This window comes from Pseudomonas sp. GW821-FHT03C07 (assembly GCF_059420925.1).
On sequence record NZ_JBWKUQ010000005.1, the window covers coordinates 170,706 to 227,106 of the forward strand.

General features: G+C 56.7%; 55 protein-coding genes and 1 pseudogene (2 of these 56 only partly in view). 23 read left to right on the forward strand and 33 right to left on the reverse strand.

The genetic code is table 11. From position 1 onward, the window contains the following. The 4 genes from ybiA to AC07VG_RS12515 all read left to right on the forward strand — a co-directional run. Positions 1-32, forward strand: the 3' end of a protein-coding gene (gene ybiA / locus AC07VG_RS12500; RefSeq protein WP_495021262.1) for a riboflavin biosynthesis intermediates N-glycosidase. Its footprint begins 514 nt before the window's first position; the window shows 32 of its 546 coding nt (coding positions 515-546); its start codon lies off the left edge, out of view; it ends in the stop codon at positions 30-32. A 358-nt stretch (positions 33-390) separates the two neighbouring features. Continuing rightward, the gene (locus AC07VG_RS12505; RefSeq protein ID WP_495021263.1) at positions 391-777 is read left to right on the forward strand and encodes a hypothetical protein; all 387 of its coding nucleotides are present in this window, start codon (positions 391-393) and stop codon (positions 775-777) included. A 29-nt stretch (positions 778-806) separates the two neighbouring features. After that, the gene (locus AC07VG_RS12510; RefSeq protein ID WP_495021264.1) at positions 807-1,154 is read left to right on the forward strand and encodes a hypothetical protein; all 348 of its coding nucleotides are present in this window, start codon (positions 807-809) and stop codon (positions 1,152-1,154) included. A 566-nt stretch (positions 1,155-1,720) separates the two neighbouring features. Next, a complete protein-coding gene (locus AC07VG_RS12515) occupies positions 1,721-2,827 on the forward strand; it encodes a hypothetical protein (protein WP_495021265.1) in 1,107 nt (368 codons plus the stop codon). A gap of 169 nt (positions 2,828-2,996) precedes the next feature. Here AC07VG_RS12515 and AC07VG_RS12520 read toward each other — a convergent pair whose 3' ends face one another. The 9 genes from AC07VG_RS12520 to AC07VG_RS12560 are packed head-to-tail and all read right to left on the reverse strand — an operon-like array spanning position 2,997 to position 10,641. Further along, positions 2,997-5,825 carry a conjugative transfer ATPase gene (locus AC07VG_RS12520; protein ID WP_495021266.1) on the reverse strand — a complete coding sequence of 943 codons (2,829 nt, stop codon included), beginning with the start codon at positions 5,823-5,825 and terminating at the stop codon, positions 2,997-2,999. After that, entirely contained in the window at positions 5,825-6,244 is a 420-nt protein-coding gene (locus AC07VG_RS12525) for a TIGR03751 family conjugal transfer lipoprotein (protein ID WP_495003974.1), read from the reverse strand. Before AC07VG_RS12525 ends, AC07VG_RS12520 begins: the two co-directional genes overlap by 1 nt. Further along, positions 6,225-7,697 carry a TIGR03752 family integrating conjugative element protein gene (locus tag AC07VG_RS12530; RefSeq protein WP_495003973.1) on the reverse strand — a complete coding sequence of 491 codons (1,473 nt, stop codon included), beginning with the start codon at positions 7,695-7,697 and terminating at the stop codon, positions 6,225-6,227. Before AC07VG_RS12530 ends, AC07VG_RS12525 begins: the two co-directional genes overlap by 20 nt. Beyond that, positions 7,687-8,583 (reverse strand): TIGR03749 family integrating conjugative element protein, encoded by an 897-nt coding sequence (locus AC07VG_RS12535; RefSeq protein ID WP_495003972.1) that lies wholly within the window; start codon positions 8,581-8,583, stop codon positions 7,687-7,689. Before AC07VG_RS12535 ends, AC07VG_RS12530 begins: the two co-directional genes overlap by 11 nt. Positions 8,584-8,585: 2 nt before the next feature. Then, positions 8,586-9,263: a PFL_4703 family integrating conjugative element protein gene (locus AC07VG_RS12540; RefSeq protein ID WP_495003971.1), complete on the reverse strand. Its 678-nt coding sequence runs from the start codon at positions 9,261-9,263 to the stop codon at positions 8,586-8,588. Continuing rightward, positions 9,260-9,664 carry a TIGR03750 family conjugal transfer protein gene (locus AC07VG_RS12545; RefSeq protein WP_495021267.1) on the reverse strand — a complete coding sequence of 135 codons (405 nt, stop codon included), beginning with the start codon at positions 9,662-9,664 and terminating at the stop codon, positions 9,260-9,262. Before AC07VG_RS12545 ends, AC07VG_RS12540 begins: the two co-directional genes overlap by 4 nt. A 12-nt stretch (positions 9,665-9,676) precedes the next feature. Continuing rightward, positions 9,677-10,039 (reverse strand): TIGR03745 family integrating conjugative element membrane protein, encoded by a 363-nt coding sequence (locus AC07VG_RS12550; RefSeq protein ID WP_495021268.1) that lies wholly within the window; start codon positions 10,037-10,039, stop codon positions 9,677-9,679. Positions 10,040-10,078: 39 nt separating this feature from the next. Continuing rightward, a complete protein-coding gene (locus tag AC07VG_RS12555) occupies positions 10,079-10,318 on the reverse strand; it encodes a TIGR03758 family integrating conjugative element protein (protein WP_495003968.1) in 240 nt (79 codons plus the stop codon). Further along, entirely contained in the window at positions 10,315-10,641 is a 327-nt protein-coding gene (locus AC07VG_RS12560; protein WP_495021269.1) for an integrative conjugative element protein, RAQPRD family, read from the reverse strand. Before AC07VG_RS12560 ends, AC07VG_RS12555 begins: the two co-directional genes overlap by 4 nt. 175 nt (positions 10,642-10,816) lie before the next feature. Here AC07VG_RS12560 and AC07VG_RS12565 point away from each other — a divergent pair, with 175 nt between their 5' ends. Beyond that, positions 10,817-11,374 carry a hypothetical protein gene (locus AC07VG_RS12565; protein WP_495021270.1) on the forward strand — a complete coding sequence of 186 codons (558 nt, stop codon included), beginning with the start codon at positions 10,817-10,819 and terminating at the stop codon, positions 11,372-11,374. A gap of 89 nt (positions 11,375-11,463) precedes the next feature. Here AC07VG_RS12565 and AC07VG_RS12570 read toward each other — a convergent pair whose 3' ends face one another. The 9 genes from AC07VG_RS12570 to AC07VG_RS12610 form a co-directional block, all read right to left on the reverse strand. Continuing rightward, positions 11,464-13,206 carry an ATP-dependent nuclease gene (locus tag AC07VG_RS12570; RefSeq protein WP_495021271.1) on the reverse strand — a complete coding sequence of 581 codons (1,743 nt, stop codon included), beginning with the start codon at positions 13,204-13,206 and terminating at the stop codon, positions 11,464-11,466. Between the two features lie 46 nt (positions 13,207-13,252). Next, the gene (locus AC07VG_RS12575; RefSeq protein ID WP_495021272.1) at positions 13,253-14,002 is read right to left on the reverse strand and encodes a TIGR03747 family integrating conjugative element membrane protein; all 750 of its coding nucleotides are present in this window, start codon (positions 14,000-14,002) and stop codon (positions 13,253-13,255) included. A gap of 288 nt (positions 14,003-14,290) precedes the next feature. Further along, positions 14,291-16,471: a type IV conjugative transfer system coupling protein TraD gene (gene traD / locus AC07VG_RS12580; protein WP_495003964.1), complete on the reverse strand. Its 2,181-nt coding sequence runs from the start codon at positions 16,469-16,471 to the stop codon at positions 14,291-14,293. A 2-nt stretch (positions 16,472-16,473) separates the two neighbouring features. Beyond that, positions 16,474-17,034 (reverse strand): integrating conjugative element protein, encoded by a 561-nt coding sequence (locus tag AC07VG_RS12585; RefSeq protein ID WP_495021273.1) that lies wholly within the window; start codon positions 17,032-17,034, stop codon positions 16,474-16,476. Then, positions 17,031-17,594: a lysozyme family protein gene (locus tag AC07VG_RS12590; RefSeq protein WP_495021274.1), complete on the reverse strand. Its 564-nt coding sequence runs from the start codon at positions 17,592-17,594 to the stop codon at positions 17,031-17,033. Before AC07VG_RS12590 ends, AC07VG_RS12585 begins: the two co-directional genes overlap by 4 nt. After that, positions 17,591-18,328, reverse strand: coding sequence for a TIGR03759 family integrating conjugative element protein (locus AC07VG_RS12595; protein ID WP_495021275.1), 738 nt, complete (start codon positions 18,326-18,328; stop codon positions 17,591-17,593). The genes AC07VG_RS12590 and AC07VG_RS12595 overlap by 4 nt, the downstream gene beginning before the upstream one ends. A gap of 10 nt (positions 18,329-18,338) precedes the next feature. Then, positions 18,339-19,025, reverse strand: a complete 687-nt coding sequence (locus AC07VG_RS12600; protein WP_495021276.1) for a hypothetical protein — start codon at positions 19,023-19,025, stop codon at positions 18,339-18,341. Next, the gene (gene pilL2, locus AC07VG_RS12605) at positions 19,022-19,651 is read right to left on the reverse strand and encodes a PFGI-1 class ICE element type IV pilus protein PilL2 (RefSeq protein ID WP_495003959.1); all 630 of its coding nucleotides are present in this window, start codon (positions 19,649-19,651) and stop codon (positions 19,022-19,024) included. The genes AC07VG_RS12600 and pilL2 overlap by 4 nt, the downstream gene beginning before the upstream one ends. Before the next feature lie 1,237 nt (positions 19,652-20,888). Then, a complete protein-coding gene (locus AC07VG_RS12610; RefSeq protein WP_495003958.1) occupies positions 20,889-22,055 on the reverse strand; it encodes a hypothetical protein in 1,167 nt (388 codons plus the stop codon). 515 nt (positions 22,056-22,570) lie between these two features. Here AC07VG_RS12610 and AC07VG_RS12615 point away from each other — a divergent pair. Then, a complete protein-coding gene (locus AC07VG_RS12615) occupies positions 22,571-22,765 on the forward strand; it encodes a DUF7740 domain-containing protein (RefSeq protein WP_495003957.1) in 195 nt (64 codons plus the stop codon). A 699-nt stretch (positions 22,766-23,464) separates the two neighbouring features. On the opposite strand, the gene radC is transcribed toward AC07VG_RS12615, so the two are convergent. Together radC and AC07VG_RS12625 are read right to left on the reverse strand one after the other, a co-directional pair. Then, entirely contained in the window at positions 23,465-23,959 is a 495-nt protein-coding gene (gene radC / locus AC07VG_RS12620; protein WP_495003956.1) for a RadC family protein, read from the reverse strand. A 115-nt stretch (positions 23,960-24,074) separates the two neighbouring features. Then, on the reverse strand, positions 24,075-24,635 hold the full coding sequence (locus AC07VG_RS12625; RefSeq protein WP_495021277.1) for a DUF3577 domain-containing protein: 561 nt from the start codon (positions 24,633-24,635) through the stop codon (positions 24,075-24,077). 572 nt (positions 24,636-25,207) lie between these two features. On the opposite strand from AC07VG_RS12625, the gene mobH reads away from it, so the two are divergent. Beyond that, entirely contained in the window at positions 25,208-27,085 is a 1,878-nt protein-coding gene (gene mobH, locus AC07VG_RS12630) for a MobH family relaxase (protein WP_495003954.1), read from the forward strand. A 68-nt stretch (positions 27,086-27,153) separates the two neighbouring features. Here the strand turns inward: mobH and AC07VG_RS12635 are convergent, their stop codons facing one another. From AC07VG_RS12635 to AC07VG_RS12650, 4 genes and pseudogenes are all read right to left on the reverse strand, one after another. After that, a complete protein-coding gene (locus tag AC07VG_RS12635) occupies positions 27,154-27,930 on the reverse strand; it encodes an alpha/beta fold hydrolase (RefSeq protein WP_495003953.1) in 777 nt (258 codons plus the stop codon). Positions 27,931-28,077: 147 nt separating this feature from the next. Next, positions 28,078-28,191: pseudogene (locus tag AC07VG_RS12640) on the reverse strand (alpha/beta hydrolase); the annotation flags it as partial. Between the two features lie 228 nt (positions 28,192-28,419). Continuing rightward, on the reverse strand, positions 28,420-29,337 hold the full coding sequence (locus AC07VG_RS12645) for a DMT family transporter (RefSeq protein WP_495021278.1): 918 nt from the start codon (positions 29,335-29,337) through the stop codon (positions 28,420-28,422). Between the two features lie 11 nt (positions 29,338-29,348). Next, positions 29,349-30,191, reverse strand: a complete 843-nt coding sequence (locus tag AC07VG_RS12650) for an oxidoreductase (protein ID WP_495003979.1) — start codon at positions 30,189-30,191, stop codon at positions 29,349-29,351. A gap of 164 nt (positions 30,192-30,355) precedes the next feature. Between AC07VG_RS12650 and AC07VG_RS12655 the strand changes: the two genes are divergently transcribed. From AC07VG_RS12655 to AC07VG_RS12680, 6 genes are all read left to right on the forward strand, one after another. Further along, a complete protein-coding gene (locus AC07VG_RS12655) occupies positions 30,356-31,306 on the forward strand; it encodes a LysR family transcriptional regulator (RefSeq protein ID WP_495003951.1) in 951 nt (316 codons plus the stop codon). A 247-nt stretch (positions 31,307-31,553) separates the two neighbouring features. After that, entirely contained in the window at positions 31,554-31,841 is a 288-nt protein-coding gene (locus AC07VG_RS12660) for a YciI family protein (RefSeq protein ID WP_495003950.1), read from the forward strand. Between the two features lie 37 nt (positions 31,842-31,878). Then, a complete protein-coding gene (locus AC07VG_RS12665) occupies positions 31,879-32,868 on the forward strand; it encodes an aldo/keto reductase (protein WP_495003949.1) in 990 nt (329 codons plus the stop codon). 175 nt (positions 32,869-33,043) lie between these two features. After that, positions 33,044-34,510 (forward strand): aldehyde dehydrogenase family protein, encoded by a 1,467-nt coding sequence (locus AC07VG_RS12670; protein WP_495021348.1) that lies wholly within the window; start codon positions 33,044-33,046, stop codon positions 34,508-34,510. Positions 34,511-34,850: 340 nt separating this feature from the next. Further along, a complete protein-coding gene (locus AC07VG_RS12675) occupies positions 34,851-35,114 on the forward strand; it encodes a DUF2790 domain-containing protein (RefSeq protein ID WP_495003948.1) in 264 nt (87 codons plus the stop codon). A 77-nt stretch (positions 35,115-35,191) separates the two neighbouring features. Beyond that, entirely contained in the window at positions 35,192-35,965 is a 774-nt protein-coding gene (locus tag AC07VG_RS12680) for an alpha/beta fold hydrolase (protein WP_495003947.1), read from the forward strand. A gap of 63 nt (positions 35,966-36,028) precedes the next feature. Here AC07VG_RS12680 and AC07VG_RS12685 read toward each other — a convergent pair whose 3' ends face one another. Continuing rightward, positions 36,029-36,586, reverse strand: coding sequence for an EF-hand domain-containing protein (locus AC07VG_RS12685; protein WP_495021279.1), 558 nt, complete (start codon positions 36,584-36,586; stop codon positions 36,029-36,031). 361 nt (positions 36,587-36,947) lie between these two features. Here AC07VG_RS12685 and AC07VG_RS12690 point away from each other — a divergent pair, with 361 nt between their 5' ends. From AC07VG_RS12690 to AC07VG_RS12720, 7 genes are all read left to right on the forward strand, one after another. Beyond that, the gene (locus tag AC07VG_RS12690) at positions 36,948-38,273 is read left to right on the forward strand and encodes a two-component system sensor histidine kinase NtrB (RefSeq protein WP_495003945.1); all 1,326 of its coding nucleotides are present in this window, start codon (positions 36,948-36,950) and stop codon (positions 38,271-38,273) included. Next, on the forward strand, positions 38,270-38,911 hold the full coding sequence (locus AC07VG_RS12695) for a response regulator transcription factor (RefSeq protein ID WP_495003944.1): 642 nt from the start codon (positions 38,270-38,272) through the stop codon (positions 38,909-38,911). The genes AC07VG_RS12690 and AC07VG_RS12695 overlap by 4 nt, the downstream gene beginning before the upstream one ends. A 132-nt stretch (positions 38,912-39,043) precedes the next feature. Beyond that, positions 39,044-39,403: a response regulator transcription factor gene (locus AC07VG_RS12700; protein ID WP_495021349.1), complete on the forward strand. Its 360-nt coding sequence runs from the start codon at positions 39,044-39,046 to the stop codon at positions 39,401-39,403. A 248-nt stretch (positions 39,404-39,651) separates the two neighbouring features. Then, positions 39,652-40,368 (forward strand): LysR substrate-binding domain-containing protein, encoded by a 717-nt coding sequence (locus AC07VG_RS12705; RefSeq protein WP_495003942.1) that lies wholly within the window; start codon positions 39,652-39,654, stop codon positions 40,366-40,368. A 210-nt stretch (positions 40,369-40,578) separates the two neighbouring features. Next, on the forward strand, positions 40,579-41,598 hold the full coding sequence (locus tag AC07VG_RS12710) for an alpha/beta hydrolase (protein ID WP_495003941.1): 1,020 nt from the start codon (positions 40,579-40,581) through the stop codon (positions 41,596-41,598). Between the two features lie 280 nt (positions 41,599-41,878). Next, positions 41,879-42,358, forward strand: a complete 480-nt coding sequence (locus AC07VG_RS12715) for a (2Fe-2S)-binding protein (protein WP_495021280.1) — start codon at positions 41,879-41,881, stop codon at positions 42,356-42,358. Beyond that, entirely contained in the window at positions 42,355-44,520 is a 2,166-nt protein-coding gene (locus AC07VG_RS12720; protein WP_495021281.1) for a xanthine dehydrogenase family protein molybdopterin-binding subunit, read from the forward strand. The genes AC07VG_RS12715 and AC07VG_RS12720 overlap by 4 nt, the downstream gene beginning before the upstream one ends. A 197-nt stretch (positions 44,521-44,717) precedes the next feature. Here AC07VG_RS12720 and AC07VG_RS12725 read toward each other — a convergent pair whose 3' ends face one another. The 7 genes from AC07VG_RS12725 to AC07VG_RS12755 form a co-directional block, all read right to left on the reverse strand. Then, on the reverse strand, positions 44,718-45,605 hold the full coding sequence (locus AC07VG_RS12725) for an alpha/beta fold hydrolase (RefSeq protein WP_495003938.1): 888 nt from the start codon (positions 45,603-45,605) through the stop codon (positions 44,718-44,720). Positions 45,606-45,631: 26 nt separating this feature from the next. Beyond that, entirely contained in the window at positions 45,632-46,396 is a 765-nt protein-coding gene (locus AC07VG_RS12730) for a substrate-binding domain-containing protein (RefSeq protein ID WP_495003937.1), read from the reverse strand. 65 nt (positions 46,397-46,461) lie between these two features. Then, positions 46,462-47,286 carry an amidohydrolase family protein gene (locus AC07VG_RS12735; RefSeq protein ID WP_495003936.1) on the reverse strand — a complete coding sequence of 275 codons (825 nt, stop codon included), beginning with the start codon at positions 47,284-47,286 and terminating at the stop codon, positions 46,462-46,464. A 53-nt stretch (positions 47,287-47,339) separates the two neighbouring features. Then, positions 47,340-48,158: an SDR family NAD(P)-dependent oxidoreductase gene (locus AC07VG_RS12740; RefSeq protein ID WP_495003935.1), complete on the reverse strand. Its 819-nt coding sequence runs from the start codon at positions 48,156-48,158 to the stop codon at positions 47,340-47,342. A gap of 10 nt (positions 48,159-48,168) precedes the next feature. Next, the gene (locus AC07VG_RS12745) at positions 48,169-48,729 is read right to left on the reverse strand and encodes a carboxymuconolactone decarboxylase family protein (protein ID WP_495003934.1); all 561 of its coding nucleotides are present in this window, start codon (positions 48,727-48,729) and stop codon (positions 48,169-48,171) included. 14 nt (positions 48,730-48,743) lie between these two features. Next, positions 48,744-50,069, reverse strand: coding sequence for a cation:dicarboxylate symporter family transporter (locus tag AC07VG_RS12750; RefSeq protein ID WP_495003933.1), 1,326 nt, complete (start codon positions 50,067-50,069; stop codon positions 48,744-48,746). 74 nt (positions 50,070-50,143) lie between these two features. Then, a complete protein-coding gene (locus AC07VG_RS12755) occupies positions 50,144-50,788 on the reverse strand; it encodes a hypothetical protein (RefSeq protein WP_495021282.1) in 645 nt (214 codons plus the stop codon). Between the two features lie 115 nt (positions 50,789-50,903). On the opposite strand from AC07VG_RS12755, the gene AC07VG_RS12760 reads away from it, so the two are divergent. The 3 genes from AC07VG_RS12760 (at position 50,904) to ctpM (ending at position 55,939) form a co-directional block, all read left to right on the forward strand. Continuing rightward, entirely contained in the window at positions 50,904-51,836 is a 933-nt protein-coding gene (locus tag AC07VG_RS12760) for a LysR family transcriptional regulator (RefSeq protein WP_495003931.1), read from the forward strand. Between the two features lie 562 nt (positions 51,837-52,398). Continuing rightward, on the forward strand, positions 52,399-53,802 hold the full coding sequence (locus AC07VG_RS12765) for an OprD family porin (RefSeq protein WP_495003930.1): 1,404 nt from the start codon (positions 52,399-52,401) through the stop codon (positions 53,800-53,802). Between the two features lie 457 nt (positions 53,803-54,259). Further along, the gene (gene ctpM, locus AC07VG_RS12770) at positions 54,260-55,939 is read left to right on the forward strand and encodes a methyl-accepting chemotaxis protein CtpM (RefSeq protein ID WP_495003929.1); all 1,680 of its coding nucleotides are present in this window, start codon (positions 54,260-54,262) and stop codon (positions 55,937-55,939) included. Positions 55,940-56,254: 315 nt separating this feature from the next. On the opposite strand, the gene AC07VG_RS12775 is transcribed toward ctpM, so the two are convergent. Next, positions 56,255-56,401, reverse strand: the end of a protein-coding gene (locus AC07VG_RS12775) for an OprD family porin (RefSeq protein WP_495003928.1). 1,182 nt of this gene lie beyond the right edge of the window; the window shows 147 of its 1,329 coding nt (coding positions 1,183-1,329); the start codon falls outside the window, past its right edge; it ends in the stop codon at positions 56,255-56,257.

Genomic DNA, 56,401 nt, shown 5'->3' on the forward strand with positions numbered 1-56,401 from the left:
TCGCGCTTATGCAGGTCCGCGACGAGATCTGACCCACTCCTGGTAGGGCTACGGTAATGCCTTGCATTATGGGGCCTCCTGCCTCAATTTTTATTGATGTCGGTAATTATGGTTCAGATGAAACAGCGGATTTTAGATGGTCTCGCGCCGGTAGAGGTGCTTAAGGAACTGGTTATTGAAAGAGCCAATATTTGTAATCATGATCTTTCCTGTGTTTTTGCTGATAAATTTATGGGATTGAGTAGCGAGTCTGTACAAGCCATTTGGTATTGAAAGACCCGGGAAGAGGCCGGGTATCAATGATGGAAAGCTCAATTTTATATTGCTTGAGTTTCTGAAAAAAAGGCAGGCTGTTGACAGGTTGGATGTTTGGATTTTAGGTGGTATGAAATGAAATTGAGTTTTTCTTGGTGCGGATCGAATGGAGATTTTTCACCCAGCTGTGTTTCAAATCTCGTCAACAAAGACGGGGTTAGCCCGCTTGCTTGTCTTTTAACTGATGATGGAGGGCTGGGTCTTTCAGATACCTTGGAATGGCTGGATGAAGGTGTGGGCCAGGCCAGATCGGTTAAGGAACTCAAGACGGATTTTGCGCAGTGGGATCGGGAGTCTTGGGGGGCTGAGCTGACGAATTCTCAGGTGAAAATTTACTCGCTTTACGATGAAGAATATTTTGAGATAATTGCTATTGACTCATTTGAGAAGGCTTTGTTGGCATGGAAAGCATTTGTCCAACTGAAGCCGGATGTGGGAGTGGTTTTGGAAGTTGACATGTAAATGAATATTTAGTGGGTTGAGTGATGGTAATGGAATTTCCAAGCGTAGATGATTTTCTGGAGGAGTTTGGTATTGAACCGGTCGAGGTTGATCCGAATTTAGCGTTCTGTCGCTATATAATAATATCAAAAAATAGAGAGCTGGAGGTCGATATTTCCTTCAGTGCTGTAATGGCATCGTTTCAGGTCGTGTTGCGTCTTGCCAGAGAAGTGCTGATGAGCGTCTCATCGGAAAGCGTGAGTTTTATCGAACTTGTGCGAGATGGCTCAGGAGCAGGAGTCCATGTCGTTTTCGATATTTGTGGCTCAAAGTCAGAGGCGTGGGTGATGATTGAACCTGAGGTGAGTTGCCGCTGGTGGACACTGTGTAACTCTTAGGCTGTGAATTACCCTGCGGCAGCGCGACAAACATAGCCTTATGATATTAGTGAGGCTGATCGCAGAGACTTTCGATCCATAAGTTCGAGACCTATGACGGAGACATAATGAGCAACTCAACACGAGTGACGAGTGCCTGCCCTTCGGAGCGGCTGTCGTGAAACAAGCCACCCCGCCTGGCGGGCGTCCTGGCCCTTCGGGCTTCCATCCTCACGCCTTCGGCCGTGCCGGCCTGCGTGCTCCGCTTGGATTTGCATTCAAAGCTCTGGCAACGGCCCCGCACTTCTGACTGCGCCATGAATGAGTTTGAAAAGCAGAAGCAAAACCGACGGTATCCTGGGAGATAGACGGTGACTGAGTCACCGCTGCTTTTCCTTTGCTCTCAAAACGATTTGCAGGCGGATTTTGCTGAATTCGAGGTGTGAAAATTCTATCCCGCTCCGGTGGGTCAGTTTTCAATCAGCGCCCACAGCGCTAGCGGCATATTGTTGCAGATCAACGAAATAATCAGCCACTCTGTCCACTGCAAGCTACTCTTAGCACATTCAGGGATGGGGGGCTCTCTTATGCATAAGCTAGACACTTTTATCTGGTCCATCAATACATTGTATATACAAAATCAGCCTATTGATCAGCGTATGGCTCACCTTGAAACTGCTTTGAGTAAAGCGTGGTCGCATCTTGATAGAACTAACGACAGACCCACGCCGTGGGGGATGTTTGTAGCGCCTGAATATCTATTTGCAAAGGAAGTATTGGGTGGAGGCAAAAAGCATGTGTACGGAAAAACGCAGCGCTACTTGGATGAAAGTGAAAAAAATCGGATTGTGTCATGGGGGGAGCAACTAAGTGAAAAATACCCACAATTGATTATCATTCCAGGTACCGTGGCGTGGCAAAAGGCGTTTGAGCGTACTGGGAGAAAGGTTTTTAATAAAAGTGAAGTAATGAAAACAAGCAGTCGATATGATAAGGCAGTCGAGGGTGTCAAGCACTATGCTTATCAGGTGCTGCAAAAACAATCTCACATTGGTGTGGGGGATATCTTAGATGAGAAAATTAGCTCGAAGCTTTTCACTGTTTCGGCTTTGTCCACATCGGAAAAAATCCAACAGATAAATTCACTGAAATCTAGTGGGGTTGGGGATTCTAACGGTTCTGAACCAGTAGCTCAGGCTGAAGCCTATATGGGGCGAAATACAGCCTATGTCCTGTATGGGGGTAAGGTCTGTTTGAAATATAATAAGATGTCGGATTTTCATGAGAGCTTGGTGGATCAAAAAACAACCGTTTTTATTCCGGGCACTAAAAGAGGGTTGTTTTCTATTCCGATAGAAAAGTCTGGAGGGCGGCCAATTGATTTTGGCATGGAGATCTGCCTCGATCATAATCAGAAGGTTTTTTCAATATCGAATTCCGGCAAGGCGGTTGATATTCATTTGATACTGTCTGCTTTTACTTCTACTGTTGAGGGAAATTGCAATGTGAATTCGGGAGGCTACATTGTGCATGCCAGTGCAATGGATGACTGTTCTAATATCTTTCAAGCTTTGGGTGGTAGTAGCTTTCATAAAGACTCACTGGAGGCTATTGATAATTTGGTGTTGGTTGACGTTATGAAGAAGTTAGGTGGGGAGCTTTATCGTAAGGTGTTGGAGGTTGAGTTGAAATGACTGCGCTTTGCGCATGTGGTGGTCGTGCAGTACCATAGGTCGATCACATTTACCCCAGCTATCAGCAGGGGGCGAACATGTATCTCAATGCGTTGCTGGTCAGTTTTCCTGGAGCCTAAGAGGCGTCCTAAAGTTAATGACAAAAAGGACGCCGTGCAGCCGAGGCTGTTTACCCCTGCACCTGATCACTCCCCATGACTGAGCTTGAAATCCCGCGCTTCTCATCAATCCGTTGCGCCACAGCCATCGCCGCATCCAGCTCGGTGATACCCCACGCCTTCATCAGTGCGAACCGCTCGGCTTTTTCCTCCGGCTCCGTCATGGCTGTGGCCAGGTAGAGACTCGGCGGTACGGCCCGAAACAATACCTCCATCGATTTGGACAAGATCACCCCTTCGGTGAATTTTCCGGACTCCTTCCTGGCGGACAGCATCAGCGCTTTCTGCGCCTCAGTGAGCGCCCGAAACCGCGCGATCTTGTTCACTTCATCCGGCGGCATATTCAAGCAGATCCACCACTCGATCATATTGAGCATCGGCTCGGCGGCCTTGGGCAGGTCATCGATGTTCTGAGTGGCGAGCCAGAACCAGGCCCCGAGCTTGCGCCACATCTTGGTGATCTTGACCACGTAGGGCGACAGCAGCGGGTTCTTGGTAATGATGTGGCCTTCGTCGGTGACGGTGATGATAGGGCGTCCCAACATCTGGTCTCGCTCGGCGATGTTGTTCACGGTGTTGATGAGCGAGATATAGGAGATGGACAGCTGGGCGGTGTACCCCTCACGGGCGTAGGTGGCCAGGTCCACCAGGGTGATATCGGCCTCGGGCCAGGGCGTGCCATCACGGTTGAATAACTCGCTCTCGGCGCCTTGGCAGAACATGTCCATGGCATCGGCCATTTCCAGCAGGCGCAGACGCCGCGGCTCTGGCAGATGGGGGTCATTGCCCATGTCACGCAGTGCATCACGTACGTCCTGGGTCAGCACTGTTCTGTGCTCGCTTACGCAGGTGTGAGCAGCGTTGAGGATGCACTGCCGAATCTGGCTCCTGTCCGCACGGGTCAAGCGCTGCTCTTCCTTGTCTTCGCCGCCGGTGATCATCAGGCGGGCGGTGATCTCCAGCTCGCCCAGGACATCGCGTTCATCCTCTTCCGTGGATTCGGCCTCATCCAGATCCTCGGTATCCAGGGTCATGACACGGTCGGGTGTTGCGACCAATCGGTAGGCATCGGCGAAGGGCGCCAGACTCACCCCGGAGCCAGGCGCCAGCTTGACCCGATTGACCGTCAGCCCCAGGCGCCTCGCAAACTCTGCAAACAACCCGAAGCTGTTGCCGGCCTCGGCAATGAACAAGCGTGGTCGGTACATGGCCGTGACTTGGTTGAGTAGGTTGTTGAGGGTGGCTGACTTGCCGGCGCCCGTCGGCCCGAACAGAAACAGGTGCGCATTCATCTGCCGGTCGAGACGGTTGAGGGGATCAAAGGTGAGCGGGCCGCCGCCCCGGTTGAAGAACGTGAACCCAGGATGCCCCGTGCCTTCACTGCGCCCCCAGATCGGGGCCAGGTTGGCAACATGCTGCACAAACATCAGTGGGGTGTACCACTCACTCCGACGCATTCCCGGGTTGAACACCCCGGGCAACCAACGCAGGTAGCTATTGAGCGGCGCCACTTCGTGCTCATCGCGCACCGGTTGCAGGCCCGCGTTGAGCATCACGTTGTGGAGCTGCAAGGTACGGCGGTCGAGTTCTTCGACGTCCTGACCTCGCAGGTAAAACGCCACCGCGCCCCGGTACAGCTTGTGGGCGCTGCCCAGGTGCTTTCGTGCTCGATGCACGTCCGCGCGGGTCTGCTCGGAGGCCAGGGTGTCCCCAACCGACTTTTGCGCGAGATGATTGAGGTGGGCTTCCAACTGGTCCTGCGGGCAGATCACCAGGGTGATGCAGAGCACGGTGTCTTCCGGCACCTGATCGAAGAGGGCGTTGATGGCATCGCCGCCTTTAGGGGTTTCCCCTGTCAGATGGCCGATCACCGGCGGCGTGCGCAGACGGTCAAGAACCACCACGCGATGGGGCTGTTCGTCGAAGTACCAGAGCCCCTGGTCCCGGTCCGAGCGCGGTTGTTCGAAGAACAGGCGCTGGGCAAAGTCGGTGCCGCTGGCCCGTTCCAAGGCATCACCTGCTGCGCCCTCGGGGTAGGACGCCAGTTGATAGAACCGCTCACGGTCTGCTCGGGTCTCGCCTAGCAGGCGCGGGTGCGGGTTGAACCAACGCAGTAGCCAGGCATGAATTTGCGCGCCGGTCATGCGCTGGGTTTTGACGCCGGCATTGCCCAGGCCTCCCAGCAGTCGGTCGCAGACGCTGTTGAGGGCCTGTTCGTGAGTGTGGCCTCGACGTCCATCAGCGCCCTTACGGCGCCGGTAGACCACCATCCGTACTTTGCGCCGCTGGCCGCGCCAGGGTAGGTGGCTCACCACCGTGTCTTCAAACAGTCCGCCGGGTTTGGACAGCGCTTTAAGGTGCTGGCCAAACATTGTCAGGTAGCACTCGGTAAAGGCCGTTCCCTGGGCACGCGGTTGTACGTAGTTCCTGAGGGTTTGCAGGTAGCCGTCCCAGTCGGTTTCATCCTGGGCATAGAGCTGCACCACCCAAGGCTGTTCCTCACGCTCATCGAAGCTGTCTTGCAGGGCGTTTTCCAGAGCATCGCGTACCGTGCACAGCCAACTCGCTTCTCGACCCTCTGTACCGATTGGCGTCAGCTCAAAAAAAGCTGCCACCGATTCGCCGTCCTCCAGCAGCAGGCACTGGGTGTCGGGCAAATATTCCACCCAGGGCAACAGGTCGACAAAGCTGGGCGTCACTTCATAGAGGGCTTGTTCATCGGCCTTGGTGGCGGGGCGCTTTCGGGTGCGGTTCCCTGCGCCAGGTTCTGGCAGGCCGTGGGCCTTCAATTGTTCAACGTGCTGTGCCCAGGGATCGGTATCGGTTTTGTCCGTTTCCATCAGTAGGCCTCCGTGCGTTCGCCGGGCAGGGCGTACTGCACCCGCTGGTAAAGCGGGAAGACCGTGCTGTAGCCGGGCACCGGGACCGGGTCAGACCCCGCCAGATGGGGAAAGACGTACATCACAATGTCCGGGTTGGGCAGGCGCTTGAACTGACTGTGGATCTCGTTGCGGGCCGTGCGGGTATAGGTCAACTGATCGGACCCCATGTCATCCAGGGGGCGACGCAAGGCCAAGCGGGCTTCCTGGAGTGACTGGCTCAGGGCACCTTGAGGCGCCGGGCCCGCATGTCTCTCCCAGAGATCGGTCATGGTCTGCGAGCCATGAGGGAGCAGGTCGTCCTTGTCAGTGGTGCAGCCACCGGTCAGCACCATGACCAGCCACAGGCAGGCGAGGGAATTAATCGAGGGTCGATGCATGGGGACCTCCTGTCACATGCCGCACCTGGCGGCCGAGGGTTTCGTAGTCAATTTCCAGCTGCCGGTCCAGGTGCACGGCCACGGGCGCGCCGGGCTGCACATAGACGGCGGCGAACGCTTGGCCGTAGAGCTTGTTCACCCAGTCGCCAATGTCTTTCACGCCACCGGACAGAATGCTGTTCAGCGCCGAGGGGCCTGCACCCACGGCGGCTCCGCCAGGCGTGAGCACGGTGCTGGCGTCGGCCTTGTCGGCTTCGAGCAGCTTGGCCACCCCGGCGCCGGCCGCCGTGAGCAGGCTTTTGGTGCCCAAGTACTGCTGGGCGTTGGAGCGCCGTTCACCGGCAATGCACGGCACGCCATACGGATCGCTAAGCCAGCCAATGCCACCCTGAATCTTGTTCAACTGCGATTGGCCGGTTTGACCGCTGCTTTGGCGGCTGGCCAGTTTTTGCGGGGCGGGGAGCGTGCGGATACGCCCGTCGTTGAACACGAAGGTCAGGCTGACGATCTGCCCGCGCACGCACGAGAGCGTCCAGTCCCCGGCAGCGGTACCGCTGATCACCGCGCCCGCCACATCCGGTAGATCGATGCCATTGGCGGTGAGGTTATCCGGGCCGATCAGCACCTTGAAGGGGTAGGGATCGTTCACCACCCCGTCCACGGGCACCCGGCCAATCAGCGCGGTCATGGCAATGGAACCGGTGAGGGTGCTGTTCTCAGGCAGGGTGTAGACGGGCTTGGCTGCGGTTTTGTCGTCCGTGGTTTTGATGTGGCGGCCGACCGCGCCGGTATTGGCTTTGAGCGCCCGCTGGCCCTTATTGATCTCATCACTGAAGGCCGTCGGGAAAGTGAAGCCCTTTGCCGGTTTGCCGGACCCAGCCGGCAGCGGTTTGCCCTTGGCATCGACGGAGGTGCCGTCCTGAGGCTCGGTCCAGATCAGGTCATTGTGGGCTCCCGAGAACGACGCTTCGTCATCGGGCTCCAGACCCAGGCCGATGGGCAGGTCGGCGCCGCCCTTGTTCAGAAACGAGGTTGAGAGCTGCTGCTTGAGGTCCTCCAGCAGGTTCTGGGTGTCCTGTGGACTCAGGCGTTGCGGGCCTGTGGGCTGGGCTTTCTCAAGTTCCGTGTTCAGGGCTTTCTGGATCCGCTGATCGATGTCGCTATCCCGCCGACGTAGGCGAGCGTTTTCTTTCTGTTGGTCTTTGTTTTCCGTGAGCAGCGCCTTGAGCTCAGTACGCATGGCCTTGGTCTGGGCCACCAGGGTGGCCACGGTGTCATGGGGCGTGTCGCCGTCGATGTCGAGCAGCTTCATGTCCTCTGGCGTCAGGGGCTGCGCGGTGCTGGCGGGTTTGGCTGTGGGGGCGTCCTTGGGGGAGCAGGCCTTGAGTACCCCGAAGACCACCAGCAGGATCAGGGGCAGGAGCAGCCACTTGAGCAGGCCATTACTGGTCATGGTCACCTCCGGGCGCGGCGGAGGTAGGAAGGGTAATGCTGGCATCCACCGGACTGAGGGTCGGTGATAGGGCTTGCGCCAAGCTTCGGCCGCGGGTGACCAGATAGACCACCGTGGTGTCACTGGCCAGGCCAGTGGGCTCCAAGTGCGCGTGCTGAAAGGCCGCACTGATGAAGTCGCCCCGCAGTTCGCGTGGGTCCAGAGCGATGGGGATGGGGGCGCTGTTCTGCAGTTTGACGGCGCTGACGGTGTGGTCCTCCAACTGCCAGGCGCCCAGCCATTGGGCTGTGACCGGTTGCGTGGGCATCAGGCCTGTCAGATCCAGGTCACGCCGCGATTTGACCGGCAATACGCCGGGCAGGGGCTCGACCGTTCGCAAGGGAGCGTAGAGGTTTTGCGCCGCGTAGCGGATCAGGACCACCGGGATTGGCGTTTGTCGTGAAGCGGGAGGGCTGTCCGCCGCAGTGAGAGGCGGGTCATCGTCGCTGCCCGAGGCGGCGGTTTCGGGTGTATCACCGTAGCCCATGGACGTGCCCGAGCCTTTCACGATTTTGATGGGTTCGAGCGCGGGCTGGCCTTGGCCTTCGGTGGCCGCGATGTCGATCAGGATGATTTCACCGGTACGCACATCTTGCAGGTGCAGACGGGTGGACTCGATCGGCGCATTAGCCCGCAGATACAGTGCACCGCCAGTACTCTGGATACGCAGCGTGTCACCCAATGAACGGGGAGCACCGACCCTGACGTTCTGGTCGATAAAGACGATGCGCTCCTGGTCGACGTACAGCGGCACGGCCAGGGGCAATCGTTCCCACGGCATGAGTTCGACAGCTTGGGCCACAGCGCAACCCAGCCAAAGAGGGAGAAAGAGGTTCCATCGACGCATGACTAGCTTCCTTGCGTAGCAGTGGCAGGATCGTTTGAGGCGGAGGGTGCAGGCGGTGGGGCGATGCGTTGCGGCGTGCTGTCATAGCAGTCCAGGGCCAGGCCAAAGGGGTTTTTCTCTGGATCCACGTCCAGGCGTACGACCTGAAGGGGGTAGCGCACGAAGGCCTGCTTGACCCGTTCCGAGCCGTAGAATTCCTCGGTCGCCAGGTCCAGGTTCACCACCCAGTTGTCCCGACCCAGCACCTTGACTCGCTGCTCTGGATCATCGCCGTAACCCCGGCCAGGCATCTCGAACACGCCCCGAGTCCGACCGCGCAGCTCGCCGGCGGTCTGGCGTTTCCGGAAATCGCCTTCGAGCTGGGATTGGCAGCTAGGGGTCAGGTAGGCCGAGAGTTTCTGAATGGCGCGGGGGTAGTTCTTCTCGCCATCGACCGGCCAGCGGTTGAGCTGCTGGAAGATGTAGAAGCCAAAGGTGTACACCGACTCTGGCGCTATCTCCCACCACTTGCGGGTGCTGCCGGAGCGCAGGTCCGGTGGGAGGTTGATGGTCATATTTCGGGGGGCGTCCCACCATCCCAGACCCATGACCAAGGCAACCCCGAACAGCAACCCACACCCGATGCGAAGCGAGAGGAGGTGGGACTCCAGTCGGGCCACCTCATTCTTGAAGCGGCTCATGGGAGTCGACTCCGGCGGGTGCTCCAGCGCCCGGAGCGCCTTACCAGGTCCGCGCCGCCGATCCAGGCGGTGAGCACCGGCCATCGCATCGCGAGGGCGTATTGCAGATAGCGGTACAGCCAGGTCTCTGGCTTGCCACGCTTGTGACGGCGAAGCAGCTTGCCGCCCGCCAGCAGACCCAGCGCCGTGCACATCACCAGCATCGTGGGCACCAGGGCCAGGCTCTGAAACAGCATTGCGATGCAAACCCCCAGGCCAGCGCCGATCACCGCGCTGACGGCGACGGAGATCCACATCTCATCGGCCGTGAGCCCCAGCACAATGACCGGCTGACGATTAAGGCGTGACGGCAGAAACCGAAGGGTGCCGTCGGGCAGTAGGTGATCCGTGTCTTGTGTCATTGCCAGATATCCTCACAAGATGCCCGTGGCCTTGGTCAGCAGCCAGATGCTGATCACCAGCAGCAGGGCGCCCACCCCACAGGTCAGCCCGAACTGGCCCCAGGTCTTCTTGCCGTTTTGCACCTCGGAGTAGGTGGTGAAGGCGTGGTAGGCCACGCCACAGAATGCGGCGGCAGCGATGACCAGAGCGATCAGGGAGAGGATGTCGAAGGCATGGTCCTGGAGGGTCTGGATCATGCTGTCCGATTCGCCCCGGCTCGGGGCCTCCATTTCTGGGAGTGCCCCGAGGGCCCAGAAGGACCAGGCGGCCAAACAAGCCACGCCGCAACGCGAAAAAAGGTGAGTGACGCGGTTTAAACCAATACGGGTTTTCATGAGGTGCCTCCAATGGCAGGGGTAATCCAAAAAAACGGGTCAGTGCAGCAATAGAAAAGTGAGCAGTAGGTAAATCAGCAACACCTTCGTGGCCAGGCCGGCGAACTTCCCTTGGGAGAGTTGGCCGCTGGCCCAACCCCGGTAACCGGTGACGAGGGCCCAGGCAGCGAAGATCAGTGCGCCGGCCAAAGCCAGCCCAATCAGCAAGGTGGTGCTTTGTTGCGGGGTAAAACCGCCCATAGCCTGAAAGGCGCTGAGCTGTGGTGCACTCATGCTCATGGGGACCTCCCCACGGACCGGATGTAATGGCCGGTCAGCTCAGGTGGGGTACGCGGTTGGGCACGTGATGGCGTGAGGTAGCCTTCAATGCCTCCGCGAACCTGCTCCAAGTCGTCAGAAAGACGGGCGTAGTCAAAGGTGAAGCGCGCGTGCTCATCGGCAGGCACGGCGGCATGGGCATTCACCTGCCGCGTGATGGCCTCCAGTTGACGCAGCACCAGACTCAGTTGGGCACGTTCGTGAGCCGTTGGCTCAGCCATCACCTGAGGCACGGTAAGGCTCGCCGCTAACGCGATACATCGCAGAGGTTGGGAGTAGGGCATGGTGTCGATCCGCTCGTAGAAGGTTCAACGAGCGTGCCAAAAGATGAGGCGGGCAACAGCCAGAAAACAGGATTTGGTCGAGTGGGTTTTATTTTCAGTTCATGGCAGTATCGAACGGCAACAGAGGGGGGCTCATGAGTCAGTTGAGCGTGAATCGAAGACGAGGATGGCGTTTATGAATACTCAAAAAATGAGTGCGAATCCGTTAATCAGTTATTCCGTTTTGTGCGTAATGTCAACTTTAGCGCTGGTCATGTACCTGCTCGCCGCCTCGGGGTACGGGACCTTTAATGTGAATTTATGGCAGCCCTATGATGGGGCTTCCGTGGTAATGCTTTCCAGTATCTTACTCTTCGTTGGAATAAGCTTTTATGTCGTTCGAGAGTGTGGGTTCGATCTGAAAGTAATCATTGAGTCCCAGCTTAATATCAAGCGAGCGCAAAAAATGAGGTATTTGTCTCTGCTTTCCAAACATTATGGCTCTTTTTTTCTGATGACGAAGATGTTGGTATTCGGGCTCGTGGCCCTTAAGATGTTTGTTCCTGCGGTCGGGGTTTTTCTGACCTCAATTCTAATGGCCTTCGTCCTCGCGGTTTATCTAGGGGTGTACTCCGTTAACCTTTCTAGGACGTTGTATGGGTCATGGGGGCGACATCCTGTGCAAGTGCTCGCCCTACTCGGAATCATCGCCGTTGATGCTATAGCATTGGTTATCATGCTTACGCATATTTAAAGTAAAGTGCTTGCGCTCCCCGTCTAAGTGGTGAGCGCCATTGCTTGGCCTTTGTCATGGTCTGAGGGGTTGGAATGCCCCGTGAGATGTTAGGCGTTGGCTTTTTTGATCATTAGAACTAAAGCTTCGATTTTATCATTTAAGCCAAAGGTATGAGTGTTCAAGGTTTTTTCGCAAAGTTTTTTGGCGACTTTTACTTTGTCAACGTCTTTTAATGTTGTGCTTGTGTTGGTGTTGAATGGCAGCACATGATCAAATTTACCGGTGTCGATGCGACTTTCGAATGATTTGTAACATTCGCTTAGGGCCGTAGTCATATCATCTTCCGATATGTAATTTTCAATTTCCCTGCCGTCGGTGATCCATACTACTCCTCCGTTGTCTTCAATCTCTTTTTGGATTCGGAGCTTTGTTGCGTTTAGGGGGGTGTCTTCTGAAGCTCTATCGCTGTCGATAACGATTGCCAGATTCCGATTGAGGCGCCTCACTGCGATGAGGGCGTCGAGATCCTCTAGGTTCGGCTCAATATCATTCGCAGAGAGGTGACTCAGGAGCCTGCCGCCGTAGAACATGATCGAGTAGTCAATGCCCTCTACAAGCTCAGGTGCAATCTGACGAATCCAGTGATTGATATAGATTCTGTCTGAAGGGCCTTCCACCCAAATGATTGCATTGGCCTGGAGCAAATCAGAGGCTTTGTAGCCTAGGTCTCTGATGACGTTGGATTTGCTGTTTGAGGATAAACAGAGTTTTATTTCGGTGCATCCATCAACGTTGGAGACGTGGAAAACAGAGGCATCAATGGTGTCAATGATACTAGGTGAGTGTGTAGCGATAAAATACTGATTGGTGGTGTTCTCTTCTAAGTACTTTACAAGCCGACGTTGAAGGACAGGGTGCAGGTGAAGTTCGGGCTCTTCAATGCAGACAATCTGGTTTTCAGCCAATGTACAGAAGGCTGCAAGCATTACGACCTCATGGATCCCGGTACCGAGTGACTCAATGGGCAGTGTTTTGTCGTCCATGTGGACGAGGATATGCTCTCTATTGTAAGGGATTTCTATTTTGGCTGTTCTCGACTCAGTTACGGTCCTCAGGAACTCGTTAATTTGATTAAATTTGTTAACAAGATGACGCTCCTGAATAACAGGGTTCTGATGTTTGGCAAGCTCCTCGATAAGTCCTTTGCCGCTCCAGTCTGAAAAACTCTCTCCTTTTGAGGAGATTTGCCTGATGGCAGGGATTAGATTTACTTTGGTTCTTGAGAAGCCCACTAGGTTGATAAGCCATCTTATAGTATCGAGGAACTTATTTGAGTCGGTTTCGTATTCATTATGATCGCTAATGATTGGGTAGATCCCAAGTATTTTCTTTGCTGTGTGTGGAGGATCATCGAATCTAAAAGTTTCTAAGGGTAAGGCAATGTTGTCTATGGTCTGGAACCATATAGCGCCACTTTGTGAGATGGATGCTAAAAATTCATATATGTTTTCTATTTGCGGGTCGGTGAATAAATTTTTCTCTGAGACTGCGGCTCTGATTGCATCTGCAGGGATTCCGATTGCCGTTTCTATATCCGATGAAGTAGCGCCGAGATGGATATCAAACGTTTTCAGTATTTCAAGGTATTCTGGATTGCTGAGGTTGTCAATGTCTTGATGCGTTATTGAGTTTAGATGTTCTGCAATAAAACTCAGGACGCAGGATTTTCCTGAATTATTTGGTCCTATAAAAAAATTAAATCTTCTGAAAGGTGTAATGAAAGCAGCTTTCTTTCCGATACCTTTATAGTTCTTGAGCCTGATACCGTGCAAAAAAATCTGTTCTTCCATGAGCCAGTGACTGCCTGAATTCGAAATGATGGCAAAATCATATCGCTTACAGATATTTTTTAAAACTGCCTGCTGAAATGCTCACCACCACACCCAGCGCCGCCGCACTGGGCAGCAATACCAGCAGAGGGCTCACGGTCATCGGTAAGGCAGGATAGATGATCCAGGGCGCGACCCACAGAGGCACGATCATCCGCTTTGCCCGATGGTAGATGAACCCGGACTCTCTCCCCGCACCAAAGCGCCGCAAATCTCGACGCACCAGCCCATCGATCAGCCCCGTGAAGACCGCCATCAAGAACAACGGCAGCGTCAGTATCAAAATCAGAATTCGCGCCAGAAAGGTCAGCGCTGCATAGACTGCCGCCAGACCGTAGTCTTCCAGATGCACATAGGCCAGCCCCAGGTAGTACTGAAATCCTGTCCCCCGGTTACTGTTCACTCGGGCCTGCTCGGCTGACTGGGTGACCCAGTGGATCAGACCGGTTTTCTCAAAACCCCACTCGTACGCCAAGCCGATGATCCAACGGGCGGTTTGCCCGGGCTGCTCGACCAACAGACTCTGGACAAATGCTGCCGACAACCACTCAAGCTCGCTGTTCAGCATCTCCTGCGAGTGGTGCCAGCCTTCCTCCGGCCAGAAGAAATACAGCCCGATCCACTCGGTCACCACACTGAAAAGCAACGACACCAACAAAATGCCCAGGAGGGTGAAAGGCAGCCCGATGGCCTTGCTGATCAGGCCCTTATCACGGTGTAGCTGTTGGCTTTTTGCGGTGTCGGTGCTGGTGGCCATGGTTCCCTCCTGCTCAGTGCGCCGTAAGGACCACAGGTTCGAAGCAGACAAATAGTGGACCGGCGACCGGGTCCTCTACCCGAATCTGGAGTACGTTGATCCAGCGTGGAGACAGGCCATTTTTGCTAAATCGGTTAAATAGATCGTTCCCATCATGGGCCCCCCATCGAGCAGCGATCAGTAGCTGATGCAAGACGTTGGAGATCGTCGTTGATGCCGGTGCCGGTTCTGATACCGATGTCGATGCCCGAAGGTGAACGAAACGCAGCTTTACGCGGATTTTTCCTTTCATGGTTGAGCTTCCTCTGCAGTTGTAGCAACGGTCTCGGCCTGGGGAGCTTCCCCCAGCAGATCCGTCGGTAGTGATTCATCCATCACCCGCGTTCCACTGCTCACCCACCATTCGCCACCGCCATCGATGTAGCGTTTGCGCATGTGCTGGGCCAGGGCTTGCAGGTCTTTGGGCATACATTCATCTGGATCAGGGGCAGGTAGGGGCATCCGGACTTTCCAGAGGTTGGCGCCTTCGATTAGGGCAAAGGCTTGCCCCTTAGGCAGACTGACGATGTGGGCTGGTTCTATCAGCGGGACGCTGGTGGAGCTGACCCTGTCTTGGGTGTTGCTGGTGAAGTCGGTGCTGCCGGTCGGGTCCGAACTGTCCGTCGCACCACTGACCAGCGTGGTGGAATAAACGTCCACCTTGGGCAATTGCAGGGTCAGCAACTCGGCGGTGGCGGTCTCGCGTACCCGCAGCATGAAGAGGTTGTTGAAATTGCCCACCACCTGACCGGCTTTGGCTCGGTTGCCGATCTTGGCCTCAATGTCACTGAGGGTCTGGGTGTAGGCACTGACTTGGATACCCGCGCCACCCCCCTTGTTGATCATCGGAATGAACTCATCCCCCATCAGTTCGTTGAACTCATCAGCGTGAAGGTTGATGGGGATTTTCTGGTCCTGGACAGCACCGGGCAGGCCGTCATCGATGCCGAACTTGTAGATATGGCCCGCCACGGACACGAGGTCCGAAAACATCGAGTTGCCCACGGCGGCGGCCACCTCCGGGTCGGACAAGGCATCGAGCCCGACGTACACGATCGCTCGCTTACGGATGATCTGCATCCAGTCAAAAATCGGCCGAGGATCGTTGAGATCCGTGTAATTGGGCGAGATCAACTCGGCCATCCGCCCGGTGGTGAGCTTCTCCAGCAACGGGAGGAGCGAGGCGACGATCTTGTCGAAGTAGGTCTTGTCATAGCGGATCGCCGAACGCAGTCCATCCATCACCGGGTCCGCCACCCGGGTTTGTGAGAGGTACTGGTCAATGGCCGTCACGCGCTTCTGCCGACCGCGCATGTTGTAAGGGGTATTTTTCTCGTTAAGGGCGCCTTCGAGGGTGACGATCACCTCCCAAGCCCTGGGGTCGTGCTTGGCGAAGTAGTAACCGCTGTACTCGATGAACAGCGCGTCGATGTTGATGACATGCTGTTGGATCTTCAGGTAGTCCGGACGAATTCCCAGTTCCACCAACGCCCGGGCAATGATGTTCACAAAGCGCCAGGCGAACTCCCTGAAGGCTGCGCTGTTACCTTCGCCCGAGAGTTGGCCGGCGATGCGGCTGGCCACTTCAGAGATGCGCCCGAAACGGCCCACGGCGTTGTAGCGCGCCGAGAAGTCCGGCCAACCCAAGTGAAAGACATAAAACTCGTTCTCACGCCCGGCGCGTTTGGCTTCGACGTACATGCGCTTGAGCAGGTCCGCATCGCCCTTGGGGTCGAACACAATCACCGGCTCGAATTCAGGCAACCCGTTGACCATCTTCTTGCGGCGAATATCCTGGGTGATAAACAGCTCCGCCAACCGGGTTTTACCCACCCGGGTCGTGCCCAGGATCAGGCTGTGGCCGACGCGTTCCCCGAGTGGCAGGGACACCTCGACTTCATTGGGTTCAACGCCATGCAGGCGAGGAGAACCACCCACTGGCGGCAGAGGACGCACCGGGTTAAACGGGCTGTCCCAGGCGGTAACACGGGGCACCAAGCTCAACGGAAAGGGCGCCACCTCCAGGCGCACTTCCAGTCGGCGAGCCGCTTGAAACCCCGCAGTGGGCTCCACGTAGCGACGAAACTCGGGCCGGTAGGTCTGCATCAGCCGTTGGGTGTGCCGCTGTTCCCACTTGAAGCCGATGCCGACAAAGAGTCGGTGATTGCTCACGGGCACCTGCTTGCTGGTCATCACATAGCGCGGCAGCCGACGGATATTGCGCCGGTAACGCAACACCACCAGCGCCTGGCGAAGGCGCATCGCGCCGAACCCTAGAAAGAACACTGCCGCCCCGACCCCGAACAGTGGCGTCAACGCCAGCGACCAGGGCGCGAACAGACTCAGGTACGCCCCAATGCCACACACCGCCACGGTGTACAGCTCCACCGCAGGCCGCAGTAGGGTCTCAATGGTATGGGACGGGGTCATGGTTACTGCTCGATACCGGTAGCCGTCACCAGAGCGGGGTAGTGCTCAATCCCCAGCCGCTGGGCCAGGTCATCTGCCGCTGCTGGCACCATCTCCAGTCCGGCGCCTAAGGCCCGCAGCTCCTTGAGGGCCGCCATCCGTTGGACATTGACCACCCACCCGACGGCTTTGATTTCGCGCAAGACATCGCCTCGGCGCTGCAGCCATTGCCGTGACAGTTCGTCATCGCCGATGAGGAATACCGGCCGCAAACCGGCGGCATTGTGCACGCGGCTCTTGAAGGGGCCCGGGCTCAGGGATGTGGACTTCACTGGCAACATGTCCGCTTCGCTGTACGTGGTGATGCGTACGGGCGGTAAGGTCATGGCTTTGGCCGGTTGGTCATCCGACAACAGATTGAGCGAGCGGTAATACGCCAGGGCCGAGGCGCCGCCCTGGTCTTCAACGACGATCAGTTCGGCGTGGGCGGCAGCGCATAGCAGGCCAGTCAGTAAGCGCAGCGCCCAAGCAGCCAGCGGTGCACGGGTGACTAACGCAGAGCGTGGGGGATGTGTGGGGTTCATGGGGTCTTCATTCCTTGAAGGTTGGGGCTGGTGAGACGGGTGAGGTGCTGAGCAAAGGCCTGGCGGTAGCGTTTGGCGGGTGCACCGCCAGCGGGGCGGTGGTAACGGCCCGCGGCGGCGGTCCAGTTGCTGTCCGGGGATTTGTGTTTAAGAAGCAGGGCAGTGACGACGGTCAGGTTGCGGTACGGGTCCAGGGCCTCGCAGGGATGCGCAAAGTACTCGCCGTTCCACCCCAGGTTGATCTGACCCAGGCCCGCATCCACTTGCTTGGCACTGACTGTCTGGAGGGCCTGGAGCAGGGCGCGGCATGCCGAGCGTCGATCCGCAAAGCGATAAGGTAGGCCGGCCACATTCAGGGTCCAGGGCCAGGGAACCAGACGGCCACGGACGCGAGCACCGCTCTCTTGTAGGGCCAGCGCGTACAGCACGGGGGAGGGGACGGAGGTGCCGCGAGTGGCCCACTGGTAAGCAGGGGGCGGCAAGGGGGTGGCGCCGACCTGCAAAGCCAGTAGACCGCCACCCACGAGGCCTGCGCATGGCCACAAACGACGCCGGCTCATTGCCGCTGCCATTGGTCATTCACAGGCCGCATGACGGCAGGAAAGGCTCCGCTGTCGCCCAGGCGCGCCCAATGCCCAACATCGTGATTGAGCGTGATGTCGCGGTTGAGGACTTTCTGGGGCTCAATGCCGACCCGCTTGGCCCAGGCCCGAAGACGGTCGTCTTTGCCCCGGCTGTCCACCAGGTACAGGTCGAAACCCTGCGCCGCTTGCTGAAGCAGTCTGACGCGTTCCGCACAACCCTTGCAGTGAGTGGTGACAAACACCGCCAACCGCGCCGAAGAAGTCACAGGGGACGCCTGGGCGGTGCTCTCGGTCCCCATCAGGTTCACTGGCAGTTGCCCAGGGTACAAACGCTGGTAGGCATCGTTGTAGGCGTTCTGGTAAGTCAGCAGCTTCTGCACGCGGGCGAACTCCGCCTGTACCTGCTGTTCGGCATAGCGCTGTTGTTCCTGCGGATCTCGCGCCTCTATGCCCAATGCCGTCAGTGGGTCGAGGTTGGGCGAGTACACACCGAGCGGACCTTGCATCAAACGGCGATAGCGTTGCCACTCTTCGGGCTTGAGGCCCCATTCGGTAGCCAGGGCTTGCTCAAGTGCTTGAGTCGGGTGTTCCCGGTGCTGCGTGTGCGGCGTATTTTCAACGCTCAGGGGGATGAGCGTTTCGGCTTGAGTCGCCAGGGGCAGTAATAAGCAAGTGCTGCTCAACAACAGACAAAGAGGGGATACGTTCATCGTGTAGCCCTCACGGAATCGAGACGGTGAGCGAACCACCGTCAGGCCGAACCCATCGGGCTTTGCCCGGCTCAAGGGCATCCAAGCGCCAACCCAAGAGCATCCGGCCTGGTCGGAGCAGCTCAATGTCATCCAGCCGCCGTACCCCTGTGAGCATCACCGCCAAAAACAACTCGCCACTGCGTGACTCCAGACCCACGACGGTGAAGGGCAGTCGGGTAGAAGCAGTTGTGCTGGCTTTGCGAGGACGTACGGCCTTGGGAACGGTCGATGAAGACCCAAGCGCAACAGCAGAGGACGGAGCCGGCGCAGTGGCCGAGGAAGGAGGGGCCTCTACGGCGGCTTTGAGTGCCAGCAATGCACCCTCTGTGTTTTCCACCTGAGTGGTCAGCGCGGTGAGACCTGAGACGACGGTCTCTACGGAACGCTCTGCCGCCAAGGCTTCGAGTCGTTGGAGGGCTGACTTTTGCGCGGCCTGAAAGTCCTCCACCGTCACACAGCTCAGTGACTGCAAATTATCGAGTTCGGCATCCACCTTTTTCAGGTGCAACTGGATGCTTTCCAGGCCCTCGTGAGAGGGCATCGATTCCACAGCGTTGGAAAGCGTTGAGAGCTTGCCTCCCAGGTACACTGCCGTGCCTGCCAACATAATCAGTGTGGCACCTTGAATGGCCGAATACAGCGTTGGACGTTTCACTGCTCACCTCCCAGCGGCCGCGCCGTAGGCGAGGAAACCGCTCCCGCTGTACCCTCCACCGGGCCAACCATTACGGTTGTCGGTAACTGATCCGCCATTGCGTCTCGAGCCACAAAGCAGACGCTCCGAGCTTTTTCGTCAACCTCCACCCGCCACGCCGGCCCGGTCAGGACCAGCAGTGCATTGCGTACGGTGATGGGCCCAAGCCGGTAATGCGTGGCGGGTAACGGATGGGCATACAGCACCTGCACGCCGCTATTCCCCGCATTGGTTGCCGAGCACAACCGATAGCCTGAGTGGCGCAGGACATAGCGCATCGCTTCCTGGACCGTCGGGTTCACCGTCTCCGGCACGCGAATATCGATCACCTGGCTCAGCAGATCCAACTGTTCGGTTCGAGGCAACGTGCTGGCAAGGGTGTAACGCCCCTTACGCTGAGCAGGCGAACGTTCAGGCCGCAGCCACTGAACCTGTGACTGACGTGAAACCTTCGAAACGGAGGGGCGTATGACCTCCGTCTGAGCAGACGAAGTCGTCGACGATGTGCAGCCCGACAGCGTCATCACTGTCAGCGGCAAGGCGAGTTTTACAGCAGTGGCCAAAGGCCGAATGGGGGAGAAAAACATCCATGTGTCCTCACGCAGTGGTGAGGACACAGTTGCAAATTAGAGCGGTCATCGCAGCCAACAAACAGGATTTGGGGCGTTGGGTTTTTTCAGGTGGTCGCTGTTGTAGGAACAGGGAGCCGTATCAGGCGTCGGTCTAGGCTTGCGATGTTGTGAGATCCGAAAGTGGCCAACTGCATTGCTTGGTATGTTGGCAGTCCGTAAGAGTATAAAACAGCGCTGCTATGGAGGTTGTGAGGCTCCCTATATTCGGATGCTGAGTATATCGCGAGTTAAATAGCGTCTCAATAGCCGGGCCGTGGTCTGCGTGCGTGTTGGCGCTTATGATTTTTTCAACATCGCCGATACCATTGGTTCGATCGATAAAAAATGACCTTGGAATGTCTAAAGTTTTGTTGTCTGTAATCAGTAAGGTTTTGCCAGTGTTATTAGCTGGCGCTCACGATCTTCAGCGAGCACTGCGCACGCCCACTGCGTTTTTGAGGAAGTTAGGGAGCGCAAGTATATGTGCGCTCAAGCTAGTCTGATTGGTCTGCTGATGGCAGCGATCATTATCGCTGCTAAGCTTTCCAGCGCTGAAGGGCGCGGGCGTGTTGCGGAGTAACGATTTTTTGGTGGTCATGCTTGTTCTCAATTTTTTCTTTTGATTATTTTGGGTGCGTGTTTTTGGTTGGACGGTAGGTTTTTTGGTGGGGAAGGTGATCTGTTTTTGGATTTGAATGCTTTTTTTATATTTCAGTCTGCCTTGTGTTTATGAGAGTGGTTGAAGTTCCAACCTTGGGGCACGAATGCATGCGTTGGCACAGAGTTGTAATGCTGGGAGTTATGGTGCGTCTGTAACGGAAACCATTTCGGCAGGAGATATGTACAGGGCTTCAAATGTTTTGATAGGTGTATTTTATGCGGGGTTTGGGGTTTGTACCATAAAAATGCAAAGAGGGCTTAATGATTTTGGTTTTCTGAGAGGGTTCGTTTCTGCCATTTTAGGAATGATACTTTTAAGTCTTGTGGTTGCATACATACAGGAGCCGGCTATCTATTGCGTGGTGTGTGGCTATGAGAGTGTGAAATAAAATGCGCGGCGAGTAGCGGGTGGGGTATACCGTACCTCACCCGCTCCGCTCGCTGGACACCGCCGATAACCTGATTGGCGTAGGACGAAGCGCATCGCTTCCCGGACCGTCGAGTTCATCCTCTTTTCGCCAACTGAAAGCGTCTGTAGCGCTGCATTACCGACTTATTCAACAGTTGGCCGTATACCGAGAGGTTGCACCTTAAGCCCTGGATCGGCCAGCTTGAAGTTATGCCCCACTGTGGGAGAGGCCGTTCCCCCTGCCGCTGCTACGGTTCCACTTCCAGTCTTAACTGTTTCGCACCCTGTCAGCACGGGGCTGAAATTCACACCCCTGTAGCCAACGACCACCGGTAATTGAAACACCTGCCGCAGCGTAATGCCGTTACTGGAGGACCTCACCACCGATCCTGTCACTCCAGGCAAGTCAGGGACAATGGATTCGGTAAGCGAACGCATTTCGGCCTGGACAGCCTCTTGACTGGCTTTAAGTGCCGCCAGCTTGTCTGTCGTGGCAGGTCCCGATGTCATAGCTGCGATTTCATGGGTGGTCGCTGTATTCTGGCTACTCAGATCGGCAAGGCGCGTAACGGCCGCTGACATTTTTAAACTGAACCCATCCTGCGCCGATACGGCCACATCAATCGCGCGGGCCGAATATACTTCTGTAATCAACACTACCACCGTCTGATACTCACATGACGGGGAGAAATTCTGCAGATCATCCGCATCATAAGTTTTGCTACGATTCATAAACTTTTCCTTGGCTGCCATGTAAGGAACTCCGTAAACTTCAGCCGCTGGAACCGAATAAGAAACGCTGTAAGACGATTTACGTCCACCACTGAGAAACGCCTTAATAGCACTATTGGTGACGTTCACACCTATCTGGCTTTCTGACAACGACGCGAATGTGAAACCAGGGAATGCCACCAAGCTATTAAGCTGTTTGTGGCTACCCGTGCGGGTAAGCTCCGGCAGACGCCAGGTTTTCTTCGCAGCAGTACCCTGCCCATCATCGTACTCAGCCATCTTGCTGACATTTAAGTCTGGCGCTGTTTTTTCCAACTCGGCAGTCAGGTCAATATGGTCGTACCACTGCGCCATTGTGGAGTAAAACGAAGGTGGCGGCGTAGCACTTGCTCTCGTCGCCCTGGCCAAATAAATATCGCCAACATCTACGTTGCCACGAGGCGGAAAGACTGCCTGAATACCGAGTTGTTGGGTGTTCTCGCTCCAGTTTTTCGCGACTATGCCTGGCTCCGGCATCGAGCTCTTGCACGCCACCAATCCAGCCGCGATGCTAACGATAAAGCAATAAGACACACGCATGTATCACCCCTCAAGATTGACCTGTGTGGTTTTTAAACGTCGTTCAAAAGCAAGAAATATTTGAACAAAATAACTTTCGAGTGAGGGGCTAAGCTGTACCCGTAGAAGCAGATGCATAATCACGTACTGACATTCATCGGCCACACTAGCCTAGCTCAAGGACCGTGCGGGACTCACAATCTGAAAAATGACGTACGTAATTGTGAAAATCTACCTTCACCACGGATAGACGCTTGCTTGATCAGAAAACACAAAGCGCCAGTAACATCGATACCTATATGTATTAGCTCATCGCTGCAAGAATGCTAGAAAAATCTGAATTATTTATGATCGAAAAGCTTTGCGCCAGTTTCTTGAGGGGGTGCCAATACGGAGGTGCTCTGGGTATCTCCCTGAAAGCTTCGCGCCTGGTTCACAGATTTCAGCTGTGTGGGGATACCCATTCGGCACTCGGTGGGGGTTTACGATCGCTCACGTACCGTTACACTCCCAGCTCTCTGTTTTGGACCCTCGTTATGAATCTATCTGACGTCGTTCTAGTGCTACTCCTGGCTGCACGCATTCATGGTACGGATGACGCGGTGAGGGCATCGGCCAAGAGCTGTGTGAAGAAGCTGCCACGGTCCAAGCGCGACCTGATCTACAACGTGATCAACAGCCGCAGCCCCATGGAACTGGTAGCCCTGCTGGCGGAAAATCTCGACGATTGAACAGCGAAACACTTGATTCGTTCTCCTGATTCAGTAGTTGACATTGTCGTGACCTAAGCGGTGAAACTCAGGGGAACCTCCCCTGCGGGAAGGTTCCCAGCAGGGGTGGGTGGACCCGCTTAGCAAGCAGCTGTCGTCAGGGAATCGGTGAGGGCTGGCCTTGCAGGGTCAACCCCCTTCGTCTTGGTACGGCGCTTACGAGGCGCCTTTTGGAGCGCTCGCGTGTTTGCCGCATACCAGTGATTCAGGTCGATACCTTTGGTGCGAACCATTGCAGGCAAGCGATCCATTTCACGCACCAGGTTATCTGGGATGCAGGGCGGTGGTAGCTGAACCGGAGGGCTTACCTTGGGTCGGGGGCCAGGTGATGTACTCGTTGATTTCACTGCACTCAAAAACTCCCGGGTGACTGTGCCGAGTGCGAAGCCGATGTTGTAGCTGAGTGTAGACATGGTGTTCCTCCCGCTGAATAGGATGCGGAGAAAGCACAGCCCCGGCAGGGAAAGTGATTCCCCGTAAGGTGATTGCATCAGGTGTTTCTATCGGCGCTTGTCGAATGGCCATTTCTCTTCAGATGAAAACGTGGCCAAGGGACCGTCTGGTCGCAGGCAGCCTCTAGCCATGAGCTCAGACTCGCCACCGCAGAGGCAGAGTTAAAACCAGAAAAGTAGGCGCCCGGGGAGGGCGCCGCGATGAGGGTTACATCAGCCCATGTTGGGTCATGGACAGTGGATCACCGGCACCGACAATGATGTGATCTAACAAGACCACATCAATAAGCGCCAGGGCCTCACGTAGCCGTAGGGTCAGTACGCGATCAGCCTGACTGGGTGTGGTGCACCCCGAAGGATGATTGTGAGCCACGATGACCGCTGAGGCGTTGTGGGCGATTGCGCGCTTGAGCACCTGCCTGGGATGAACACTGGTGTGGCCAATGTCTCCGTGAAACATCATTTCAAACGAGAGAACTTGGTGTTTGATGTCCAGGAAAATGACGCAAAAGACCTCGTGATCCATCCCGGCCAGTTTCAGCTTGAGGAAGCGGCCGACCTCGGGTGGGCTCTCGAGTTGAGGACCCCGAGTGAACAGCCGCCGATCCAGAATTTTCATGGCCTTTTCGATCAACAGGTCTTCCTGGGCAAGGCTTTGTGCTTCTAGAGCGTGCATGTTGCTCGAAGTATGGGTAGAGCTCATGACGTCAACCTCTGCATCCAGTCATGGAGGCACGCCATCCCCCAAGGGACATGTATGCCCCCCGAAGGTTAAAGAAGGCGCCGGTTAGGGCGCCTGGGTAGATGATGGAACAGGCCTAGCTGTACGAGACCGTGGAACCTTCAGTAGTATCGGTTGGATCACCTCTTTTGGTGGCCTCCCAATCATCAGCAATCACCGACATATCCGTTGTATCCAGCGTATCGGGTCTCTGAACTGCATTCGCTGGACTGACGTCCGATGTGGGCTCCCTGGGCGGTGCGGTATACACCACCTCACCATTGATTTTGATCATGGACAGCGAGAGGAGGTTGCTTGCCAGTCCAGCATTCGGCTGACCTCGGCCTTCCATTTTTTGTTGCATGAAGGGAAAGACCCAAAGGTCGCTGAGGGTGAAGCGCGCCAGTACGGTTTCACCTGAGTTGATTTCTTGTGCGCAGTGGCTGATGAGCTGTTTCGCCTCGGTGCCGACCACGGTGCAGTCGAAGTACTTGTAATCGACTTTGTCGGCTGGGCCTTGGAGTACGGTAACTGAAACCTTCAGGTACGACTTCTTATGACGAGTGATCGTCCTGACATTGTTGAGATAACCGATGCCTTGAAGGTACAGGTTGAAGTACTTTTTTTCTTCGGCAGTGGATGGGGTTTGAGTCGTCATGAGTGTCTCCAATTTCAATAGGAAAATGGGGAAACACTCATCCCCAAGGGGAAAGTGATTCCCCATTGGGTGGTGGTGCAGTAGGCATTCGGCCGTCAAAGGTTCTGACGACTGACCGCGGTGATGAATGCGAGAGCGGTCCGGTGGTGATCAACGCGATCATCGCGTCGTAGCCTTTTAGATCCGGGCTACCTGGGCATGTTGCCGACAACGTCAGCAGGACACCCCTTTAGCATGAGGAAAGAGCCCTAGGTGGTCTAGTCCGCTCTTTCAGGCGGAGGGTGTCAGATATTTCAACTTGTGCGCCTTGGGGTGGACGACGTCTCCCGCGGCGTGTCATTTCCCGCGGTCCATCCGGCTGATACGCTTTTGTCCTGCCTTCGAGGGATAAATACGGAGGGGGCTGATCCTGTTTTCCGCTGGAACTCAGCGCCCCAAAAAGGCCATAAAAGGAACGGCAAACGGAAGGGACTAAGGGAAGCAAAACGAAGGGCAAAGGGCTTACCCGCAAAAGGTCATCCGTACACTGAACAGCCAAAAGGCTCCCTCACACCACACGGATGGCAGGCTGAATGTTCTGGCGATTCAGATTGAAAAAGTCGGCTGATCGCGAGCCAACCCGCAAGGCTGCTTCATCCGACTACCTCATGCCTCAAACGGCCGCTGAGTTGCTGTCGACCCCGCGTCGGCGCAAACTCCTGGAGCACATCTGGCAACGCACCTCGCTGTCTCGCAAACAGTTTGCCGACCTCTATCTACGTCCCATCGAACGCTACGCCGAATTGGTTCAACACCTGCCGGCCTCCGAAAACCATCACCATGCTTATCCCGGCGGCATGCTCGATCACGGCCTGGAAATCGTGGCCTATGCCCTGAAAATTCGGCAGTCACACCTGCTGCCCATGGGCGCGACCCCTGAAACCCAAGCGGCGCAAACCGAGGCCTGGACAGCGACCATCGCGTACGCAGCCCTGTTGCATGACCTTGGAAAAGTTGCGGTCGATGTGGAAGTGCAGCTGGACGATGGAACGGTGTGGCATCCGTGGCAGGGCCCGGTCAACCGTGCGTATCGCTTCAAGTACCTGAAGGGGCGCCCCTACAAACTCCACAGCGCCACGACGGGCTTGCTCTCGCTGCAAGTGCTGCCAGCGTCGATTCTCGATTGGCTGAGTACTTACCCCGAGCCCTGGAGCGCACTGATCTATGTGCTGGCCGGGCAATACGAACATGCCGGCACCTTGGGCGAGTTGGTCAGTCAGGCTGACCAGGCCTCGGTCGCGCAGGAGCTGGGAGGCAACCCCGTCCGGGCACTGGCCGCACCGAAGAGCTCCCTGCAACGTCAGTTGATTGAAGGGCTGCGCTACCTCGTCAACGAGCAGCTCAAGTTGAACCAGGTTCGTGCTTCAGACGGTTGGCTCACCGATGACAGCGTGTGGCTGGTTAGCAAAACGGTGGCGGACAAGTTGCGCGCCCACTTATTGTCTCAGGGGGCGGATGGGATTCCGTCCTCGAATGCCACGCTGTTCAACGTGCTCCAGGATAACGCGATCATTCAAATCAACGTTGAGGGCAAAGCGATCTGGACTGCCACTGTGCAGAGCGGTAAATGGAAAAAGACCCTCACGTTCCTCAAAGTCTCCCCGGCGTTGCTCTGGGAGGAGGGCAAGCGTCCTCCGGTGTTCAGCGGCACGGTCACAGTTGAAACGACGACTGAAACTACCGGGCAAACCAGTGATACACCTGCCGTAGATCGTTCACCGCCTGAACAGGTTTCACCTTGGGGCGCTGAACCGGGCTGGATGCAAGACGTTGCTCAGGCCCGTTTCACCGTTGACGAGGAACCATTGCACGACATGGGTATGCAGACGCAGGAGCAAGCACTTGGAGAACCCCCCGAATGGTTTCGGCGGTTAGGTGAGGGCAGCTCAATGGACACGCATCTCCACGAATCCGACGCCTCCCCCATCAGGAACACCTCTGCGTCGGTTGTTAGCCCGCGCGCTGTTCCTCGCGAGTCCTGTCCGTCTATCCATTTGCCAGTCCCTGACGTGAAGGGGACGGATCTGGGGGAAGCTTTCATGACCTGGTTACACCAAGGCATCCTGAAGCACACGATCACCCTTAACGACGCCCACGCATCGGTCCATAGCGTCGCTGAGACGGCCTTTCTGGTCACGCCGAAGATCTTTCAGCGTTATGCTCAGGAACACCCCGAAACCGCGCGGATGGCCAAGGAGCAGGGCACCAGCGATTGGCGTTGGGTTCAACGCTGCTTTGAGAAATTGGGTCTGCACCACAAGAGTGAAGGAGGGTTGAATATTTGGGTATGCGAGATCAAAGGGCCGCGCAAAACCCGAGACATCAAGGGGTATTTGCTCAAGGATCCCCGGCTGATTTTCACCGAGAAACCGTATGACAACCCTTATCTAGTGCTGAAGGACTCCTCTTAAGAGTGGAAGGCTGACCGGGTTTCTTCTGTGCGGCCCGTCATCTTTCTATGTAACAGATCCCGCTTTAGCTATTGTGCCGAGGCGGCTTTCTCGATCAGGCGAGCGACCGGCTCGGGGTTGGAGACCATTACGACATGAGACGCGCCCTTGACGACTTCCACGCCTTTGGCCTGTGCTCGTTTAGCCATGAAGTTTATTGCTTGTGGTGGAATGTTTTTGTCCTTGTCGCCGTAGATGAACCAGGACGGGATGTGTTTCCAAGCCGGCGCCCCTGACTTCTCGTTCAGAGCCGCTTCCGTCACAGGCCGTTGCGTCGCCGCCATAAGCGCGGCCTGCGCCGCGGGCACATCCGCAGCAAACTGAGCATGGAATTTATCCTGCTGAATATAGAGGTCCTTGCTACCGTCTGCGAGCGTAACTGGAGGCGCAAGTGTTGGGCCAAGCGTATTGCCAGGGAATTTCCCGGCCAGTTCGGCAGCTGACTCACCGGCTTCGGGCGCAAAGGCGCTGACGTAAACCAACGCCTTTACATTCGATTGATCATTAGCCGCCGCGCTGATGACATTGCCGCCATAAGAATGGCCTACCAGCACGACGGGGGATTTGATGCTGGTCACAAGGCTGGAGATGTAATCTCCGTCACTTTTCACGCCGCGCAGGGGGTTAGCTGCAGCGATCACAACATATCCGTCTTTTCTCAGGATTTTGACGACCCCGTTCCAGCTTGATGCGTCGGCAAAGGCGCCATGCACGAGTACGACGGTGGGCTTGACTGTTTGGGCAAACACACTCGAACCCATAAGCAGCGTGACTCCAAAAGCCAACGCGGTCAGTGTTTTTTTCATTTCGATTTCCTTAAAAGTGAGTGGTCGGATCAATTCGGGAAAGCATCGTCCAACTGGACGACAGTGCTTTGTTGTAGGAACTGACCGTCGAAAATCAGTCCCCATGTCGCTTTATTCGGCTGAGTCGGCCAGTACGGTTACCGTTGCTTATAGGTGGTCCGCGTCGATCACTGCCTTGGCAAAAGCCTGCGGCGCTTCCTGTGGCAGGTTGTGGCCGGTGCCTCCGGTGATCAGCCGGAAGTCATATTTGCCCGTGAACCGAATCTACCCTATTTAAAGTTTTTAACTATCCATATCAATACGTTAAATAGATATACGTTAGTATTGATTCGCTGGGAGTTATTGCGAAATGTCGTGATAAAAAATCCACGCAGGACAGCCTGACAAGTCAATAGGTGCCGGCCGTTTCTTGAGGGGAGAGCAAACTTCGTGGGGTTTTCAACTTGCTGCGTATCTGCAGCAAGTCGAGCGGGTTTTTCGAAGGCGTTATTATTTCCTGCTGGTCACCGCAATGACCAATCCAGTAGACACTATCGCAAGTCCCAACCACTGCAGTGTGGTCGGTATTTCGCCGACCAAAGGAATACCGATGAGGATCGCGGCGGCAGGTGCTAACGCTGGGAAGATCGCTGCTTTAGCGGCCCCCAAAGTACGGACCGCGATGGAGTATGCGAACAAGGCCAGCACCCCGGACAACAGCCCTTGGACCACCACTTGTTCAATCAACATGGCCGGGCTGACTTTACCCATAAAGTCCAGGCCGTGAGTCAGTAGATAAGCCGGTGAATACAACAGGGCGGAGAGCACTGAAACGACGGCGGTCGCTGCAACCGGGGCAACATGCCAACGCCTCGCCAGGACTGAAAATAGCGCCCACATCGATCCCGCTAGAATAAACAGCATATCCCCGATAGGTGCCTGGGATCCGCCTGCCAGCAGGCCGGGGCCAGCAATCACTGACAAGCCGACCACCACAATGGTCAGCCCGGCCAGTTGGCGCGGTTTGCTGCGTTCCTTTAGCAACCACGAAGCCAGCACAAAGCTCATCAATGTCAATGCACCGGGCTGCAGTACGGCACCGTGAGCGAGAGGCGCGAACGCATAACCGCTGGCCCCAATCATCACAAAAGGTGGGCCCGCCAATGCCGCGAGTATGAGTCCACGGCCCAGGCCGACACCGGCGAGGGTCAGGGGAGAGTGGCACAGGAACCACGGCAGCATCAGCAGACCGGCGGTGGTGAAACGCAAAAAGGTCAAGTCGTTGGCTGTTAAGCCCGCCGAGATACCGGCCCGGGAGACGGCCAGAAAGGCCCCCCAGACCAGCGCGGCAAACAATCCGCACATCAGGCCAAATCGCCGCGTTGATGTGCTCGATGGCGTTAAGCGGTCAACGATGGCGACGGACATGACTTGATGCCTCAATTGAAGTCAGTGCTGAGCGACAGTGCCTTCCACTGCTGAATTTCCGCTAGATGAAGATCAAGCTTGGCGCTGACAACCTTGAGGGCATCGCTACCGAGCAACAGATGGGCGGGGGGCGTTGCCGAATCGACGACGGCGATCATTGCGGCGGCGGCTTTGGCAGGGTCACCGATCTGCTGCCCACTGTTTTTGGCTCGTGTTTCACGTATGACGTCGAAGAGTTCGTTGTAGTCGGCAATACTGCGTGGTGCGCGGACCATGGAGCGACCGGCCCAGTCGGTTCGAAAGGCGCCGGGCTCGATGGCAGTCACGAAGATGCCAAACGGTTTGACCTCCTTGCCCAGTGCTTCGGAAATGCCTTCCAGCGCAAACTTGCTACCGTGGTAATAGCCGAGCCCTGGGAACGTCGCGATACCGCCCATGGAGGTGACGTTAAGAATGTTGCCGCTGCGGCGCTCGCGCATGAACGGTAGCACGGCCTTGGTTACCGCAACGGCACCAAAGACGTTGACCTCAAACTGTTGGCGCAACTCCTCGAGGGACGACTCCTCGACAAGGCCTTCGTGCCCGTAGCCGGCGTTATTGACCAATACATCTATCGCTCCGACGCTGCGTTCGATATCGGCAACGACACCGTCGATGGCTTTGTAGTCTGTTACATCCAACAGACGACCGAAGGAGTAGCCTGGCTTGAGCTGATCGAATGCAGCACGCGCTGTTTCGTTGCGCAGCGTGCCGACCACCCGTTGGCCGCCTTCGAGCAGGGCGTGGGCAAGTGCCTGGCCAAAGCCTGAGCTGACGCCAGTAATAAACCAGGTTTTCTGTGAGGACTGAGTCATGTGTTGTATCCGAAGTCGAAGGTTGGGTGGCATCAGTTCTACTCTTGGCGTAGCGGCACAAACAATCCCTCTAAGGCTTGCAAGGCTATGAAGCCCATCTTCATAAAGTTGAATGCTATAACGAAGGCATTCTTATTGGGCTGCACTGAAGGTAGGTGAACGTCATGCGTCAGGATCAACTCGACGGTCTGGTCACCTTCGTCTACGTGGCCCAACTCTCTAGCTTTTCAGCGGCGGCGTCGCGCTTGGGCGTCAGCCCTTCGGCGGTGAGCCAGGTCATTCGCGGATTAGAGCAGCGCTTGGGGGTGGCGCTGTTCAATCGTACGACACGCAGCGTGAACCTGAGTGAAGCGGGCGCCCGGTATCTCGAGCGAGTCGAGCCCGCGGTACGTGAGCTGATGATCGCCGCCGATGAACTGAACGACAGCATCGGCGAACCTTCCGGGCTACTGCGGTTGAATGTACCCCGGGCCGCTTACATGACAATTTTGCAGCCCATTCTGGCGAATTTTCTAGAGGCGTATCCGCAGATCGATCTGGAGATCACGCTGGAAAACGCCTTGGTCGACATCGTGCGACTGGGCTATGACGGCGGCATACGTTTCGGCGAGTTCGTTGAGCATGACATGGTGGCGGTCAAGGTTGGCCCTGAACTGTTTGTCAACGTCGTCGCATCTCCTGACTATCTCGCGCGGCACGGCACTCCTTCTCACCCTCGCGAGTTGATCGAACACAATTGCCTTGGATTCAGGCATTCCAGTAGCGGCGTCGTGGAGCGTTGGGAATTCGAGAAAAATAACGAGAAAATTCAACTGGCGCTGGCGGGTCGATTGGTTCTCAATGATTCAGCCGCGTTGGTGCAGTCGGCTCTCGACGGGCTCGGCATCGCCTATATGATCAACGGCTACATCGATCCTCTTATCAACGACGGCAGCCTGGTCAGGGTGTTGGAGGATTGGAGCTTCGGATTGCCTGGGTACACCCTCTACTACCCGGATCGACGCCGTGTCACCCGCAAATTGCGAGCGCTGATCGATTTTCTGCGGAGCACCGACTGGTCGACCCCGTCAAAGAAGAGTCTGTTGTTCGTGATCCCGCCGCCGGAGGTGTTATGACAGACTCGATTTTATTTTTTGGGCTGAGCGTTGTTTGTTTTTTGCGTCGCTTACGTCAGAAAGGATGGTGTTTCTCGTGTGAGTGGCAGGTCTATATTAAACCAATGTATAGGTTGCTGGGTCCTAAAGTGTTAAGGGCTGAGCACTGATGTATAGCTATTGAATGGCGTGGTAACGCAGTAATCTAACCCCGTCGCAATAATCATGTTTTAGTTAGCCCGTCGCTTGCTTACTCAAGGAAATCAGAATGTTTGTCGTCAATTTGACCTACCTGAAACCACTTCCAGATGTTGAAAAACATATCGACGCCCACCGCCAATACCTGGATGAAAATTATGCAAGCAAGGTGTTTTTGGCCTCAGGACCCAAAACGCCGCGTGACGGTGGCCTGATCTTGGTGAGCGGCATTGTGACGCGGGGCGAACTGGAGGTGCTCCTGACACAGGACCCGTTCTTCAAGTATGAGATCGCCAGTTACAATATAACGGAATTTACCCCCAGCAAATTCCATCCGGCATTGACCGATATTAAGTAATGACTGGTTTTCGATGACCAGCACACTGGAGCTTCCCATGGATTACATTAATCTCGGCAGCACAGGTCTGAAAATATCTCGCCTTTGTTTGGGATGCATGACCTACGGCGATGCCCAGCGTGGTCGTCATGGCTGGGTACTCCCCGAGGAACCCAGCCGCGAGCTGATACGCCTGGCACTTGAGGCCGGAATCAACTTTTTCGACACCGCTAACAGCTATTCGGCAGGCACCAGTGAAGAGTATGTCGGGCGGGCGATAAAAGATTTTGCCCGCCGCGATGAAGTCGTCCTGGCGACCAAGGTGTACTTCCCCTGGAAGGACAACCCCAATACCGGGGGACTGTCACGCAAGGCAATATTTCAAGCCATCGACGACAGCCTGCGCCGTTTGGGTACCGACTATGTCGACCTGTATCAAATCCATCGCTGGGATTATTCAACGCCTATCGAGGAAACCCTGGAAGCGCTGCATGACATCGTCAAGGCCGGTAAGGTCCGTTATATAGGCGCTTCGTCGATGTACGCCTGGCAGTTCAGTAAGGCCTTGTATGTATCCCGGCTTAATGGCTGGAGCCGTTTTGTCAGCATGCAAAACCATTTGAATTTGCTCAGCCGCGAAGAAGAGCGCGAAATGTTGCCGCTGTGCGCAGACCAACAGATCGGTGTATTGCCATGGAGTCCACTGGCGCGTGGTCGACTGGCACGTGACTGGCAGGAAAGCACCGGGCGCTCGCAGAGTGACGCCTACGGCCATGCGCTGTATGCCCAGCATGAGGAAGAAGATCGCGCGATCATTGATGCGGTCGGCCGTATAGCGGCAGCGCGGGGCGTTTCTCGTGCTCAAGTGGCACTGGCGTGGGTGCTGGGGAAATCCCAGGTCAGCGCACCGATTATAGGTGTCTCCAAAGCCCGTCATCTAGACGATGCTCTGGGGGCGTTGGCATTGCATCTAGACGAAGATGAAGTGGCGCAGCTTCAGACGCATTATCGACCTCGCGCCAACGTTGAGTTGGATATTCAGCGCTAGGCGTAAAGCATGATTTTTGCAGTTGAGTCTTTCGCGTTGTAAAAGTTGTTTCAGTTGATCGGGTTACAACAGTCGCTTTTTATTTATCGAATTAGATAAGCCATTTGCTGTGGAATGTTCTGCTCGTACTACTCAATGAGAGGGTTCAATCGTGCAAGATAAAGAACGTAATGTCGTGGCACGTCCTACGCCTTATGAATTTTCGGAATTGTTTATCGGGGGGCAGTGGCGCAGCGGTCAATCAGTCGTTCTACAGGACCACAATCCATTCAACGGCGATTTGCTCGGTGAGTTTGCACAGGCAAGTACCCGTGATGTCGATGATGCTTTCGATGCTGCGGTCAGGGGACAAGCCCTATGGGCCAATGCGCTGCCGTCAGAGCGTGCTGCGGTACTTCGACGCGCAGTAGATATCATGGACCTTCGCCAAGCCGAGATTACCGATTGGCTGATCCGTGAGTCTGGAAGTGTATGGCTCAAGGCGCAGTTCGAGTGGAGTGCGGTTCGTGCAATGCTGCAGGAGGCGATGGCATTACCCAGCCTGCAAACCGGCAAAATGCTGTCCGGCGATATTCCGCATAAAGAGCACCGTATCTATCGCAAACCCGTCGGCGTGGTCACGGTCATCAGTCCCTGGAACTGGCCGATGCACCTGAGTACCCGCGCCCTTGCCCCCGCGTTGGCGTTGGGTAACGCGGTTGTTTTAAAACCGGCGGCAGAAACCCCGGTCACGGGCGGTCTCCTACTGGCACGCATCTTTGAGGAAGCCGGACTGCCACCGGGCGTACTCAGCGTGCTGTTTGGCGCCCATCAAGAAATCGGCGATCACCTGGTGCTCCATCCTGCCTCGCGGGTCATTTCATTCACCGGTTCCAGTGGCGTTGGCAAGCGTATTGGTTCCCTGGCAGTCACCGGTGCCACACTCAAACATGTCGGTTTGGAGATGGGCGGCAACAATCCACTGGTTGTGCTTGATGATGCGGACCTCGAGCAGGCGGTTCGTGCTGCGGTTGTCGGGCGTTTTCTGCACCAGGGGCAGATTTGCGTCAGTACCAACCGCATCATTGTCGACCAGAAGCTGTATCCACGATTCGTCGATCAGTTTGTCGAGCGCGTATCGACTTTAAAGTATGGCGATCCGATGGACCCGCAAACGATTGTCGGCCCATTGATTGGCCAAAGGCATCTCGACCGCTTGCAGGGCGTTATCGCAAACGCCATCGCAGAAGGGGCTCGGCACCGGTTGGGCGCAAAAGCCGAAGGGCTGGTCCTGCCACCGCAGGTGTTTGATCAGGTGAGCTCAACCGCAACTTTGGGTCGTGATGAGATATTCGGTCCTGTCGCGCCGATCATCATGGCCCGCAATGAGGCGGACGCACTGGCACTGGCCAATGACACTGAATTTGGCTTGTCCAGCGCGGTGTTCACCGGGGATCCGGCGCGAGGTCTGCGCTTTGCCCAAGGGATTGATGCGGGGATGACACATATCAACGATATGACTGCGGTGGACCTGGCGAATATGCCATTCGGCGGTACCAAGAACTCAGGGAGCGGACGCTTTGGGGCCGAGGGTGTGATTGAGCAGTTCACCACGGAGCATTGGATTTCGGTTCAGAACAGGCCTCGCGAATACCCGTTCTGATGCCCAGCTTTGATCATGCGGGATACCAAATTGTGAAATAGGTTTTGCACCTGTTTCAGCGCCAAAGCACCCGATGCATTGCATCGGGTTTTTTTGTATGGCGATTATCAACTTTATTCTGCACGAGGCTGTGTGGAGAAATCATGCGCAAACGGATATTTGCTGCGCCAATTTAAACCAAGGTATAGGGTGGCGAGCCCTACGTATTAACGCTCGACACCTCCGTACAATGGTTGTGCCTCAGGTATTCTCGTAACTTATGTCCAACGCAAGAGCCATCGTAAATACGTGTGCTGACTTGCAGTTATTACTTTCCTGACATATATGAAGAGGTGCACTCATGAAATCTTTGCTCGTCGGCGCAGTCGTCCTGGCTTTCCTCAATACCGCCATGGCAGCGGGTTCCGACACTGCCCATAGCGCGGTAGTCACTAAAATCGACAGCTACAAATACGGCACGCACCTGGATATCTCCAAGGTGCTGTCCGTTTCAACCCCGGCGACGAGTTGCGGTGTTGTTCCTGAGCAAATGATCTATCTGGACTCTAGCGGTTCGAAGCATGAACTTGATTATGAAGTGATGGGTGATGGTTGCAACGGCTAAGCCATCAGACACCAACGCTTTATACACAATCTGAAATGACGTTAAGCCAATAACGTACTGCACAAAAGAGACGACACATGAATATACTGAGCAAGCTCGGAATCGCCGTAAGCCTGGTCTCTGCGATGACCTGTGCTACCCAGGCAATGGCTGGACCGGTCGCCACCGTCAAAGCCGTTAACGTTGTACTGGTGCATGGTGCCTGGGCTGACGGATCGAGTTGGTCAGAAGTCATTCCACGGTTGCAAGCCGCCGGTTTGAACGTGGTCTCTGTGCAGAACCCGCTGACCTCTGTCGAAGACGACGTCGCCGCTACCAAGCGTGTGCTGGATCAGTTGCAAGGGCCGACGGTGTTGGTTGGACATTCCTACGCGGGTACTATCGTCAGCGAGGCGGGTGTCGATCCTAAAGTGAGCTCGCTGGTTTATGTGGCGGCCCGAGCTCCGGACACCGGTGAAGACTTTGTTGCCCTCGCAGCGAAATACCCGACGATGCCGGTGCGTGCCGGTGCCGTGGAACATGAAGGCTTCGTGTCGTTGACCCAAGACGCTTACCTCAAGTTTTTCGGCGGCGATCTGCCGCGGGACAAGGCCCTGGCGCTGTATGCCACTCAACAGCCGATTGCCAAGACCCTGTTCAACGGTCGCACGACTGCCGCTGCATGGCACACCAAGCCGTCCTGGTACGCTGTTTCGAAGAATGATCAGACTACATCGCCGGACCTTGAGCGCTTCCTGGCCAAGCGTATGAACGCCACCACCGTCGAACTCGACTCCAGTCATCTTTCGCTGGTATCGCACCCTGAAGAAATTACCGATCTGATTCTGGCAGCGGCAGGGCGCAGTCAGTAATACGTCCTACCTAAGAAATACCAAGGGACTGCCTCTAACGACGCAGTCCCTTGGCCGTTGCCATTACGAGTGGCGGGACCAGTACTTTTCAGCCAACACACTGCCCTGCTGCAGGAAGCTATCTTCCGCTGCGTTGTCGACCTTTCCATCGGGGGAGCGGGTATAGGAGTTCATCAGGTCGGAGAACATCGTATTGCTGTCGGAGCTGATGGCGCGAATCCCTGCCACGTACTCGTCCACCGACAGACTACCGTCTTTGGACGTATCAAACGTTTTGAACAATTTCGAGGCCGTCTCGGCACTCACTCCGATGCGCTTCAGCTGGGCCGCAAACTCACTGCTGGTCAGTTTCTCGGTTTTACTGGTGTTGGCCTGGAAAAACATCTGCGGACCCCATGCCTCCGTCAATGGGGTCACGGACCTCAGTTGGCCTGGGGTGGATGTCACGATTTGACCATTGCTCAGCGTTACGATCGAAGCGGGGGATGACGGCGCGGTTGTCGGGGCGGGGGCAGCGGCGGAGGTGGAATGGGGGGCAGGGGCCACCGAGGTATTGTTGGATGTCGGCGATGCAGGGCTTGAGTAGGGGCCGGCGGAGTTGCTGATGTTCGATAGGGACATGATTCGATCCTTGATTGAAGGGGGCGGTTGTTTTGATAGTTAGTAATGACCGCACCTAGATAGATCGTCGGGCTGGGTTAAAGCTTTAGTATTTTATTGGGTGTGGCGGGAAAGTTAAGTTTTACTTATTGGGTTGTTAAGTGTTTCTAATTAATGGGTCTGCTACAGCCCCTATTGGGGTGATTCAAATTCAGTCGATTGAATCGCTATACCAGCGACGTGTTATTCTGGGCCCAGAATAAGCCGTTATTTCGGCAGGCCCTGACTAGAGCGCACTACGTTGACGAATTCGACTCTCCCTATGCGTGTTGGCGCTATTGCCCTGGCGGCGCTGATTTTCATCATTGATGCCTTGACCCCGATGGATATTGCCATCGCTGTCCTATACGTCCTTGTTGTGCTGATGGCGGTCAATGCGTTCTCGCGCACCGGGTTGATTGCAATCACACTTGGCTGCATGGGCCTGACGCTTCTGGCCTTTTTCATCGATCATGACGTGCACATGGTGCCGCCTCTGGGACGCTGCCTGATCAGCCTCGCGGCGATCGGCATTAGCGGGGCGTTGGCCGTGCGCAACAATACGATCAACAGCCAGTTGCAGGAGCAGGTAAAGCTTCTGGCGCAAACCCATGATGGGGTGGTCGTGCGCGATATGCAGCATCGAATTCTCAGCTGGAACGCGGGTGCGCAAACCCTCTATGGATGGTCCGCCAAGGAAGTGCTCGGAAAGAAAATCACTGACCTATTGCAATCGAAGATCGGCGCCACCTTCGAGGAGATCATGCAGATCATATTGGTCAAGGGTACTTGGGAAGGGGAAATCACCAGTACCCACAAGGATGGCCATCGCGTCACGGTGACGTCACGCTGGTCGCTGTCGCGAGACCGTCGCGGCAATCCAGAAATGGTGCTGGTGACCAATAACGACATCACTGCGGCCCGGAAGGCGGAGGATGCGTTGCATCGGTCGCAGGCCGAGCTGGCGCACATCACGCGGGTCTCGACCCTCGGTGAATTAGCGGCGTCGATTGCCCATGAAGTCAATCAGCCCTTGGCGGCGATCACCACCAACGCCGAAGCCGGTCTGCGCTGGCTGAATCGCGAGGTACCGGATCTGGGCGAAGCGCGCAGCGCGCTCAGCCGTATTTCCAGTGAGGCTCAGCGTGCCAGCGAAGTCATCAAGCGTATTCGTGCATTGTCGAGAAAGTCCGAGCCCCAGCATTTTCCGCTGGATTTCGGCGAGGTCGTCGAGGAGTCGCTAGGGTTGCTCAAACGCGAATTGGCACAACAGAATGTCTCCTTGCGCCTGGAGTTGGGGGCTGGCTTGCCGGCTGTGCTGGGGGATCGGGTGCAGTTGCAGCAGGTGATCATCAACCTGGTGATGAACGGCGTTCAGGCCATGTCCAGAGTCCATGAGGCTCAGCGGTTGATGCTGATAAAACTGGGACGAGTGGCCGATCAGTTGATCCTGGAAATTCATGACAGCGGTCCCGGCATTCGCGAGCAGGATATTGCTAAGCTGTTCACTGCATTTTTCACCACCAAAGAAGAGGGGCTGGGGATGGGGTTGTCGATTTGTCGCTCCATTGTCGAGGCCCATGGCGGGCATATCGACGCGCACAACCGCCCTGAAACCGGCGCAGTGCTGCAAATAGCACTTCCCGTGGTCGAAGAGGTGAGCGCATGAGTCATCCTGACGATAAACCAATAGAGGGGCGGCAGGTATTCATTGTTGATGACGACGGAGCGCTGCGCGAGGCCTTGAGCAGTCTGTTTCGTTCAGTGGGCATGAACGTCGAGACCTTTGCCTCGGCCGATGAGTTTCTCGCCCGCCCGCTGCCAGCGATACCGTCCTGCCTGGTGCTCGATGTGCGCCTGCAATACACCAGCGGGCTGGAGTTTCAAACTCAGTTGCAGGCTTCCGGCATCGAGATTCCGATTATCTTCATCACGGGTCACGGCGACATCGCCATGACCGTCAAGGCCATGAAAGCAGGGGCCTTGGACTTCCTCGCCAAACCTTTCCGCGATCAGGATCTGCTCGACGCGGTGTCAGTGGCACTGGAAAAAGACCGCAAACGTCGCGAAGGCCAGAAGCAGACCGTGCAACTGCAACAGATTTACGCCACCTTGACCGCGCGTGAGCAGGAGGTCATGGGCTATGCCGCGAGCGGGCTGATGAACAAGCAGATTGCCGGTGAAATGAACCTGAGTGAAATCACCGTGAAGATTCATCGTGGTCATGCCATGAAAAAAATGCAGGCGAAGTCATTTGCCGAGTTGGTACGCATGGCTGAGTTATTGGGCGTTCGGAAAAAGGGCTGAAGAGACATACTTGGGTATTATTTATTAATCGGCCGAGTTTTTTTATAGTGAGCTCAGTGTTAAAAGCACCTGCCAACCGGGTAGGGTGCCGAGTGAGAAGCTGAAGGTAGGTAACAAGTGTCGTTAAATCTTGTGATAGCCATCGTTGATGACGAAGAATCGGTCCGTGTGGCCATCGACAGCCTGGTGCGGTCGTTGGGCTACCAGTCCTGCATCTTCCCCAGCGCGGAAGCCTTTTTGGCCTCGGAGCAATTATCCACGAGCGCCTGCTTGATCACCGACGTGCAAATGCCGGGCATGGACGGCCTGGAGTTGCAGCGTGTGATCGTCAAGAGCGGGCGTCAGCTACCGATCATTCTCATGACGGCGTTTCCAGAAGCCAGCATCAAGGCACGCGCTGAATCCGAAGGTGCCAGTAGCTTTTTGAGCAAGCCGTTCGATGGTCAGACCATGATCAATTGCATTGAGCGGGCACTCCACCGTCATCATTAAACCCCGCAACATGTAACGTTCATTCCTCTTTTTTATTTGAAATCAACTTTCATATCCCGACCGGTTGTCGCGCAGGTCGCTGTGTGGCTGCTTTTCAAAGGCTGACTATACGAAAGTTTATAGCTGTGACGCCCGAGTATTAAAACGCTATGCCGATGTACAACTGGTCGTCGAGAGTGGGCTTAATTAACATGGCGGCCAATAGCGAAGTTGTTCAAATATTAACTTTATAAGAAGGACTGCTTATCATGGCGCTGGCCAAACGTACGGTTCCAAGTTTCACCCGAGAAGCGTCAGACCGTCTGTTCGAGGCGCGCCGTGTGGCCTTCAATCCGGGCCAGTGCCGTACGGTTTTTCGTATTGGGCTGTGCGGCGACGTCGAGTACTCGTTGCTGCCGCAGTTGCTGCGTCGGCTGCGATTGGATACGCCGGGGGCCACTCTGATGGTACAGCGACTTGACGGTGAGCAACTGACCGATTTGCTGGCGAGTGGCGACATCGGTGTTGGCCTGAGTTACCAGCCTTCGAAGACCCATGCCATGCACCGCATGCAACTGCGTAGCTTGCGTTTGAACGTACTACGCAGCGACCGGGCCCCCGGATTCATCGATCTCGACCAATATTGTGCTCGACCTCATGCACAGGTGGGCTACTCCAGCGACGTCACGGCTTATATCGACAAGACCTTGCAGGCCCAGGGCCGCAAGCGGCGGGTTGAAGTGTCTGTGCCGCAATTCAGCACCTTGCCGTTGCTGATGGCCGACTCCGATTTAATCGCCACGGTGCCGGATTACGTCGCTAAAGCGATGGTCGGATTGGGCGGCTTTCGCAGCGAGCCCATGCCGCTGAGCTTGCCCGATTTGAAGCTGTCCATGAGCTGGGGAGAGGAGACTCATGCCAACCCGGCGCAGCAGTGGCTGCGTTCCCGGATCAGGATGTTGTTGCAAGACCATGATGACAACTGAGTCGGTTTCCCCTCGTGCTTAACCAAGTATTCACCCTCTGCATCGTAAGCCTGACTTACTTGAAAACGATGGCCGAAATCGAGCGACAACTTGAAACGCATCGCGGCTTCGATGCTCAAGCGCTAGTCGAAGCCGTTCACCAGGTCTGTCCTTACTCCAGTTCGTCTGCCCGTACCCGTTTAACTCACCCCACCCAAGTAGGAATTGAATATGAACACTGTTGGCAAAACGCTCGCTGGCTCGCTCCTCGCGCTGTCAATCGGTAACGCCCTCGCAGCAACTGACACCGGCGTCGAGCACAACACTCAGGCGTTCCTCGACGCACTGAACACCGGTGGCGGCAAGCCAATCGAGCAGCTTTCGCCAAAGGATGCCCGCGCGGTACTGACCGGGGCTCAAGCTGGGGTCAAGCTGACTCTGCCCAAGGCCGATGTCAGCCAGAAAACCATCTCGGTCGATGGGCAAGACATCAGTCTGACCATCGTGCGTCCAGCCGGCGTGAAAGGCACCTTGCCTGTGTTCATGTACTTCCACGGCGGTGGCTGGGTGCTGGGCGACTACCCGACCCATGAGCGTCTGGTTCGAGATCTGGTAGCCGGCTCAGGTGCGGTGGCGGTGTTCGTCAACTACACTCCTTCACCTGAAGCGCACTATCCGACCGCGATCAACCAGGCCTATGCGGCGACTAAATGGGTGGCCGAGCACGGCAAGGAAATCAATGTTGACGGCAAGCGCCTGGCCGTAGCGGGTAACAGCGTCGGCGGTAACATGGCGGCCGTCGTCAGCCTGATGGCCAAGGACAAAGGCACTCCAACGATCAAATACCAGGTGCTGCTGTGGCCGGTGACTGATGCTAACTTCGATACCGGGTCTTACGGCCAGTTCGCCGAGGGTCACTTCCTCACCCGCAACATGATGAAGTGGTTCTGGGACAACTACACCAGCGATCCGAAGCAACGTGCCGAGATCTACGCCTCGCCGCTGCGTGCATCACTGGATCAATTGAAGGGCTTGCCGCCCGCGCTGGTACAAAGCGCCAGTGCCGACGTACTGCGTGACGAAGGCGAAGCCTACGCTCGTAAGCTGGACCAGGCGGGTGTTCCGGTCACGGCGGTGCGCTACAACGGCATGATTCACGATTTCGGTCTGCTGAACGTAGTCAGCCAGGTACCTGAAGTGCGGTCCGCGATGCTGCAGGCTTCGCAAGAGCTCAAGCTTCATTTGAAGTGACCACGATTTATTGCGCTGGGATGAACACCCTGAACGGGTAACCGCACACCACCACCGAAGAAGCCCGATCATTGAGTCGGGCCTCTTCGTATCCGGCGTTATAGAAGCACCCTGATCATTAATCATCGACGCTTGATCATAATTGTTAGTTTTGCTTCATAGCCTCTGAAGATTACGTAAGTTCTCTGAAGGGGGGGGTTGCTTCTAAAATCACCGGTAGCGTTTTGATCAGTGGCGGTGTTCGCCGAGCCGCTAACCCATTGACCGGCAAGAGGTGAACATGGCTCAGACTTTGAAGGTGAACGGAACCGTACATACTGTTGATGTCGATGACGACACCCCGTTGCTATGGGTTCTGCGAGATGTGCTCGGCATGACGGGCACGAAATTCGGTTGTGGCATGGCTTTGTGCGGTGCGTGCACGGTTCATATGAATGGCGTGGCAGTGCGCTCCTGCGTATTGCCGGTGAGTGCCGTTGCCCAAGCCGAAATCACCACCATCGAGGCGGTCGGCGAGACCATCGCCGGAAAGAAAATCCAGCAGGCCTGGCAGGCCCTGGAAGTTGTGCAATGCGGTTACTGCCAGTCCGGGCAGATTATGTCCGCCAGCGCCTTGCTGGCGAGCAATTCCAACCCGAGTGATAGCGATATTGATAACGCCATGTCGGGGAATATCTGTCGTTGCGGAACTTATGTGCGAATTCACGCCGCGATTAAACAGGCCGCCGGGCAGGCGACGTTCATCAAGGTGGGGGCATGAGCATGAAGCTTGATACCGCGACCGTCTCCCGACGAGCGTTTCTGAAAATCGGTGCGGCCAGCGGCGGTGGGCTACTGCTGAGTCTTGCGCTGCCAGGCGCAATCGGTGACGCCATCGCCACTGAAACCACCGCGTTCGAGCCCAATGCTTTTATCCGTGTTGATCGACAAGGAAAGGTCACGTTCACCATTGCCCAAGTTGAGATGGGGCAGGGCACCTATACCTCGATTCCGGTACTGATCGCCGAGGAGATGGCGGTGCGGCTCGACCAAGTCGTCATCGATCACGCTCCCGCCGACGACAAGCTCTACTCCAATCCGCTGCTGGGTTTTCAAGTCACCGGCGGGTCGACTTCGATCCGCAGTGCCTGGGAGCCGTTGCGCCAGGCGGGTGCCACGGCACGCACGTTATTGATCGAGGCCGCCGCGTTGCAATGGGGGGTTGCGCCCAGCGGTTGCACGGCGCGCGACGGGGTGGTTCATCATCAGGCCAGTCAGCGAACCCTGGCATACGGTGACCTGGTCGAGAGAGCCGCGACTTTGCCGGCGCCGGGAAAAGTCGCGTTGAAAACCCCGGAACAGTTTCAGTTGATTGGGCTGACCAGCCAGCGTACCGATTCGCCGGGCAAGATAAATGGCACGGCGTTGTATGGCATCGATGCCCGGCCGGACGGGGTCAAGGTCGCGGCGGTCATGGCTTGTCCGGTCATCGGCGGCACCCTCGCCAGTGTCGATGATCGTGCGGCCATGGCGGTCAGCGGCGTGCTGCGGGTCCTTCGGATCGAGAATGCGGTGGCAGTGGTGGCCGAGCACATGGGCGCGGCACGCAAGGCGCTGGCCATGCTCGATATCAAATGGAACGAAGGCGCCAACGCGCAATACGCCACGGCGCAAATGCTCACGGCGATCGAGCAGGCTTCACAGTCGAGCGGTGCAGTGGTGCGCAACGTTGGCGATGCCGAGCAGGCGCTGATGCTCGCCAACAAGAAATTCGAGGCGGTCTATCAGGTGCCCTTTTTGGCCCATGCCTGTATGGAGCCGATGAACTGCACGGTGCATGTCCGCGCGCAAGCTTGCGACCTGTGGTTGGGGACTCAAGTGCCGTCCCGCGTGCAAGCCGTGGCCGCGCAACTGACCGGGTTGGCCGAGACTCAGGTTCAGGTGCACAACCATCTGTTGGGGGGTGGCTTTGGCCGCCGCCTGGATGTGGATTTTGTCGTACAGGCGGTCGCCTTTGCCAAGCAGGTCACGTTCCCGCTCAAGGTTATTTGGTCCCGCGAGGAAGACACCCGTCACAGCACCTTGCGCCCCTATCATTTCAATCACCTGAGTGCCGGGCTGGATGCGCAGGGGCGGCCAACGGTCTGGACCCATAAAGTGACAGGTTCCTCGATTCTCGCCCGTTGGTTGCCGGCGCGTTTCGCCAACGGCATCGACGGCGATGCGACTCGTGACCCCAGCGGCCCCTATGATTTTCCCAACATCGCCGTCAGCTACATCCGGCATGAGCCGCCAGCGGGCATCATCACCGGTTTCTGGCGGGGCGTCGGGCATACGCAAAACGTGTTTATGGTCGAAGGGTTTATTGATGAACTGGCCGCCAGTGTCGGCCAGGATCCAGTGGCCTATCGCCTGGCACTGCTGGACAAGCATCCTCGCGCGCGCAAAGTGCTGGAGGCCGTTGCGCAAAAGTCGGGATGGGCAACCCCTTTGGAAAAAGGCCGGGGCCGGGGTGTCGCGCTGACGTTCTGCTTCGGTACCTATGCCGCTCAAGTGGCGGAGGTGAGTGTCGATCAAGGTGGGCAGGTGAGCGTGCACAAGCTGACTTGCGTGGTGGATTGTGGTCGATCCATCGTTCCCGACAGCGTCGTGGCACAGATGCAGGGTGGGGCCATTTTTGGTCTGAGTGCCGCGTTGTTCGGCAACATCACGTTCAAGGACGGGCGAATCGAACAGGGCAATTTTGACACCTATCGTGTGTTGCGGATGAATGAGACGCCTGTCATCGAAACGCACCTGCTCGACAGCAATGAAACACCCGGCGGGATCGGTGAAGTGTCCACGGTGATGATTGCTCCGGCGGTGGTGAATGCGGTGTTTGCGGCGACGGGCAAGCGGTTGCGCAAGCTGCCTGTCGATGCCAGTCAACTGGCAAGTGCCTGAGTCGGAATAACCCTCTGAAAAGCGCTGCGCACTCAGTTTGAAGCTGTGATGCGTAGCGCTGAATCGTGGACTGGACGTTCCCGCCACTTCAACATCTGGCCGCTGTGCTCATTGGGCACCGCGGTCACTCATTATCGATGATCCTGAAGGATGATCAGGCGCACGCCTTGAGCGACGTACACCTGGGGGGGCATGGGTTATTTGGTTTTCAGGCCATAGGTTTTGTTGGCAAAGGAAGCGATTGCATCCGCCATGGCTTGAGGTTGTTCGGGAGCCATGGCGTGGCCGGCCTTTTTCAGTACGACTACCGAAACCCGGTCCCCGAGCATGTTCTTCAGTACCTGTGAGAAGCGGCGAGGCGCAACGGCGTCATCCTCGCCCTGCAGGTCAAGAATCGGTGCTTTGCCAGCGGCAAAATAGTCGTCCACCGGCGTGGTATTGCGCGCGTGGGATTCCGCTTCGTGTGTCGCTTCGTGCCAGCCGTCGAGCCAACCAGTCGGATCATTGCCTGGCGCAAAGAACGCTTGCTTGAGGTAGATCAGGCGCTGCTCCTTGGACAGGGACAGGTCGCCGGCACCGTCGATGGCCTTGCGCATTTCCGGGCTGATGGGCTTTTCTGTCGAACCCGGTGGTACCTTGCCAGCCGAAGCGGATGCCAACACCACACCGCGTACCAGGTCTGGACGATCAGCGGCCAGCTGACGCGCCGGGAAGTTCCCCCAGGCGTGACCGACGACCACTACTGGCCCAGACTTTTCATGTTCGACGACGGCGGCCACGTCTTTGGCAAAATCATGAACGGAGAGGTTTTCCATCGGACCGACGCTTTTGCCGATGCCGCGCGGTTCAGGGCGTACCACCCGGAAACCCTTAGCCTGCAGGTCCGCCGCGACCTGGTCGTAATCACGTCCCGAGCGACCAAGGGAAGGCAGCATGACAATGACGGGGCCCTTACCTTGGGACGTTACGTCGATCTGTACGTTGTCGTACTTGATCACTTCCTGTTGCAGGGCAGGGCTGGCAAATGCGCTGGCGCAGGCTGTCAGGATGGCCGCCGCGCAGAGGTTCAATGCGAATTTTTTCATTGTTATTCTCCAGTGTTGTTGAACATTCAAAGGGTCTTGCCGGGTTCCAGGCCGCTCTCTTCAAGCAACTGAATGGCCGGCTTGCTGGTCAGGTACTCGATAAAAGATTTGGCTGCGGCCGCTTGAGTCGATTGTTTGGCCACCACTGCCGTGAACAGGCTGATCTTTTGTACCTTGTCGGGTAGCGGGCCGACGAAGTCGACACCGGGGGTGACTTTCAACTCGCTGACCTGCTGCATGCCCAGTTCGGCATCGCCACGAGCCAAGGCTGTCCCTACCAGCTCCTTGCCTTCGATCACCACGCTTTTCGATTTCATCTGTTCGCTGATGCCGAGCTCATTGAACAGGGTCGTCGAGATGTAGGCGCCGCTGGCGCCTTGCGAATAGGCGACCCGCTTGGCGTTGAGCAGTGACTGACGCAGAGCATCCACCGTTGAAATATCGGGCTTTGGCTGGCCTTTGGGTACGCCAACTCCGATCCGAGAAGAGGCAATCTGGGTCCGCGTGGTCATTTCGAATGAGCCAGTACCCGAGAGTTGGTCCAGTGTTTCGGCGGCCATGATCGCCAGATCCATGGGCTCTTTGTGCAACACCCGCTGTGGGATCGATTCCGGCGATTCGCCCATCGATGGGCCCCAACTGATCAGCAGCTTGTTGCCGCTGGCTTTCTCGTAGGCTGGCTGCAGGTGTTGCATGGCGCCCTTGAGTGCGCCGGTGGCAATGATATGCAACTCGGCTGCCTGCAGTTGGGAACTGACGGCAAGCAGACCGCTAAGACTTGCGAATGCCATCAGCGACGCTTTTGTTGTTTTTTTCACGACGGTACCTTTTTTTGGGGGGAGCAGATCAGTGGGTTTCAGCGATACAGGGTGTTTGGATTGGTGCGCAGAACTGCCTGCGCGACCGCGGGGTCGGCACAGGTCTGGAGCACGAAGTCCAGCAACAGAGTGTCGTCGGGTACCTGGCCCTTGACGTTCGGATGTGGCCAGTCGGAACCCCAGATCGTCCTGTCCGGGGCGCATTCGAGGAAACGCCGAGCCCAGGACAGACCTTGTGGCCAAGGACCTGCCGCGCCTTGCATGGCGCGGTCGATGCCCGACACCTTGATCCAGCGATCCGGTCGTTTCAGGTGCTGTTCCAGTGCCTGGAGCGAGGCTTCTTCGACCGGTTTGCTCAGGTCCAGGCGCGCCAAATGGTCGATGACCAGTGGCGTGCGCAAAGTTTTCCAGGCGTCGAGCACGCTCAGCAGAACGTCAATTTCGCCGTGCAGAAGTACGTGCCAACCCAAGGCGGCGACGCGCTCGGCAAGTCGACGCAGATACTTTGGGTCACGGTTGCCGGGTAGATGTCCCATCAAGTTGAAGCGGATGCCTCGCAGTCCTCCCTCATGCAGCGCCTGGAGCTGATCATCGGTGGTGGTGTGGTCGATCAACCCGATGCCACGATATCGCCCGTTGCTGGCGGCAATGGCGCAGAGGATGGCGCAATGGTCGGTGCCATAGGGCGCGGCCTGCACCAGCACCCCGTGTTCGATGCCCAGGCTTCGATGCCGTTCAAGCAACGCCTCGAACGGCGCGGGCGCGGGGTGGTAGGCGGCATTGGCCGGTAGCGGGAATTGATCCCACGGACCGTAGATGTGGGTATGGCAATCCCACGCGCCTGCTGGAAGGAGTGTGTGCATGGTCATCCGCTCGAATCAGGAAAAGTCCTGCCCATGAAGGCGGGGCGTACAGGTCAGTCGCAGCGAGCGGTCATGCCGCCGTCGACGACGATTTCGGTACCGGTAACAAAACGGGATTCGTCGCTGGCCAGAAATAGCGCCGCGTTGGCGGTATCCCGGCCATCGCCCATGAAGCCCAGGGGGATTCGTGCCAGACGGCTATCGAGCAGCTTGTCGATGTCTCCGCCGGTACGTTGCCCGGCCAGGCGTGCTTCCACCATCGGGGTATGCAATTGGCCGGGGACGACGGTGTTCACGCGGATGCCTTTCTTGGCGTATTCGACCGCTGTCACTCGTGAAAGCTGAATCACACCGGCCTTGCTGGCGGCATAGGCCACTTGCGCCGAACCGGTCCAGCGGATGCCGGAAGTCGAGGCGGTGTTGATGATCGAGCCACTGCCCTGAGCTTCCATGATGGGCAGCACATGCTTGCAAGTCAGGTAGACGCTCTTGAGGTTCAAGGCGATCTGCGCGTCCCATTTTTCCTCGTCCAGCGCCACGGCGCCGCCGGCTGAAGAACCACCTACGTTATTGACCAGAATGTCCACCCGCCCATAGGTCTGCTTGCAGGTAGCGACCATCGCGGCGACGGATTCACTGTTGGTGACATCGCAGGCGAGCGATACGACGTCCCCGCCGATGTCCTTGATGCGACGGATGGTTTCCTCCATGGCATCGAGGCTCTTGTCGACCGCGAAGATTTTGGCGCCGGCCTGGGCGAACAATACTGCCACGGCGCGGCCATTGCCCCAGCCAGGTCCCACGCAACCAGCGCCAGTGACGATGGCCACCTTACCTTGCAGGCGGGTGTTCGAAGTATTGAGTTCAGTCATGCTTGCATCCTCAGGAAAGACGGGTAGGCAGTTCAGGGGCCACGCCAGCCGGTGGCGGCACCTCAAACACCTTGATGGTCATGGAAATCAGCGTGTAGTAGCCGGCGATGCCCACCAGATCGACCACGACGGTTTCGCCCAGTACGCGGCTGATGTCCTGATACAGGTGGTCGTCGACCTGGCGTGTGTCATGCAACTGGCGGATGAAGGCGTACACCAAGGCTTCGTCTTCGTGCTCGAAAGCGGGTTGCCGGTCATCGCGAATGGCATCGATCACGGCAGGGGACAGACCGGCCTCCAGGGCGAATGGCTTATGGGCGGCCCACTCGTACTCGGCCAGCCAGTGGCGGCCGAGCAGTAGGATGGCCAGCTCCGAAAGGCGTGGCTCCAGGCTACTGTCGTAACGGCAGTAACGACCAAGGTTCTGTGCGCATTGAGCCAGCTCCGGGCGGTGCAGCCAGAGGGCGAGTGGCCCACGCACGCCTTTGCGCGGACCCGTCGCGATGGCGTCGTAGATGACTTGCTGGGCTTGACTCAGATGGGCGGGGTCTATCGCTTTCAACCGATTCATGGTCGGATTCCTGATCAAAGATTCTGGGAGTGGGGCTGGCGGCTCGCGCCAGGTGGCACGGCGTTCTTGGACGGTGCACGCAGCAAGCTCTTGCCGGCACTGCGCCCTGTCTCGCGTTTGAAGGCATCGACATCGAAAGCGCCTTCCCAGCGAGCGATGGCGTACACGGCAATGGTGTTGCCGACGATGTTCACCAACGCGGTTGCCGTGGCCATCATCCGGTCAATACCAAACAACAGGCCCAAACCACCCAGGGGCAGGCTTTGCACCGATTGCAGGGTGGCCGCCAGTTTGATGAAGGCGCCGCCGGCCACCGTAGTACCGCCCTTGGAGGTCAGGCTGAGAATCGCCAGTAGGCCGATCTGCTGCCAGAGCGAAAAGGGCGTGTCGGTGGCCTGGGCAACGAAGCCGATGGCGACGGCCATGTAGAGGGAAGTGCCGTCCAGGTTGAAGCTGTAGCCGGCCGGCAGCACAAAGCCCACCACCACCTCGTCACAGCCCGTGCGCTTGAGTTTTTCCAGCAGCCTGGGGAAGGCCACTTCACCAGAGGCGGTGCCCAGTACCAGCAGTATTTCCTCGCGGATGACTTTCAGCACGGTCCAGAACGGCAGGCCAATGGACCAACTGATAGTCCCCAGCACTCCGAACACGAAGAACAGCGAGGCTGCGTAATAGACGGCAATCAACTTCAGCAGGTAGAGCAGAGTCGCGCCACCGTAACTGCCCACAGCCGCGGCCATGGCACCAAAGGCACCCAGCGGAGCCAGTTTCATGATGAAACCCAGCATTTTGAACAACACGGTTTGGGCTTCGTCGAGTCCCTTGACGATCAACGAGTCTGGGCCGGCGACTCGGTTGATCGCCATTCCGGCCAGCATCGAAATGATCAGCACCTGAATGATGTCGCCCTTGGCGAAGGCATCTACCAGGGTGTGTGGGATAAGGCCTAACAGATAGTCGACCACCGAAATACTGCCGGCACTCGCCGTGGCCTTGATGGCTTCCGCCGATTCGTTGAGGTTGCCGGCATGCAGTCCGGCACCGGGCTGAACCAGGTTGACCAACACCAGACCGACGACCATCCCCAAGGTGCTGACCACTTCAAAGTACAGCAGGGATTTCATGCCCAGGCGGCCAAGCTTGCGCATGTCCTTGACGTGTGCGAGGCCGTGCACCAGGGTGAAAAACACGATGGGCGCCAGCATCATTTTCAGCAGCGCGATAAAGGCCTGGCCGAGGGGCTTCATGGCGATCGCCCAACTGGGCGCCAACAGCCCTAGCAACACGGCCGCTACCAGTGCGACCAGTACTTGTACATGCAGCTTCTTCAAATGTTTCATCGGTAGTCCTCGCCCCGGTGGGCGTCATTATTTTTGTAGGCGGGCACAGGTTGTTCGGAGGGTTCTCCAGGCAATCAACGGCAATAGGGGAGGTAAAGATTGAAGTGTGTACAACCCACATCGAGTGGTCGTCGCATGGCGTCCAGAGCGCTTGACTGAATGCAGTAATCGAAGGTCGCAACCAGGTACAGGCTGCGTCCCTGGTCAATTGAGGGCGCGAGGTTTTCACCCCACTGCAGCGTTAATACGCCAGCAATCGTGTTGATCTGGGCGTCAACGGCACGGATAAAGTTTTCCATGTCGACGTGAGCGGGCATGTTCCAGCTCATTAACAGGAGGGAGGCGACGTGGCCTGGACGACGCGCTTCGGCGCAGGTCCTGAGTACGATCCGCTGACGACCGACGGTTCTGGGCAAGATGCGACGGCTCCAGGGTGTGGAACGTGCGCCCGATACACTCAGGTACTGCGCGGTCTTCAACACGTCTTCGTTCTCCAGCTCATAGAGCGCCAGATAGCGTGGCCAGCCTTCGCTGCACACCCAGCGCTGGCCGCTGAGAAAACCGGGCAGCGTCAGGCGCTGTGGGAAGTGCTCGGTGTCATACCAGTCGTTGAACTCCTCTTCCTGAGAGGCGGGAGGTTGCATCAGCACAAGCAACAGCGCGCCGTTCATGATGGGATTGTCGCGAGTGGGCAGGGCGGTACGACTGAAGTCAGGCATTTGGAGTTATTCATTGTTGTTCTCCTATTTGTGTTCAGCATAGAGAACCCTAAAAAACTAGACAAAAACCTTTTATTGATAGCAATCTATGCTTTAAAAGCATGGGGTTTGAGTCGTGGATATTCGAGAGTTGCGTTCGTTCGTTCAAGTGGCACATGCGGGCAGCTTCAGCCGGGCAGCACGCGATCTGTATATCGCCCAACCGGCACTTAGCCGTCAGATCGCCAAGCTTGAAGACCAGCTCAATGTCACGTTGCTGACCCGTCATGGTCGCGGTGTCGAGTTGACGGCTGCTGGCGCGCGGCTGTTGGAGCGCGCTGAAATGATGCTCCACTACCTGCAGGAAACCACCGATCACGTGCGCAACAGTGCACAGGAGGAGCGCGGGCATCTGGCAATCGGTCTTCCCCCGGCAATCGGCGCGGTAATCGGTCCGCAGCTGATCAGGAGCTTCCGCGAACTGTGGCCCAAGGCCTCGTTACATGTACGCGAAGGGCTCAGCAGCTATTTGCAGGAGTGGGTTCTGGATGGACGGGTGGACTTGGCAGTGGTCTATAACCAACCGTTGCTTGAAGCCTTTGACGTGCGGCCGCTGTTCAGCGAGCCCATGGTGGTAGTCGGCCCCGTTGGCGAACCGGCCCGCGCGTTTCGTATCCATGAATTGGCGGATCTGCCGTTGATCATGCCGAGCCTGCCGCACAGTAACCGACGGTTGGTCGAACAGGCCGCCGTGCAGAATGGCGTCAGGTTGAAAATTGAAGTGGAAGTGGACAGCGTGGATCTGACCAAGCGCCTGGTTCAGGCGGGGCTCGGCTACTCGATCCTGGCCAACGCGGCTGTGCAGGATGAAATTGCGCAGAAAAAGCTGGTCGCCCATTCCATCGAGCGTCCTGCTATTCGTTCCACTGTGACCTTGACGACGCTGCGTGAACGTCGTACCAGCCGGCTGGCCGCCAGTTGGGAGACGCTGTTGATCACCCACCTCAAGTTTCTGGTGACTCAGGGGGCCTGGAAGGATGCTGCTGTTTGGCTGGCGCCTGACGAGTGATCAGGGGCAAGGCTGGCGACCTCTATCGTCGGCCTTGTATGCCCAGCTGGCATGAGTACGTATGGTCTAAAGGTCTTGGTCGGAGGGGAGGCTGCTGGCATATGCTCGGCCGCGTCGAATCTCAAAAAACCAATAACGGACGACTCATGACAACAATGACCTGCCCACAGGGCCGCCTGCGTAGCGATGTGGAGTCGAGTGCCTGCCATCGCGCGTCGGTACGATGGTTCCCGATTGGCTATCGCCTGTTTCGTTAACTACCTGAATCGCACCAACAGCGGTTTTGCCAGCGGTATTTTCTACATCGGTTACTGCTTGTTCGAAGCGTTCAGCAAACTTTAATTGTTTGCTGACGTCGACTTGAACAGCGCTGGCTATTTTTCAAGGTATCAAAGCGTCCTTATTCGATTGGTCTGCGGCGGGAGAGTATTGCCCGCTGTTTGCTTGTGTCGAAGCTCTTTGTCCGACACCCGCTTTCGCCGTTGTCTGCTTGTTCGCTACTGCGCATCAGAGCTATTCAGTTTCAGCACAATAAAAATAGTAATAACTAGAGGTCCACACGTTGAAAAAATCCACACTGGCACTGGCGGTGATCGCCGCTGCACTGGCTCAACAATCAATTGCCGCCGGTTTTATTGAAGACAGCAAAGCCACTCTGGGGCTGCGTAACTTCTACATCAACAACGATAACCGTGACTCCGATGCCGGTATGCCGAAGGTCAAGGCCGGTGGTGTCCAGAGCTATCAATCCGAGTGGGGTCAAGGTTTCGATCTGCGCCTCACGTCCGGTTTTACCCAGGGCACCGTTGGTTTCGGCGTTGACGCCATCGGTCTGTTGGGCATCAAACTGGACTCTAGCGAAGCCAAGCACGGTAACCCGACCGGAGCACTCTCTGGTGGTAACGTCTTCCCAACCCAAGGTAACGAAGCGGTTGACGATTTCGCCAGTCTGGGCCTGACTGCCAAAGCCAGGATTTCGCAAACCGAACTTCGTCTTGGCACCTTGATGCCTAAAAACCCGGTGATCGTCACCAACGACAGTCGTTTGGTTACTCAGACCTTCCAGGGTGGCCAAATCCAATCGAACGATATCAAAAATCTGACTCTGACCGCGGGCCAGCTCGAACATGCCAAAGGGCGTAACTCCACCGACGACAAGGGCTTGTCTATTGCGGGGGCCAACGGCGGTTCCAACTACGACAAGGCCACGTTCAGCAATAAGTTCTACTATGGTGGTGCCGACTACAAGTTCACCAAAGATCTGACCGCCTCGTATTACTTCGGCGAGCTGAAAAATTTCTACCAGCAGAACTTCCTGGGGCTGGTGCACAACGGGTCTATCGGTCCTGGCGTACTGAAAAGTGACCTGCGCTACTATCGCAGTCGAGATGACGGCGCCAACCGCTCTGAACCTGACTACTTCACCAGCGGTTACTACCCGGACAACAGCGGCCTGTCCACGCTGACCAAAGGAAAGGTGGACAACAACCTGTACAGCGGCCTGTTTTTATACTCGGTTGAAGGTCACACCTTCGGTGGTGGCTATCAGTACAGCAACGGCAAAAGTGATTTTCCGTGGTTGAACCAGGGGGACGGCGCGTCCACCAGTACCATCAACGATATACAGATCCAAAAATTTCTCCGCGCCGGTGAGCGTTCCTGGCAGGGTCGTTACTCGTACGACTTCGCTAAGCTCGGTATTCCGGGCTTGACCGCTGGCATCATCTACGTGCGTGGCAGCAACATCGACACTGTCGGCAAGGTCGGAGCAACCCAGGCCTCTCTGCTGGGCACTGGCACCAGCGAGTGGGAGCGGGACATGAGCATGTCTTATGTGATTCAGGAAGGCGCGCTAAAAAATCTGGGCTTCACCTGGAAAAATGCCATGTGGCGTAACAACATTCCAGGTCAGCGTGATCAGGACGAAAACCGTCTGATCGTCAGTTATTCACTGCCGCTGTTTTAAGGCTTTTCTGCCATTGCGTGCCCCGTAATACCTGGTCGCTCCCCCAACATAGGTATCCATGCCTGATCGGCCTCCTCGACAAGGAGGACCGAGCCGATTTTTTATTTTCTCAGGGTATGCCTGTTCGGCATGGATACCTATGGTCTAAATGTCTTGGTCGGGGGGGACACCGTTGGCATATGCTCGCCCGCGTCGAATTTCGAAAAATAATCACGGCAGACTCATGACAGCCGCGCCTCTCAATTCGGCATTTTTCCCGGCGTCATCTTTTTCCTGTCGCTGTGGTTCCTTGCTCATTACCGAGCCCGAATGATGACCTGGTTTCTGTTTGCGATTCCCTCGTCGTCCGTTTTGGGCGGGCCCATGACTACCCCGCTATGACAGGCAGGTCATCGCTTTCGATCTGACCTGTCTTTAACGATCTATCACCCCAACGAAAAAAAAGAGTGAGTGTCCTATGCGCCTAAGCCTGAAGGCCAAAGTCCTGTCTATCGCAGTATTACCGGTTTTACTGTTTGCGCTGGTAATCAGTCTGACGACAGTTCTAATGCTCCAACAGCAGGCGAAAAAAGAGGTCGAAGAGACTCGGCAACGCCTTCTTGGAGAGGCCAGGTTGACGTTGAAAAGTTACATCGACGTGGCGCTCACCACGATTAAACCGCTGTATGACGCTGCCGCCTCAGGTGACCAGGCCGCTCGCGCCGAGGTGATCAAACTGCTGTCAAACATTACTTATGGCAAGGACGGTTATTTCTTCGGTCTTGACTCCGAGACCATTCGCCTGTTCAAGGGCCTTAGCCCGGTGGGCGTGGGCCAAAGTTTTAAGGACGACCACGACTCTAACGGGGTGTATGTCAACCGGGAGCTGGTGAGAGCTGCCAAGTCCGGTAGTCACTATGTGGAGTACAACGCCGCACAACCTGGCAGCGATGTGAGGGTCCCGAAACTGGGCTACAGCGAGTACCTGCCTAAATGGGACATGATTATTGGCTCGTCGGTCAATATCGGTGGTATCGACGCTCAGGTGGCGGCGGTTGAGGCCAAGGTACACGAGCGTCTGCAGGAGGTACTACTGAGCATTCTGGGCATCGCGGTGGTGTTGCTGGTGGTGATTGCCGTTGTGGGCATGCTCATGGCCAATACGATTCTGCGACCGCTGAATCTGATGAAAGCCAATCTGGATGACATCGCGGCGGGCGAGGGTGACCTGACCCGCCGTCTGGCAATCACCAGCCAGGATGAGTTGGGCGAGTTGGCCGGTTCGTTCAACCGCTTTGTCGACAAGATCCACGGCCTGGTTCGGCAGATCACCGAGATGACTACACAACTGACCGGGCTGGTGAGCCAGGTGTCCGATCAGGCCCATCGTTCCGAGCAGGCCATGGAGCGTCAGCGCCACGAGACCGATCAGGTGGCCACTGCCATCAACGAAATGTCCTCGGCGGCGCAGGAAGTGGCCCGCAGTGCCCAGGGCGCTGCGGTAGCTGCCCAGCAGACCGACGAAGAGGGACAGACCGCCAAGCGGGTGGTGGACGGAAGCATTCGGCAGATTCATGCCTTGGTCAGCGATATTCGCACCAGCGGGACCTCATTGGACAGTTTGCAGACGGACGTCTCGTCGATTGTCAGCGTACTGGATGTGATCCGCTCGATCGCCGAACAGACCAACCTGTTGGCGCTCAACGCGGCCATCGAAGCGGCCCGGGCTGGTGAGGCCGGTCGTGGTTTCGCGGTGGTGGCCGACGAGGTCCGAGCGTTGGCTAGCCGAACCCAGCAGAGCACCCAGGAAATTCAGGGCATGATCGACCGTTTGCAGCAGGGTACGCGTAAGGCCGTGGAAGCCATGCGCCGCTCCAGCGATGCGGGCGACGGTACGTCGGCCCAGGCCAATGAAGCCGGTGTCTCGTTGGACACCATGGCGCAATTGATCAGCACCATCAATTCGATGAACGCGCAGATTGCCAGCGCCGCGGAAGAGCAAACGGCTGTAGCCGAAGAGATCAACCGCAGCGTGCAACAAATCGCGATGGCGGTGGACAACGTGGCCGATGAGACCCAACTGGGCGCTCAGACGTCTCGCAGCCTAGCGGACCTCGGGCAGCGGTTGGAACAGTTGGTGGGGCAGTTCCGGATTTGATGTCGCGCTGTCGGTAGGCAAATGGCTTGTCAATTGAGGGTACACAGAGGGGTAGAAAAATCTTATAACTCAAAATTTTCCCTTATGTTCAGCGATAAAGGGAAAGGTTCGATTCCGGCTTCGCCATCTTGCATTCCATAGAACGCTTACAAGTGCTCTGGAGTCCCCGAAAAACCTGCCGTCTGGCGGGTTTTTCGTTTTGGCGATCTGTCGGATTCCAGGGCACTTTCAGATACGGCTGTTCGGCTGGCTCGCGTCAGGTAACGGGCCACAAACGCACTGGGTGACGATGCGCATCACCCAGTGTGCCAGCTTTTACAGAATGTTCAGCGGGTAGCTGATGATCACCCGATGCTCATCGCTGTCACGTTGAGTGGACACTCCGGTACGCAGTGAGGCGCGGCGCAGGGCGATGCTCAGATCCTTGAACGGCCCTTGCTGGATGACATAACTCAGCGTCAG

What these genes read in the sequence shown, in the direction of transcription:
- AC07VG_RS12555 (WP_495003968.1), bottom strand. Translation starts at nt 10,318, where the DNA reads ATGAGCATGAGTGCACCACAGCTCAGCGCCTTTCAGGCTATGGGCGGT.
- AC07VG_RS12625 (WP_495021277.1), bottom strand. Translation starts at nt 24,635, where the DNA reads ATGACGACTCAAACCCCATCCACTGCCGAAGAAAAAAAGTACTTCAAC.
- AC07VG_RS12690 (WP_495003945.1), top strand. Translation starts at nt 36,948, where the DNA reads ATGGATATTGCCATCGCTGTCCTATACGTCCTTGTTGTGCTGATGGCG.
- AC07VG_RS12575 (WP_495021272.1), bottom strand. Translation starts at nt 14,002, where the DNA reads ATGGCCACCAGCACCGACACCGCAAAAAGCCAACAGCTACACCGTGAT.
- AC07VG_RS12755 (WP_495021282.1), bottom strand. Translation starts at nt 50,788, where the DNA reads ATGCCTGACTTCAGTCGTACCGCCCTGCCCACTCGCGACAATCCCATC.
- AC07VG_RS12730 (WP_495003937.1), bottom strand. Translation starts at nt 46,396, where the DNA reads ATGGCATTCGCAAGTCTTAGCGGTCTGCTTGCCGTCAGTTCCCAACTG.
- AC07VG_RS12735 (WP_495003936.1), bottom strand. Translation starts at nt 47,286, where the DNA reads ATGCACACACTCCTTCCAGCAGGCGCGTGGGATTGCCATACCCACATC.
- AC07VG_RS12545 (WP_495021267.1), bottom strand. Translation starts at nt 9,664, where the DNA reads ATGACACAAGACACGGATCACCTACTGCCCGACGGCACCCTTCGGTTT.
- AC07VG_RS12565 (WP_495021270.1), top strand. Translation starts at nt 10,817, where the DNA reads ATGAATACTCAAAAAATGAGTGCGAATCCGTTAATCAGTTATTCCGTT.
- AC07VG_RS12615 (WP_495003957.1), top strand. Translation starts at nt 22,571, where the DNA reads ATGAATCTATCTGACGTCGTTCTAGTGCTACTCCTGGCTGCACGCATT.
- AC07VG_RS12535 (WP_495003972.1), bottom strand. Translation starts at nt 8,583, where the DNA reads ATGCGTCGATGGAACCTCTTTCTCCCTCTTTGGCTGGGTTGCGCTGTG.
- AC07VG_RS12510 (WP_495021264.1), top strand. Translation starts at nt 807, where the DNA reads ATGGAATTTCCAAGCGTAGATGATTTTCTGGAGGAGTTTGGTATTGAA.
- pilL2 (WP_495003959.1), bottom strand. Translation starts at nt 19,651, where the DNA reads ATGTTTTTCTCCCCCATTCGGCCTTTGGCCACTGCTGTAAAACTCGCC.
- AC07VG_RS12665 (WP_495003949.1), top strand. Translation starts at nt 31,879, where the DNA reads ATGGATTACATTAATCTCGGCAGCACAGGTCTGAAAATATCTCGCCTT.
- AC07VG_RS12655 (WP_495003951.1), top strand. Translation starts at nt 30,356, where the DNA reads ATGCGTCAGGATCAACTCGACGGTCTGGTCACCTTCGTCTACGTGGCC.
- AC07VG_RS12660 (WP_495003950.1), top strand. Translation starts at nt 31,554, where the DNA reads ATGTTTGTCGTCAATTTGACCTACCTGAAACCACTTCCAGATGTTGAA.
- AC07VG_RS12610 (WP_495003958.1), bottom strand. Translation starts at nt 22,055, where the DNA reads ATGCGTGTGTCTTATTGCTTTATCGTTAGCATCGCGGCTGGATTGGTG.
- AC07VG_RS12525 (WP_495003974.1), bottom strand. Translation starts at nt 6,244, where the DNA reads ATGCATCGACCCTCGATTAATTCCCTCGCCTGCCTGTGGCTGGTCATG.
- AC07VG_RS12680 (WP_495003947.1), top strand. Translation starts at nt 35,192, where the DNA reads ATGAATATACTGAGCAAGCTCGGAATCGCCGTAAGCCTGGTCTCTGCG.
- mobH (WP_495003954.1), top strand. Translation starts at nt 25,208, where the DNA reads ATGTTCTGGCGATTCAGATTGAAAAAGTCGGCTGATCGCGAGCCAACC.
- AC07VG_RS12715 (WP_495021280.1), top strand. Translation starts at nt 41,879, where the DNA reads ATGGCTCAGACTTTGAAGGTGAACGGAACCGTACATACTGTTGATGTC.
- AC07VG_RS12745 (WP_495003934.1), bottom strand. Translation starts at nt 48,729, where the DNA reads ATGAATCGGTTGAAAGCGATAGACCCCGCCCATCTGAGTCAAGCCCAG.
- AC07VG_RS12590 (WP_495021274.1), bottom strand. Translation starts at nt 17,594, where the DNA reads ATGAGCCGGCGTCGTTTGTGGCCATGCGCAGGCCTCGTGGGTGGCGGT.
- AC07VG_RS12550 (WP_495021268.1), bottom strand. Translation starts at nt 10,039, where the DNA reads ATGAAAACCCGTATTGGTTTAAACCGCGTCACTCACCTTTTTTCGCGT.
- AC07VG_RS12635 (WP_495003953.1), bottom strand. Translation starts at nt 27,930, where the DNA reads ATGAAAAAAACACTGACCGCGTTGGCTTTTGGAGTCACGCTGCTTATG.
- AC07VG_RS12710 (WP_495003941.1), top strand. Translation starts at nt 40,579, where the DNA reads ATGAACACTGTTGGCAAAACGCTCGCTGGCTCGCTCCTCGCGCTGTCA.
- traD (WP_495003964.1), bottom strand. Translation starts at nt 16,471, where the DNA reads ATGACCCCGTCCCATACCATTGAGACCCTACTGCGGCCTGCGGTGGAG.
- AC07VG_RS12505 (WP_495021263.1), top strand. Translation starts at nt 391, where the DNA reads ATGAAATTGAGTTTTTCTTGGTGCGGATCGAATGGAGATTTTTCACCC.
- radC (WP_495003956.1), bottom strand. Translation starts at nt 23,959, where the DNA reads ATGAGCTCTACCCATACTTCGAGCAACATGCACGCTCTAGAAGCACAA.
- AC07VG_RS12515 (WP_495021265.1), top strand. Translation starts at nt 1,721, where the DNA reads ATGCATAAGCTAGACACTTTTATCTGGTCCATCAATACATTGTATATA.
- AC07VG_RS12720 (WP_495021281.1), top strand. Translation starts at nt 42,355, where the DNA reads ATGAGCATGAAGCTTGATACCGCGACCGTCTCCCGACGAGCGTTTCTG.
- AC07VG_RS12520 (WP_495021266.1), bottom strand. Translation starts at nt 5,825, where the DNA reads ATGGAAACGGACAAAACCGATACCGATCCCTGGGCACAGCACGTTGAA.
- AC07VG_RS12570 (WP_495021271.1), bottom strand. Translation starts at nt 13,206, where the DNA reads ATGGAAGAACAGATTTTTTTGCACGGTATCAGGCTCAAGAACTATAAA.
- AC07VG_RS12530 (WP_495003973.1), bottom strand. Translation starts at nt 7,697, where the DNA reads ATGACCAGTAATGGCCTGCTCAAGTGGCTGCTCCTGCCCCTGATCCTG.
- AC07VG_RS12750 (WP_495003933.1), bottom strand. Translation starts at nt 50,069, where the DNA reads ATGAAACATTTGAAGAAGCTGCATGTACAAGTACTGGTCGCACTGGTA.
- AC07VG_RS12645 (WP_495021278.1), bottom strand. Translation starts at nt 29,337, where the DNA reads ATGTCCGTCGCCATCGTTGACCGCTTAACGCCATCGAGCACATCAACG.
- AC07VG_RS12650 (WP_495003979.1), bottom strand. Translation starts at nt 30,191, where the DNA reads ATGACTCAGTCCTCACAGAAAACCTGGTTTATTACTGGCGTCAGCTCA.
- AC07VG_RS12560 (WP_495021269.1), bottom strand. Translation starts at nt 10,641, where the DNA reads ATGCCCTACTCCCAACCTCTGCGATGTATCGCGTTAGCGGCGAGCCTT.
- AC07VG_RS12595 (WP_495021275.1), bottom strand. Translation starts at nt 18,328, where the DNA reads ATGAACGTATCCCCTCTTTGTCTGTTGTTGAGCAGCACTTGCTTATTA.
- AC07VG_RS12585 (WP_495021273.1), bottom strand. Translation starts at nt 17,034, where the DNA reads ATGAACCCCACACATCCCCCACGCTCTGCGTTAGTCACCCGTGCACCG.
- AC07VG_RS12740 (WP_495003935.1), bottom strand. Translation starts at nt 48,158, where the DNA reads ATGACTGAACTCAATACTTCGAACACCCGCCTGCAAGGTAAGGTGGCC.
- AC07VG_RS12705 (WP_495003942.1), top strand. Translation starts at nt 39,652, where the DNA reads ATGGCGCTGGCCAAACGTACGGTTCCAAGTTTCACCCGAGAAGCGTCA.
- AC07VG_RS12675 (WP_495003948.1), top strand. Translation starts at nt 34,851, where the DNA reads ATGAAATCTTTGCTCGTCGGCGCAGTCGTCCTGGCTTTCCTCAATACC.
- AC07VG_RS12685 (WP_495021279.1), bottom strand. Translation starts at nt 36,586, where the DNA reads ATGTCCCTATCGAACATCAGCAACTCCGCCGGCCCCTACTCAAGCCCT.
- AC07VG_RS12725 (WP_495003938.1), bottom strand. Translation starts at nt 45,605, where the DNA reads ATGAAAAAATTCGCATTGAACCTCTGCGCGGCGGCCATCCTGACAGCC.
- ctpM (WP_495003929.1), top strand. Translation starts at nt 54,260, where the DNA reads ATGCGCCTAAGCCTGAAGGCCAAAGTCCTGTCTATCGCAGTATTACCG.
- AC07VG_RS12695 (WP_495003944.1), top strand. Translation starts at nt 38,270, where the DNA reads ATGAGTCATCCTGACGATAAACCAATAGAGGGGCGGCAGGTATTCATT.
- AC07VG_RS12540 (WP_495003971.1), bottom strand. Translation starts at nt 9,263, where the DNA reads ATGAGCCGCTTCAAGAATGAGGTGGCCCGACTGGAGTCCCACCTCCTC.